Source organism: Afifella sp. YEN Y35, from assembly GCF_047553465.1.
GTDB classification, from domain to species: domain Bacteria; phylum Pseudomonadota; class Alphaproteobacteria; order Rhizobiales; family Afifellaceae; genus Afifella; species Afifella aestuarii.
In genome coordinates this window covers 3555729-3610716 of record NZ_CP180203.1, presented here as the reverse complement: position 1 = coordinate 3610716, position 54988 = coordinate 3555729, and the positions used below count along the sequence as shown (strand labels likewise).

53 protein-coding genes and 1 tRNA gene (2 of these 54 only partly in view) are annotated in these 54988 nt (G+C 64.7%); 29 read left to right on the top strand and 25 right to left on the bottom strand.

The window, feature by feature from the left end:
• Positions 1-394, bottom strand: partial view of a homospermidine synthase gene (locus ACK8CP_RS17165; RefSeq protein WP_414834290.1) — the 5' end (the start) only. Its footprint begins 1052 nt before the window's first position; the window shows 394 of its 1446 coding nt (coding positions 1-394); it begins with the start codon at positions 392-394; the stop codon falls past the left edge of the window.
• Positions 395-574: 180 nt separating this feature from the next.
• Here ACK8CP_RS17165 and ACK8CP_RS17160 point away from each other — a divergent pair, with 180 nt between their 5' ends.
• Positions 575-2809, top strand: a complete 2235-nt coding sequence (locus ACK8CP_RS17160) for a hypothetical protein (RefSeq protein WP_414832613.1) — start codon at positions 575-577, stop codon at positions 2807-2809.
• Here ACK8CP_RS17160 and ACK8CP_RS17155 read toward each other — a convergent pair.
• From ACK8CP_RS17155 to ACK8CP_RS17145, 3 genes are all read right to left on the bottom strand, one after another.
• Positions 2744-3268 (bottom strand): flavin reductase family protein, encoded by a 525-nt coding sequence (locus ACK8CP_RS17155; RefSeq protein ID WP_414832612.1) that lies wholly within the window; start codon positions 3266-3268, stop codon positions 2744-2746. The genes ACK8CP_RS17160 and ACK8CP_RS17155 overlap by 66 nt on opposite strands.
• Before the next feature lie 273 nt (positions 3269-3541).
• On the bottom strand, positions 3542-4561 hold the full coding sequence (locus ACK8CP_RS17150; protein WP_261215391.1) for a sensor histidine kinase: 1020 nt from the start codon (positions 4559-4561) through the stop codon (positions 3542-3544).
• Positions 4562-5025: 464 nt separating this feature from the next.
• A complete protein-coding gene (locus tag ACK8CP_RS17145) occupies positions 5026-5808 on the bottom strand; it encodes a response regulator (RefSeq protein WP_092813723.1) in 783 nt (260 codons plus the stop codon).
• Positions 5809-6199: 391 nt separating this feature from the next.
• Between ACK8CP_RS17145 and ACK8CP_RS17140 the strand changes: the two genes are divergently transcribed.
• The gene (locus ACK8CP_RS17140) at positions 6200-6691 is read left to right on the top strand and encodes a GFA family protein (protein ID WP_414832611.1); all 492 of its coding nucleotides are present in this window, start codon (positions 6200-6202) and stop codon (positions 6689-6691) included.
• An 81-nt stretch (positions 6692-6772) separates the two neighbouring features.
• On the opposite strand, the gene hutU is transcribed toward ACK8CP_RS17140, so the two are convergent.
• The 4 genes from hutU to hutI are packed head-to-tail and all read right to left on the bottom strand — an operon-like array spanning position 6773 to position 12022.
• Positions 6773-8443 carry a urocanate hydratase gene (gene hutU, locus ACK8CP_RS17135; RefSeq protein WP_414832610.1) on the bottom strand — a complete coding sequence of 557 codons (1671 nt, stop codon included), beginning with the start codon at positions 8441-8443 and terminating at the stop codon, positions 6773-6775.
• 4 nt (positions 8444-8447) lie between these two features.
• A complete protein-coding gene (gene hutG, locus ACK8CP_RS17130) occupies positions 8448-9251 on the bottom strand; it encodes an N-formylglutamate deformylase (protein ID WP_414832609.1) in 804 nt (267 codons plus the stop codon).
• A gap of 3 nt (positions 9252-9254) precedes the next feature.
• Positions 9255-10796 (bottom strand): histidine ammonia-lyase, encoded by a 1542-nt coding sequence (gene hutH / locus ACK8CP_RS17125; RefSeq protein WP_414832608.1) that lies wholly within the window; start codon positions 10794-10796, stop codon positions 9255-9257.
• The gene (gene hutI, locus ACK8CP_RS17120) at positions 10793-12022 is read right to left on the bottom strand and encodes an imidazolonepropionase (protein ID WP_414832607.1); all 1230 of its coding nucleotides are present in this window, start codon (positions 12020-12022) and stop codon (positions 10793-10795) included. Before hutI ends, hutH begins: the two co-directional genes overlap by 4 nt.
• A 59-nt stretch (positions 12023-12081) precedes the next feature.
• Here hutI and ACK8CP_RS17115 point away from each other — a divergent pair, with 59 nt between their 5' ends.
• The gene (locus ACK8CP_RS17115; protein ID WP_414832606.1) at positions 12082-13434 is read left to right on the top strand and encodes a formimidoylglutamate deiminase; all 1353 of its coding nucleotides are present in this window, start codon (positions 12082-12084) and stop codon (positions 13432-13434) included.
• Positions 13431-14162 (top strand): histidine utilization repressor, encoded by a 732-nt coding sequence (gene hutC / locus ACK8CP_RS17110; protein ID WP_234629273.1) that lies wholly within the window; start codon positions 13431-13433, stop codon positions 14160-14162. Before ACK8CP_RS17115 ends, hutC begins: the two co-directional genes overlap by 4 nt.
• An 8-nt stretch (positions 14163-14170) precedes the next feature.
• Here hutC and ACK8CP_RS17105 read toward each other — a convergent pair whose 3' ends face one another.
• The 5 genes from ACK8CP_RS17105 to ACK8CP_RS17085 form a co-directional block, all read right to left on the bottom strand.
• Positions 14171-15646 carry a methyl-accepting chemotaxis protein gene (locus ACK8CP_RS17105; protein WP_414832605.1) on the bottom strand — a complete coding sequence of 492 codons (1476 nt, stop codon included), beginning with the start codon at positions 15644-15646 and terminating at the stop codon, positions 14171-14173.
• 363 nt (positions 15647-16009) lie between these two features.
• Positions 16010-16537, bottom strand: coding sequence for an AAA family ATPase (locus ACK8CP_RS17100; RefSeq protein ID WP_414834289.1), 528 nt, complete (start codon positions 16535-16537; stop codon positions 16010-16012).
• A 63-nt stretch (positions 16538-16600) separates the two neighbouring features.
• Complete coding sequence (locus ACK8CP_RS17095) at positions 16601-18187, bottom strand: ABC-F family ATP-binding cassette domain-containing protein (protein WP_414832604.1); 1587 nt, start codon at positions 18185-18187, stop codon at positions 16601-16603.
• 224 nt (positions 18188-18411) lie between these two features.
• Positions 18412-18487: transfer RNA gene (locus ACK8CP_RS17090), tRNA-Ala, on the bottom strand.
• Between the two features lie 168 nt (positions 18488-18655).
• Positions 18656-19096 (bottom strand): TIGR02300 family protein, encoded by a 441-nt coding sequence (locus ACK8CP_RS17085; RefSeq protein WP_234629276.1) that lies wholly within the window; start codon positions 19094-19096, stop codon positions 18656-18658.
• A gap of 220 nt (positions 19097-19316) precedes the next feature.
• Between ACK8CP_RS17085 and aroA the strand changes: the two genes are divergently transcribed.
• From aroA to ACK8CP_RS17045, 8 genes are all read left to right on the top strand, one after another.
• The gene (aroA, locus tag ACK8CP_RS17080) at positions 19317-20666 is read left to right on the top strand and encodes a 3-phosphoshikimate 1-carboxyvinyltransferase (protein WP_414832603.1); all 1350 of its coding nucleotides are present in this window, start codon (positions 19317-19319) and stop codon (positions 20664-20666) included.
• Positions 20663-21322: a (d)CMP kinase gene (gene cmk / locus ACK8CP_RS17075; RefSeq protein ID WP_234629278.1), complete on the top strand. Its 660-nt coding sequence runs from the start codon at positions 20663-20665 to the stop codon at positions 21320-21322. Before aroA ends, cmk begins: the two co-directional genes overlap by 4 nt.
• 187 nt (positions 21323-21509) lie before the next feature.
• On the top strand, positions 21510-23228 hold the full coding sequence (gene rpsA / locus ACK8CP_RS17070) for a 30S ribosomal protein S1 (protein ID WP_409977007.1): 1719 nt from the start codon (positions 21510-21512) through the stop codon (positions 23226-23228).
• 172 nt (positions 23229-23400) lie between these two features.
• A complete protein-coding gene (gene otsB, locus ACK8CP_RS17065; RefSeq protein ID WP_414832602.1) occupies positions 23401-24141 on the top strand; it encodes a trehalose-phosphatase in 741 nt (246 codons plus the stop codon).
• 100 nt (positions 24142-24241) lie between these two features.
• Positions 24242-25786: an alpha,alpha-trehalose-phosphate synthase (UDP-forming) gene (locus ACK8CP_RS17060; RefSeq protein WP_234630326.1), complete on the top strand. Its 1545-nt coding sequence runs from the start codon at positions 24242-24244 to the stop codon at positions 25784-25786.
• A 329-nt stretch (positions 25787-26115) separates the two neighbouring features.
• On the top strand, positions 26116-27120 hold the full coding sequence (locus ACK8CP_RS17055) for a DctP family TRAP transporter solute-binding subunit (RefSeq protein WP_414832601.1): 1005 nt from the start codon (positions 26116-26118) through the stop codon (positions 27118-27120).
• Between the two features lie 113 nt (positions 27121-27233).
• Positions 27234-27944 carry a TRAP transporter small permease gene (locus tag ACK8CP_RS17050; protein ID WP_414832600.1) on the top strand — a complete coding sequence of 237 codons (711 nt, stop codon included), beginning with the start codon at positions 27234-27236 and terminating at the stop codon, positions 27942-27944.
• A gap of 12 nt (positions 27945-27956) precedes the next feature.
• Positions 27957-29555: a TRAP transporter large permease gene (locus ACK8CP_RS17045; RefSeq protein WP_234630323.1), complete on the top strand. Its 1599-nt coding sequence runs from the start codon at positions 27957-27959 to the stop codon at positions 29553-29555.
• Here ACK8CP_RS17045 and ACK8CP_RS17040 read toward each other — a convergent pair.
• Entirely contained in the window at positions 29545-30741 is a 1197-nt protein-coding gene (locus ACK8CP_RS17040) for a pyridoxal phosphate-dependent aminotransferase (RefSeq protein ID WP_414832599.1), read from the bottom strand. The genes ACK8CP_RS17045 and ACK8CP_RS17040 overlap by 11 nt on opposite strands.
• Before the next feature lie 109 nt (positions 30742-30850).
• On the opposite strand from ACK8CP_RS17040, the gene ACK8CP_RS17035 reads away from it, so the two are divergent.
• Genes ACK8CP_RS17035 through denD form a run of 5 tightly spaced genes read left to right on the top strand, consistent with a single transcriptional unit; the run spans position 30851 to position 34040 of the window.
• Entirely contained in the window at positions 30851-31093 is a 243-nt protein-coding gene (locus tag ACK8CP_RS17035; protein WP_414832598.1) for a type II toxin-antitoxin system Phd/YefM family antitoxin, read from the top strand.
• Positions 31090-31503 carry a type II toxin-antitoxin system VapC family toxin gene (locus ACK8CP_RS17030; RefSeq protein WP_414832597.1) on the top strand — a complete coding sequence of 138 codons (414 nt, stop codon included), beginning with the start codon at positions 31090-31092 and terminating at the stop codon, positions 31501-31503. The genes ACK8CP_RS17035 and ACK8CP_RS17030 overlap by 4 nt, the downstream gene beginning before the upstream one ends.
• A 14-nt stretch (positions 31504-31517) precedes the next feature.
• Positions 31518-32342, top strand: a complete 825-nt coding sequence (locus tag ACK8CP_RS17025; protein ID WP_414832596.1) for an isocitrate lyase/PEP mutase family protein — start codon at positions 31518-31520, stop codon at positions 32340-32342.
• A complete protein-coding gene (locus ACK8CP_RS17020) occupies positions 32335-33012 on the top strand; it encodes a GNAT family N-acetyltransferase (protein WP_414832595.1) in 678 nt (225 codons plus the stop codon). The genes ACK8CP_RS17025 and ACK8CP_RS17020 overlap by 8 nt, the downstream gene beginning before the upstream one ends.
• Positions 33013-33056: 44 nt before the next feature.
• Entirely contained in the window at positions 33057-34040 is a 984-nt protein-coding gene (gene denD / locus ACK8CP_RS17015) for a D-erythronate dehydrogenase (RefSeq protein WP_414832594.1), read from the top strand.
• Between the two features lie 91 nt (positions 34041-34131).
• Here denD and ACK8CP_RS17010 read toward each other — a convergent pair whose 3' ends face one another.
• Together ACK8CP_RS17010 and ACK8CP_RS17005 are read right to left on the bottom strand one after the other, a co-directional pair.
• The gene (locus tag ACK8CP_RS17010) at positions 34132-35082 is read right to left on the bottom strand and encodes an aldo/keto reductase (RefSeq protein ID WP_414832593.1); all 951 of its coding nucleotides are present in this window, start codon (positions 35080-35082) and stop codon (positions 34132-34134) included.
• A 225-nt stretch (positions 35083-35307) separates the two neighbouring features.
• Positions 35308-36231 carry a polyprenyl synthetase family protein gene (locus ACK8CP_RS17005; RefSeq protein WP_414832592.1) on the bottom strand — a complete coding sequence of 308 codons (924 nt, stop codon included), beginning with the start codon at positions 36229-36231 and terminating at the stop codon, positions 35308-35310.
• A gap of 52 nt (positions 36232-36283) precedes the next feature.
• Between ACK8CP_RS17005 and mtgA the strand changes: the two genes are divergently transcribed.
• The 3 genes from mtgA (at position 36284) to ACK8CP_RS16990 (ending at position 39295) form a co-directional block, all read left to right on the top strand.
• On the top strand, positions 36284-37024 hold the full coding sequence (gene mtgA / locus ACK8CP_RS17000; protein WP_414832591.1) for a monofunctional biosynthetic peptidoglycan transglycosylase: 741 nt from the start codon (positions 36284-36286) through the stop codon (positions 37022-37024).
• A gap of 133 nt (positions 37025-37157) precedes the next feature.
• Positions 37158-37343 carry a 50S ribosomal protein L32 gene (rpmF, locus tag ACK8CP_RS16995; protein ID WP_128290732.1) on the top strand — a complete coding sequence of 62 codons (186 nt, stop codon included), beginning with the start codon at positions 37158-37160 and terminating at the stop codon, positions 37341-37343.
• 233 nt (positions 37344-37576) lie between these two features.
• A complete protein-coding gene (locus ACK8CP_RS16990) occupies positions 37577-39295 on the top strand; it encodes a GGDEF domain-containing protein (RefSeq protein WP_414832590.1) in 1719 nt (572 codons plus the stop codon).
• A gap of 132 nt (positions 39296-39427) precedes the next feature.
• On the opposite strand, the gene phaR is transcribed toward ACK8CP_RS16990, so the two are convergent.
• Entirely contained in the window at positions 39428-40009 is a 582-nt protein-coding gene (gene phaR, locus ACK8CP_RS16985) for a polyhydroxyalkanoate synthesis repressor PhaR (RefSeq protein WP_128290730.1), read from the bottom strand.
• Between the two features lie 278 nt (positions 40010-40287).
• On the opposite strand from phaR, the gene ACK8CP_RS16980 reads away from it, so the two are divergent.
• The 4 genes from ACK8CP_RS16980 to ACK8CP_RS16965 all read left to right on the top strand — a co-directional run bounded on the left by ACK8CP_RS16980 (position 40288) and on the right by ACK8CP_RS16965 (position 44365).
• Positions 40288-41463 carry an acetyl-CoA C-acetyltransferase gene (locus tag ACK8CP_RS16980; RefSeq protein WP_414832589.1) on the top strand — a complete coding sequence of 392 codons (1176 nt, stop codon included), beginning with the start codon at positions 40288-40290 and terminating at the stop codon, positions 41461-41463.
• A 236-nt stretch (positions 41464-41699) separates the two neighbouring features.
• The gene (phbB, locus tag ACK8CP_RS16975) at positions 41700-42425 is read left to right on the top strand and encodes an acetoacetyl-CoA reductase (RefSeq protein WP_234630310.1); all 726 of its coding nucleotides are present in this window, start codon (positions 41700-41702) and stop codon (positions 42423-42425) included.
• Positions 42426-42497: 72 nt separating this feature from the next.
• Complete coding sequence (locus ACK8CP_RS16970; RefSeq protein ID WP_128290727.1) at positions 42498-43439, top strand: YihY/virulence factor BrkB family protein; 942 nt, start codon at positions 42498-42500, stop codon at positions 43437-43439.
• 11 nt (positions 43440-43450) lie between these two features.
• Complete coding sequence (locus tag ACK8CP_RS16965) at positions 43451-44365, top strand: DMT family transporter (protein WP_414832588.1); 915 nt, start codon at positions 43451-43453, stop codon at positions 44363-44365.
• Here ACK8CP_RS16965 and ACK8CP_RS16960 read toward each other — a convergent pair.
• Both ACK8CP_RS16960 and gloB read right to left on the bottom strand, forming a co-directional pair.
• The gene (locus ACK8CP_RS16960; protein WP_414834288.1) at positions 44314-44745 is read right to left on the bottom strand and encodes a cupin domain-containing protein; all 432 of its coding nucleotides are present in this window, start codon (positions 44743-44745) and stop codon (positions 44314-44316) included. The genes ACK8CP_RS16965 and ACK8CP_RS16960 overlap by 52 nt on opposite strands.
• Before the next feature lie 47 nt (positions 44746-44792).
• The gene (gene gloB / locus ACK8CP_RS16955; protein WP_414832587.1) at positions 44793-45563 is read right to left on the bottom strand and encodes a hydroxyacylglutathione hydrolase; all 771 of its coding nucleotides are present in this window, start codon (positions 45561-45563) and stop codon (positions 44793-44795) included.
• Between the two features lie 182 nt (positions 45564-45745).
• Here gloB and ACK8CP_RS16950 point away from each other — a divergent pair, with 182 nt between their 5' ends.
• Positions 45746-46486 (top strand): class I SAM-dependent methyltransferase, encoded by a 741-nt coding sequence (locus tag ACK8CP_RS16950; protein ID WP_234630395.1) that lies wholly within the window; start codon positions 45746-45748, stop codon positions 46484-46486.
• A 20-nt stretch (positions 46487-46506) separates the two neighbouring features.
• Here ACK8CP_RS16950 and metW read toward each other — a convergent pair whose 3' ends face one another.
• Positions 46507-47145: a methionine biosynthesis protein MetW gene (metW, locus tag ACK8CP_RS16945; RefSeq protein ID WP_414832586.1), complete on the bottom strand. Its 639-nt coding sequence runs from the start codon at positions 47143-47145 to the stop codon at positions 46507-46509.
• The gene (metX, locus tag ACK8CP_RS16940; protein ID WP_128290724.1) at positions 47142-48314 is read right to left on the bottom strand and encodes a homoserine O-acetyltransferase MetX; all 1173 of its coding nucleotides are present in this window, start codon (positions 48312-48314) and stop codon (positions 47142-47144) included. The genes metW and metX overlap by 4 nt, the downstream gene beginning before the upstream one ends.
• A gap of 135 nt (positions 48315-48449) precedes the next feature.
• Between metX and ACK8CP_RS16935 the strand changes: the two genes are divergently transcribed.
• The 3 genes from ACK8CP_RS16935 to ACK8CP_RS16925 are packed head-to-tail and all read left to right on the top strand — an operon-like array spanning position 48450 to position 51293.
• A complete protein-coding gene (locus tag ACK8CP_RS16935; RefSeq protein ID WP_414832585.1) occupies positions 48450-49283 on the top strand; it encodes a chorismate mutase in 834 nt (277 codons plus the stop codon).
• A complete protein-coding gene (gene hisC, locus ACK8CP_RS16930) occupies positions 49280-50371 on the top strand; it encodes a histidinol-phosphate transaminase (RefSeq protein WP_414832584.1) in 1092 nt (363 codons plus the stop codon). The genes ACK8CP_RS16935 and hisC overlap by 4 nt, the downstream gene beginning before the upstream one ends.
• A gap of 13 nt (positions 50372-50384) precedes the next feature.
• The gene (locus ACK8CP_RS16925; protein ID WP_414832583.1) at positions 50385-51293 is read left to right on the top strand and encodes a prephenate/arogenate dehydrogenase family protein; all 909 of its coding nucleotides are present in this window, start codon (positions 50385-50387) and stop codon (positions 51291-51293) included.
• 2 nt (positions 51294-51295) lie between these two features.
• On the opposite strand, the gene ACK8CP_RS16920 is transcribed toward ACK8CP_RS16925, so the two are convergent.
• Positions 51296-52270: a DUF2125 domain-containing protein gene (locus ACK8CP_RS16920; RefSeq protein WP_414832582.1), complete on the bottom strand. Its 975-nt coding sequence runs from the start codon at positions 52268-52270 to the stop codon at positions 51296-51298.
• A 60-nt stretch (positions 52271-52330) separates the two neighbouring features.
• Between ACK8CP_RS16920 and ACK8CP_RS16915 the strand changes: the two genes are divergently transcribed.
• Entirely contained in the window at positions 52331-52915 is a 585-nt protein-coding gene (locus ACK8CP_RS16915) for a gamma-glutamylcyclotransferase (protein ID WP_414832581.1), read from the top strand.
• On the opposite strand, the gene ACK8CP_RS16910 is transcribed toward ACK8CP_RS16915, so the two are convergent.
• From ACK8CP_RS16910 to ACK8CP_RS16900, 3 genes are all read right to left on the bottom strand, one after another.
• Entirely contained in the window at positions 52897-53256 is a 360-nt protein-coding gene (locus tag ACK8CP_RS16910) for a hypothetical protein (RefSeq protein ID WP_414832580.1), read from the bottom strand. The two genes, ACK8CP_RS16915 and ACK8CP_RS16910, sit on opposite strands and share 19 nt — an antisense overlap.
• Positions 53257-53286: 30 nt before the next feature.
• On the bottom strand, positions 53287-54054 hold the full coding sequence (locus ACK8CP_RS16905) for a lysophospholipid acyltransferase family protein (RefSeq protein ID WP_234630300.1): 768 nt from the start codon (positions 54052-54054) through the stop codon (positions 53287-53289).
• Positions 54055-54454: 400 nt separating this feature from the next.
• Positions 54455-54988, bottom strand: partial view of an SLAC1 anion channel family protein gene (locus ACK8CP_RS16900; RefSeq protein ID WP_414832579.1) — the 3' portion only. 438 nt of this gene lie beyond the right edge of the window; only the last 534 of its 972 coding nucleotides appear in the window; its start codon lies beyond the right edge, outside the window — the gene reads right to left on this strand; its stop codon occupies positions 54455-54457.

Here is a 54988-nt window from a genome sequence, read left to right as displayed (position 1 = left end):
GGTCCATGCCGCGGTCGAAATAGAAACCCAGCCAGGGCTCCACCACGGTGTCGATATAAAGCACGCCGATCTCGCGGCAGAGCTTCATGATGTCGAGCGAAGACGTATCGACCGAAAGGTTGACGCAAAAGCCCTGCCCCTCGCCCTTGGTCAGAAGCGGCGTCAGAAGCTCGCGATAATTGTCCGCCGTCACTGCCTTCTGGATGAAGGCGATGCCGCGCTCGTCGAGGAGCTTGCGGTCCGTGTCGACCGGGTCGATGACGACGAAGCGGTCCTTGTCGAACTCGAAATGCCGCTCGATCAGAGGCAGCGTCCCGCGTCCGATCGAGCCGAAGCCGATCATCACGATGGGGCCGGTAATCTTGCCGTGGACGGGCCAGTCGCTCATCAACATCTCCTTCGGGCTCATGCCGGCTTCCGATTGGAGGAAAGCGGCAGAAAGGGCAAGGCGGCAGAAGAGAAAAGGCGCCGCAGCCTGAATACGCGATAAACACAACCCTGCCGCGCATTTCTGCTTGATTGCGCCATTTTGTTCTTCTATTGTTCTCGCTATCACGACGACGGGGGGTTGGCCGTGAACACCGATACGATGGATATTGCAGGCGCCGTCACCCATCTCGGGGCCTGGCTCTTCTGCGGTTTTCTGATTCTGAGTTTCGCCTGGTCGCTCGTCGAGCGTCTGCTCATGTGGATCGATGCTGCGCTCATCAAGCCTGGCCTGGCGCGCCTGCTCGACGGATCGAAAGCCGCGATCGGGAAAATGAGGCGCCGCCGCCGCGGTTTCCGGATCGTCCTCGGCGATCTCTCCGGCGACGACGATGGCAGCGGGGCCACGCGCATCGCCGCGGCTCTCTCGTCGATACCGGCGCTGAAAGTGGCGAGGATCCCTGCCCCGCCGGGATGGAAATTCGCCGGCCGCATCGAAATGGAGCGCCAGGCGGAAGACGTCCTGCGTGCCCGCAAGGCGGATGTCCTCGTCTTCGGTCGCATCGACCGGGCCGAACAGGTGCTTGCGGTCAGCTTTCTCGGCCGCGACGTTGGCGGCGACATCTGCGGGCTTGCGACGCTCGAACTGCCGCTCGATTTCGACGCGTCTCTCGCGCCGGCTTTCGTCGCCACCGCTCTCACCCAAATAGCGCTGACCGGAGAGGACGATGTTCCTCTGCTTCTCGATTGGCTCGTGCCCCAGACGCTTGAGCTGAAGGCCCTGTGCGAGAGGATGCCGAAATCCCTCTCCGATCCGCAGCGTGCCGGCCTGCTCCATGCCGTGGGGCGATCGGCGGCTCTGCTCGGGCGTTTGAACCATGACCCGAACGCTCACCAGCTGGCGCTCGCTGCCTATCGCCACGCGCTCAAAGGCCTTCCGCCCGACACCGCGCCGCTCGCACGGGCAGGCACGCTCAACGCTTTGGCGATCACCCTTCGGCACATCGGGTACGAGGAAAGGGATCCCGCCCTCCTGGAAGAGGCCGTCGCGACCTTCGCGCAGGCGTTGCCGTACCGCCGGCGCGATCTCGTCCCCTTCGACTGGGCCGAGACGAAGCGCGAATGCGGCACGGCCCTCGCCTGCCTGGCGGAGATGGACGGCCCCTCTCGCCTTGAAGAGGCCGAAGCCTGTCTCCGCGAAGCGCTTGAGGAATATCGCCCGGAGCGCACCCTGGTGAGGTGGGCCGACGCTCAAATCATGCTGGCACACATTCTTCGGCTCCGGGGCAGGAACGCGCCGAATGCCGCGGCGCTGGAGGAAGCGATCGCGATCGGCCGGCGCGTCGTTGCCGACCTGCCGCAGAAGCGCGCGCCATTCGTCTGGGCGCAGGCGCATACGAGCCTCGGGCATGCGCTTGAAGCCCTCGCCGAGCGAAAGGGCGATCCGAGCCTCCTTCTGGAAGCGGGCCGCGTTTACGCTCAGGCCTTGAAGGAATGGCCGCGGTCGCGGCTGCGTCTGCGATGGGCCGCGACAAACGCAAATCTCGGAAATGTGCTCGCCACGCTCGCCGACAGGACCGGCAAACCGGACACGCTCGAAGATGCGGTCGCCTGCTATCATGCAGCCTTGAAGGTCCAGAACCGTCGCAAGCACGCAAAGGCCTGGGCCAGCACCCAAAACAGCCTTGCCTATGCGTTGCGGCTTCTCGGGGAAGAGACCGGAAGCCGGACGCATCTCGAAAAGGCGGTCGCCGCCACACGCGCCGCGCTGGAGGAATGGCCGCGCGAGCGTTTCCCGCAAGACTGGGCGATGGGCCAGATGAATCTCGGAACGAACCTCTGTGTCCTCGGTCAGCGCCGCCGCAACAAGCGGCTCATCAGGGAGGGGATCGCGGCCTTCTACCGTTCGCTGGAGGAACGGCGGCGCGAGGAAATGCCCGTGGAATGGGCCGAAAGCCAGGGGAGCCTCGCCAATGGGCTGCGCGCACTCGGCGAGCTTGAGAAGAGCCCGCAGCGCCTCGAAGAATCCCTCTCGGCCTACCGCGCGGTTCTGGCACTCCACGATTTGGACACGGCACCTTTCGATTGGGCGGACGCGCAATCGCGGCTCGCCAAGGCCCTCCTCGCGCGGGCCAGGATGACGCGCGACGTCGCCGAATTCAGGCGCGCCGAGGAAGCCTTCGAGGCGGCCGCACATGCCTATCGGCTGGCGGGGGCCTACCCGCATGAGGCCGGGAGCGTGCGCATGCTCGAAGACGTTCGCGCCAGACGGCAGAGGCTCGAGGCGAGAGCGAATTCCGGGATCGCCGGCTGGCTCCTACCAGAAATTCGCCACCTTATGCGTCGCGCTCTCCGGCTCGGTCGCAAGGTGGTGATAGGCTGAAGCGTAATAGAGAAGCGGCGTGCCGGTCTTCGCCTGCATGCCGCGGACCTCGCCGAGGAAAAGCGAATGGTCGCCGCATTCATGCACCGCATGCGGCGTGAGCGCGATATGGGCGAGCGCGCCCTCGAGCGCGGGGGCGCCGTGAAAATCGAAAAACTCCGCCTTCGCGCCCTCCACCTTGCGTCCCGCAAAAAGGTTGCTCAGATCCTCCTGCTCGCGGGCGAGAAAGCTGATCGAATAGATCTCGGCCTCTGACAGCACCGGATGCATATGGGCGCGTTTGGCGACGGAAACGACGGTGAGCGGCGGGTTGAGAGAACCCGACAGAAACGCGTTCGCCGTCATGGCCCGCACACCGCTCTCCGTCTGGACGGCAACCACGGTCACGCCGCTTGCAAAGCGTGACATGACATTGCGGAAAAGCTTTGGGTCGATGGCGGGCGCCGCCGTCTGGTCCATGAAATCGTCCTGAACGCCTGGGGTTTTCTTTTCGACCCTGCATATAGGGTCGCTCGCGATCCCACAAATGCCGGCCGTGGAAGCGACCATGCCGCGATGTCACGCCTTACGCTCGGGCGCCTGCCATGCGCGCGTTCCCACCGGGCGGCAGGGGACGCGACGAGGTCATCGGCGAACCGGAAGACGAGACGGCCGATGCTCAAGGCGGAACGGAGCTGTCAGCCCGACCCGTCAGGCCGACGGGTCCAGGCCGACTGCCCCAGGACCGACCGATCAGGGAATAAGCTGCGATTTGGCGAGCGTCAGCTCGTAGCACAGCCCGTCGCCGTCGAAGACGAGCTCGGCCTCGCCGCCGACGGTCGTCGGCACGACATTGCACAACATGACGACGCCGAAGCTTCTCGACTTCGGCTCCTTCACCGGCGGACCTTTGCGCTCGCACCAGGTGAAGCGATAGCGGCCGGCATCGTCCGGCACCTGTTCGAAGGCGACTTCCACACGCCCTTCATCGGTGCCGAGCGCGCCGTATTTGATGGCATTGGTGGTGAGCTCATGCAAAGCGAGCCCGAGATATTGCGCTGCGTTCGGCCGCAGAAAGCCGTTGATGCCGGTGATCTCGACCTGGCTCAGCCGCGGCTCGGCATAAAGCGAAATCTGCGAGCGAACGAGATCGAAGATGCGCGCCCCGCGCCAGTCGGCCTCCGTCAGCACGTCATGCGCGCGCGACAGGGAAAAGATGCGCCCGTTGAAGCGGCTGACGAACTGCTCGGTGGAGGAGGCGTTTTCCGCCGTCTGCCGCGCGATGCCCTGAATGACGGCCAGCAGATTTTTGGAACGGTGCGCGAGCTCGCGCATGACGATGCGAAGATGCTCTTCCTGGATCTTGCGTTCGGTGATGTCGATCGCCGCGCCGATGATGGCCGTCTGCGAACCGTCCTCGTCTTCTTCGGGCACCAGCATCACGTCGTACCAGCGCGGATCGTCACCGTAAGGCAGACACAGCTCCACCTGCTGCATCTCGCCCTCCTGGATCGCCGCCTCCTTGGCCGCTCCGAGCTGCTCGGCCGCGGCGAGCGGCAGCACCTCCTCGTCGGTACGTCCGAGCACGGTGGACGGGCTCAAGCCCGCAGGCGAATTGAAGACCCAGTTGAAATGGCCTTCGGCGTCTTGAGAAAACAATGAGATCTGCGAGCCGCGCAGGAGCTTGGCACAGCGCTCCCATAGCGCCGCTTTGGCGACGTGCGTCGCCCCGAGAGGGCGTCCTTCCTTGTCGCGAGGCGGTGAAGCTGTCACGGCCGAAAACACCGAAAATACATGAGACAGGTCATACCGGAGGTCGGTCCTCGGCACAACGATAGGCGGCGCATCAAGTTCCCGTCCATGGCGGCGATAATTCGCCACAAGAAAAAAGCCGTCGGCCTTGCCTCGCAGGCACCCATCTCGCCGTGTCCGAGGGGACCCTCGAAAAATCCGGGTGGTCCGAAGGAGAGAAAGCCGAACCATAAAAAAACGGCCTCCCGGAGGAGGCCTGTTCTTGCTGCTTGGAAAGTTGACGGAAACAGCGGACGCTGGGGCAAAGGGGGGAAGAGGAGGCGCGCCCGCCGTTTCCGTAACTCTTACTTATGGACCCACAACGGTGGGTTCGAAGGAAGGTTCCGAAAAAAACGACGGGCTGCGATTTTTTTTTGCGAAGGCCGCCTGCAGCGCGCGCCCTCGCGCCGGACGGGGTTCTGAGCCCCCCTCCGGCCGCCTCGCACCTAGCTCGCGCGGCGCTCGAAAAACAAAGCCTGGCTGATCACCGCCTTCACCGTGTCCGGCTGGAACGGCTTGGTGATGAGGAAGGCCGGCTCCGGCCGCTCGCCGGTCAAAAGCCGCTCCGGATACGCGGTGATGAAGACGACGGGCACGGAAAACGACTGCAGCATTTCATTGACGGCATCGAGGCCGGAGCTGCCATCGGCGAGCTGAATATCGGCGAGAACCAGCCCCGGGCGATGCTCTTCCACCGCCTTGATCGCTTCCGAATGCGTGCGGGCGACGCCGGTCACGCTGTGGCCGAGCGTCTTCACCAGGGTTTCGATGTCCATGGCGATCAGCGGCTCGTCCTCGATGATGAGGACGTCGGTCGCCACCTGCTCGGCGATTTCGCGGCCGGCCTGGTCGACGAGGCGGGAGACCTCTTCTTCCGACTTGCCGAGAATTTCGGCCGTCTCGCCGGCGGAGAAATCTTCCACCGACATCAACAGAAAGGCCTGGCGCGGCAGCGGCGTGATCGCCTCGAGCCGCCGCACGGACGGGTCGCCAACCGGATCGACCGTGTCTTCCTTCAGATTGATATCGACCGAATTCCAGTAGCGGCAGAAGGCTTTGAAGAGCTCGACGCGCGGGTCGTTATCGGAATTGAAGGAATCGGGATCCTCGACGAGCGCCTCCAGCACGGAAACCACATAGGCATCTCCGCTCTTCTGCCCGCCCGTCAATGCGCGGGCGAAGCGACGCAGATAAGGAAGGTGGGGCGCGGTGTTGGCGACTAGCGACATGTCATCATCCTGAATGGAACAACGAGGTTGCGGACAATCAAAGCGTCACCGGCAAAGGCTGCATGAGGTCCGTCCTCTGGGGTGCTGCAACGCGTCGTTATGAAATGATTGTGGCAAGAGTTGCAAGGAGGCAAGGCGCCAAACGCCGCGAAATCATTGACTTTGCCGGCTTCCGAACCGGAGCCCGCAACGCGACGCATCAAGACGCAGCGGCCGGGCCTGCACGCAGGAGGCGTGACGGGGGCGCAGAGCGCTCAAGGGCGGGGGCGCAGAGCGCGCAAGGGCGGGGGCGCAGAGCGCGCAAGGGCGGCGGCGCCATGCCCTCCCCTCGCGACGGCGCCGCGCCGTCCTAGATGCCGGAGTGAAACAAGGCCCTGACGAGGAGACCGCCATGCCAATGACCCTGAAAGGTTCGTGCCGCTGCGGCGCGGTGCACTTTTCCGTCGAAAGCCACACGCCCCAGCCCTATCAGCTCTGCTATTGCTCCATCTGCCGCAAGACGGCGGGCGGCGGCGGTTACGCCATCAATCTCGGCGGCATTGCCGCGACGCTGAAAGTGAAAGGCCGCGAGGCGATCGAGATCTTCCGCGCGGAAATCGATCGCGGCGGCCATTGCGAGATCTCGACCGGGGAACGCAATTTCTGCCGCCATTGCGCCACCGCCCTCTGGCTGTTCGATCCGACCTGGCCGGAACTCATCCATCCCTTCGCCTCGGCAATCGACAGCGAACTGCCGATCCCGCCGGAACGCGTGCATCTGATGCTCGGCTCGAAGGCAAACTGGGTCGTGCCCGATATCGGCCCGAACGATCAGACCTTCGACGTGTACCCGGAGGAATCGCTCGAAGGCTGGCACAAGAGCCGCGGCCTCTGGGTGGAGTGACGATCCGCCGGGTCCACGAAACAGCAGGCAAAGAAAAGGCGGGCCGCAGCCCGCCTTTTCGAACTCTCGTGAGTTGAGACTTCAGTCGCCCAAAATCCCCGGCAGCTTCAGGCCCTTCTCGCGGGCGCATGCGAGCGCCTCTTCATAGCCCGCATCCGCGTGGCGCATGACGCCGGTCGCCGGATCGTTCCACAGAACCCGTGAAATCCGCCGCGCCGCGGCCTCGCTGCCGTCGCAGACGATCACCTGGCCGGAATGCTGCGACCAGCCCATGCCGACGCCGCCGCCATGATGGATCGACACCCAGGTCGCGCCGGACGCGCAATTGAGAAGCGCGTTGAGGAGCGGCCAGTCGGAGACGGCATCCGAGCCGTCCCGCATCGATTCCGTCTCGCGGTTCGGCGAAGCGACGGAGCCGGAATCGAGATGATCGCGGCCGATGACGACCGGCGCTTCCAGTTCACCCTTCGCCACCATCTCGTTGAAGGCGAGACCGAGCCGGTCACGGTCGCCGAGCCCGACCCAGCAGATGCGCGACGGCAGACCCTGGAAGTGGATGCGCTCCCTCGCCATGTCGAGCCAGTTGTGTAGGTGCTTGTCGTCCGGCAGGAGCTCCTTCACCTTCGCGTCGGTCTTGAAGATGTCTTCCGGATTGCCGGACAGCGCCGCCCAACGGAACGGCCCGATGCCGCGGCAGAAGAGCGGGCGGATATAGGCCGGCACGAAACCCGGAAAGTCGAAGGCGCGTTCGAGCCCCACTTCCTTGGCACGCTGGCGGATGTTGTTGCCGTAATCGACGACCGGCACGCCCTGATCCCACCAGCCGAGCATGGCTTCCACCTGGGCCCGCATGGAGTCCTTCGCCGCTTTTTCGACGGCGTCAGGGTCGCTCTCGCGCCGCTCTTCCCATTCGCCGAGCGTCCACCCGGCCGGCAGATAGCCATTGAGCGGATCATGTGCCGAGGTCTGGTCGGTGACCGCATCCGGGCGGACGCCGCGGCGCAGAAGCTCAGGGAACACCTCAGAGGCATTGCCGAGAAGCCCGACGGAGATCGCCTTCTTCTCCTTGGAGGCGCGCTCGATCATCGCGAGCGCCTCGTCGAGATCCTGCGTCATCTCATCGACATAGCCGGTGCGCTTGCGGAACTCGATGCGGCTCTGCTGGCATTCGACGGCGAGCATCGAGGCCCCCGCCATGGTGGCGGCAAGCGGCTGCGCGCCGCCCATGCCGCCGAGCCCGCCGGTCAGGATCCAGCGGCCAGCGAGATCGCCGCCGTAATGCTGGCGGCCCATCTCCGCAAACGTCTCGTAGGTGCCCTGAACGATGCCCTGCGTGCCGATATAGATCCACGAGCCGGCCGTCATCTGGCCGTACATCATCAGCCCGGCCCGATCGAGCTTGTTGAAATGCTCCCAATTGGCGAAGGCCGGCACGAGATTGGAATTGGCGATCAGCACCCGCGGCGCGTCTTCATGCGTGCGGAAGACGCCGACCGGCTTGCCCGATTGGACGAGCAGCGTCTCGTCGGCTTCGAGCTCCTTCAGCGTCGACACGATGCGGTCGAAGGAGTCCCAGTCGCGCGCCGCGCGCCCGATGCCGCCATAGACGACGAGGCTTTCCGGCTTTTCGGCGACCTCCTGGTCGAGATTGTTCATCAGCATGCGCATCGGCGCTTCGGTCAGCCAGGATTTGGCCGTGAGCTCGGTTCCCCGCGGGCTCGAAATCTTGCGGGCGTTGTCGAGACGGTTCATGTGCTCAGCTCTGTTCCTTGGTTTTGGCCGCCACGAGGAGGGCGGTCAGGGCTTTGGTCAGGACCGACCGCATGGCCTCGGCCTTCTCCTCGTTCCAGGCGACGGGGTCTTCGTCCATGTAGCCGCGGCAGGCGAGCTCCATCTGCAGCGCGTGCACGCGCTCGTCCGGCCGGCCGTAATGGCGGGTGATCCAGCCGCCCTTGAAGCGGCCGTTGACGATGCTCGGAAAATCCGAAGCGGCGCAGACATCGGCGACGGCCGCCTGCATTTCGGGCGCGCAGCTCGCCCCTTCATTGGTGCCGAGATTGAAGACCGGCAATTCGCCCTCGAAAAGCCGCGGGATGACGGAGCGGATCGAATGGCAGTCGTAGAGGACGGCAAAGCCGTGCCGGCTCTTCACGCGGGCGATCTCAGCTTCGAGCGCCGCGTGATAGGGCGCGAACCAGGTCTCGCGCCGCACGTCGATCTCCGCCGCATCCGGCTCTTCGCCGGGGCGATAAAGCGGCTCGCCATCAAAGGTTTCGGTCGGCACCAGCCCCGTCGTCGCCTGCCCGGGATAGAGCGAGACGCCCGACGGGTCGCGGTTGACGTCGATGACGCTGCGCGACATCACGGTGTGCACGATGCTCGCATCGAGCTGCTTGGCGATCGGGCCATAGAGCCGGTCGATCCACCAATCGGTGTCGAGGATGGCCCGCTCGCGGCTGACGAGCCGCGTCTCGAGCTCCGGCGGGATCGCCGTTCCCGTATGCGGGAAAGACAGGATGAGCGGTGAGCCGCCGCGTCCGACGGTGATGAAATCGCGCAAGGATCAAGCCTCCAGATCGGGAAATGCCACGTCCCGGCATGCCGCAAGCGCCGCGCCCGCTTCCACGAGGCCCGCCGCCGCACCGAGATCGGGCGCAAGATAGCGATCATCGTCAAGCGCCGGCACCGCATCACGCAGCCGCGCCAGCGCCTTTTGCAAAGCGGGCGAGGTCTGAAGCGGCGCACGCAGTTCCACGCCCTGCGCCGCCACCAGCCATTCGATGCCGATGATGCGCGAAAGATTGTGGTTCATGGGTCCGAGCCGCCGCGCGCCATGGGCGGCCATGGAGACATGGTCTTCCTGGTCGGCACTCGTCGGCGTGGAATCGGTGGAACAGGGATTGGCGCGCTGCTTGTTCTCGCTCATCAGCGCCGCCGCCGTCACCTCGGCGATCATGAAGCCCGAATTCAAACCGGGCTTCGGCGTCAGGAAGGCGGGAAGGCCGAAGGAGAGCGTCGGATTGACCAGCATGGCAATGCGCCGCTGCGCGATCGAACCGAGTTCGGCGATCGCAAGGGCGATCTGATCGGCCGCGAACGCCACCGGCTCGGCGTGGAAATTGCCGCCCGAGACGATGTCCCCGCTCTCGGTCAACACGAGCGGATTGTCCGTCGCGGCATTCGCTTCGATCCTCAGCGTATTGCCGGCCTGGCGCAGAAGGTCGAGACAGGCGCCGGCGACCTGCGGCTGACATCTGAGGCAGTACGGGTCCTGCACGCGTTCGTCGCCTTCGCGGTGCGATTCGCGAATTTCGGAATCGGCCATCAGCGCCCGCAGCGTCGCCGCCGCCGCGATCTGCCCCGGCTGGCCGCGCAGCGTGTGCATTTCTTCGCGGAAGGGCGCGGCAGACCCCATCGCCGCATCGGTGGAAAGCGCGCCCGTCACCAGCGAGGTGAGACCCGCGCGCCAGGCGCCGAAGAGACCCGCAAGCGCCATCGCAGTCGAACATTGCGTGCCGTTGATGAGCGCGAGGCCTTCCTTCGGACCGAGCACGACAGGCTGAAGCCCCGCGGCCCGCATCGCCGCGCCGCCTTCCATGCGCGCGCCGTCATAGACCGCCTCGCCCTCGCCGATCATCACCGCCGTCATATGGGCGAGCGGCGCAAGGTCGCCGGAGGCGCCGACCGAACCCTGCCGCGGTACCACGGGAACGACGTTCTTCGCCATCATGTCTTCGAGACAGGCGATGATCTCCCAGCGCACGCCGGACGCGCCGCGTCCGAGCGACAAGAGCTTCAGCGCCATCATCAGCCGCACGATCGGCGCCGGCAGCGCCTCGCCCACGCCGCAGCAATGCGACAGGATGAGATTGCGCTGCAGCTGCGCCGTGTCGGCCGGGGCAATCCGCGTCGAGGCGAGCTTTCCGAAGCCCGTATTGATGCCATAGACGGCAGCCTCGCCGGCGGCCGCCTTTTGCACCTGCTCCTGCGAGGCTTCCACCGCCGGGCGGCAGGCCCGGTCGAGCTCGGCATCGAGACCGTCGCGGTAAAGGCGTTCGAGCTCGGCGAGGGTGACGGCACCCGGCGTCAAAGTCAGCTTTGTCATCGTCCCTGCCTCACACGCTGCCACAGCGGATTGAAGCCGATGCGGTAGGCGAGCTCGGCCGGATGCTCGATGTCGAAAATCGCAAGATCGCAGTCCTTTCCTTCGGCCAGCGTGCCGATCCGCGCCGCGCGCCCGAGGGCCTTTGCGGCTTCGCGGGTGACGCCGGCGATCGCCTCTTCCGGGGTGAGACGGAAGAGCGTGCAGGCCATGTTCATGGTGAGCGTGAGGGAGGTCATCGGCGAGGTGCCGGGATTGCAATCGGTCGCGATCGCGATCGGCACGCCCGCCGCGCGCAAGGCGGCAACCGGCGGAGACTGCTTTTCGCGCAGGAAGTAATAGGCGCCGGGCAGGAGCACAGCGACCGTGCCTGCCTTGGCCATCGCGGCAATGCCGTCATCGCCCAGATATTCCAGATGGTCGGCCGACAGCGCGCCATAGCGTGCGGCCAGTGCCGCCCCGCCGAGATCGGACAGCTGTTCGGCATGGAGGCGCAGAGGCAGACCGAAACCTTTGGCGGCGTCGAAGACTTTGGCGATCTGCTCCGGCGAAAAGGCGATCCCCTCGCAGAAGCCGTCGACCGCATCGGCGAGCTTTTCCGCTGCCACGAGCGGCAGCTGCTTCTCGGAGACCTCTGCGATATAGGCGTCCTTGTCGCCCTCCGCCTCCGGCGGCAACGCATGCGCACCGAGGAAGGTGCGGACCACATCGACGTCCCGGAGCTCCGCGAGCCGGCCTGCGGCCCGCAGCATCTTCACTTCGTCGTCCGGATTGAGCCCGTAGCCGGATTTCACCTCGATCGTCGTCACGCCCTCGGCAAGGAGCGTGTCGAGCCGCGGCAGCGCCGATTGGACGAGATCGTCTTCCGAAGCGGCGCGCGTCGCGGACACGGTGGAGACGATGCCGCCGCCGGCCTTGGCGATCGCCTCGTAGCTCTCGCCCTTCAGCCGCATTTCCCATTCCGCGGCGCGGTTGCCGCCATGAACGAGATGCGTGTGGCAGTCGATGAGGCCCGGAAGAATGAACCGGCCTTCGCAGTCGATCGTTTCTTGGGCGGCGACGGCCGGCATGTCGCTCTCGCGGCCGACGAAGACGATCTTGCCGTCTTTCGCGGCGAGCGCGCCACCTTCGATGATGCCGAGCGCGCCATCACCAGATCCAGCGCCCGACCCGGGTTCCAGCGTGGCGATGCGCGCATGGCGCCAGAGACGATCGACAGGTTCAGCCAAGCTCTTCCCTCGCTCTCATCATTTGTCTATACAAATAAGGATTAGCGAGGATAAAGCCGATGATCAAGCTCCGTTTCGACAAGGCTCTGTTGCCGACCGGTTGGGCCGACCATGTTGCGATCGATGTTGCCGAGGATGGCGCGATCGCAAAAATCGAGACGGATCAAAGAGATGGCGGCCCGGCCTCCGGCGTCGCCCTCCCCGGCCTGCCGAACCTGCACAGCCATTGCTTCCAGCGCGGCATGGCGGGGCTTGCCGAACGGCGCGGCGAGAAAGCCGATTCCTTCTGGACCTGGCGCGAGGTGATGTATTCCTTCCTGGAGCGCCTGACGCCGGACGACGTGGAGGCGATCGCCGCGGAGGCCTGCGTGGAAATGCTCGAAGGCGGCTTCACGGCGCTCGGCGAATTTCACTATCTCCACCATGCGCCGGGCGGGACCGCCTATGACGACATCGCCGAAATGGCCGGCCGCATCGTCGAGGCGACGCGTACGACCGGCATCGGCCTGACGCTCCTCCCCGTCTTTTATGGCGAGAACGGCTTTGCCGGCGAGCCGCTGAGCCCGGCGCAGCTTCGCTTCGGCAACGACCCGGAACGCTTCGCCCGGCTTCTCGAAGCCTCCCGCACCCATCTTGCGACGCTCCCGGATGCCCAACTCGGCATCGCGCCACACTCCCTGCGTGCCATCCGGCCGGAAATGTTCGACGACGTTCTGGCGCTTTGTCCCTCCGGCCCGTTCCACATCCACGCGGCAGAACAGACGAAAGAGGTCGAGGAATGCGAGGCGGCCCTTGGCGCCCGCCCCGTCGAATGGCTCCTCGACAATGTGGCGCTCGACCGACGCTGGTGCCTCGTCCATGCCACGCATATGCTGCCGGAAGAAACCGAGGGCCTGGCACGATCGGGCGCGGTGGCGGGCCTCTGCCCGATCACCGAAGCGAGCCTCGGCGACGGGATTTTCGACGGCACCCGTTTTCTGGCCGCCTCGGGCGCCTTCGGCGTCGGCAGCGACAGCAACGTCCTGATCAGCGCGGCCGAGGAACTGCGCATGCTGGAATACTCGCAGCGCCTCAAGGAGCGCGCGAGAAACGTCCTCGGCGAACCCGCCCTCTCCACCGGCCGCCGCCTCTATGAGGGTGCCGCCGCAGGCGGGGCGCAGGTACTCTCCCGTCCGATCGGTCGTCTGGAAGTCGGATGCCGTGCCGATATCGTGGTCCTCGACCAAGACCATCCGACCCTCGTCGGACGCGAGGACGATCGCCTTCTCGACAGCTACATCTTTGCAGGCGGTCCCGCCGCGATCGCCGATGTCTATGTCGGTGGCGAGAAGAAGGTGGAATCCGGCCGCCACGTCGCCCGCACCGAAATCCGGGCGCGTTTTGCCGAGACGATGCGCCGGCTCGTCTCATGACGGCGGAGTTGAAGCTCGACGGCGAAGGCCCGCTGCACGACCAGATCCGCCGGGCGATCGCCGATCCGATCCTTTCAGGCAGCTGGCAGCCGGGAAAGCGCATTCCCCCGGAAGTCAGTCTGATGGAAACGTTTGGCGCCTCACGCATGACGGTGAACCGCGCACTCAGGGCCCTTGCCGATCAGGGCCTGATCGCCCGGCGCCGCCGCGTCGGCAGCTTCGTCGCCCCGCGCGCCGGCGAACACGCCGTCACCTCGATCGGCGACATCCGTCACGAAATCGAGGCCCGCGGCGAAAACTACGGTTACGAATTGATGCAGCGCCAGGAAGCGCGCGTGTCCGCGGCGATGAGCCTTGCAACGGGTGTGGCGGCGGAGACGCCGATCCTGCATCTCCATTGCCGGCATTTCGCGAGCTCGAAGCCCGCCGCGCTCGAAGACCGCTGGATCAATCTCGCCATCGTGCCAGAAGCCCGCGGCATCCCGTTCGAGGATATTCCGCCAGGCCCCTGGCTTCTGGAAAACGTCTCCTACACCGAAGGCGAGCACCGCATCGCCGCCATCCGTGCCGGCAGCACGGCCGGCGGTCTGCTTCAGATCGCCGATGACGAGCCCTGCCTCAGCGTCGAACGCCGCACCTGGCGCGGCAAGACCATGATCACCTTTGCGAATTTCGTCTATCCGGGCTCCAGCCACATCCTCTCCGGCCGCTTCCGCCAGGGAGCCTAGAGACATCGTCAGGCGATCATCCGGGAGGCTTCGCGGACCTGATAGGTGGAGTTTCGCACCCCCTGCGTCGCCGCCGCGATCGCGGTCATGTTGTCCGTGATCGTGGTAACGCCGAAGGACGCCGTCTCCATATTCGAGGCCATGTCGCGGGTCACGGCGGACTGCTCCTCCATCGACGAAGAAATGCTGATGGAGATGGTGTTGATCTCGCTGACCAGCGCCGTGATCTCCTTCAACGCATCCGCAGCCTCGCCCGTCACCGCCTGAACGGCCGCGATCTGCGTGGTGATGTCGTCCGTCGCCTTGGCGGTCTGACCCGCGAGATGCTTCACCTCGGAGGCGACGACGGCGAAACCCTTTCCGGCCTCGCCGGCACGCGCGGCCTCGATCGTCGCATTGAGGGCAAGAAGGTTCGTCTGGGCGGCGATGCTGTTGATGAGGCCGACGAAGTCGCCGATCCTCTGGGTCACTTCCGACAGCCCGCCGACGATGGAATTGGCGCGATCGCCCTTGCCGACGGCGGCTGCCGTGATCTCCAGCGCATGGCCGACCTGCCGGCTGATGTCCGCGATCGAAGCAGCGAACTCTTCGGCGCCCGAAGCGACGGCCTGGACGTTGGTGGAGGTCTGCGTGGACGCACTGGCGGCCGATGTCGCCTGGTGGCTGGCGTCGGTGATCTCCTTGAGGATCGCCTCCAGATCGACGTCGATTGACTTCTGGATGGCCTCCCGCTCCAGCCGCTCCTTGACCCGGTTGGTCTCGGTGGCGAATTTCACCACGCCGCACACGTCGCCATTCTCGTCGAAAATCGGATTGTAGGTCGCCTGGATCCAGATCTCTCGGCCGCCCTTGCCGAAGCGGCGGTATTCGGCCGCCTGAAATTCACCCTTGCGCAGCGCTTTCCAGAACTGGCGATAATCCGCGCTCTCGCGCTCCTGGGCATCCAGGAACATCGAGTGATGCTTGCCGACGATCTCCTCCAGAGAATAACCGGTCGCCTCCAGGAAATTCGCATTGGCGTGGACGATCGTCCCGAAGAGATCGAATTGAATGACCGCTTGTGAGCGGTTGAGGGCGGAGAGCCACGCCGCATCGGTCTCCGTCTGCAGCTTCTTTTCGGTGATGTCGGTCGCGAGTTTGACGATCTTGACGACCTTTCCCTTCGACACGACGGGATTGTAGGTCGCCTGCAGCCAGATACGCGCGCCCGACTTGCCGACACGCTTGAACTCCGACTGAATGAACTTGCCGGCCGCCAGATCGCGCCAGAAATGCTCGTACGCCTCGCTCTGCCGATAGATCGAATCGACAAACATCGAATGATGTCTCCCGACGATCTCGCTGAGTTCATAGCCGACACAATCGAGGAAGTTTCGATTGGCCGTGAGGATCTCTCCACTCGGCGTAAATTCGATGATGGCGAGCGAACGATCGAGAGCCTCCACGATCAGTTCGGCATTCCTGGCTTTGGTAGAACGCAGCATAGTCTTCCCAAGACCCCCCTCAGCGCTTCCGACCAAGGCGCGCATAAAGATGTAGAAGATCGACGGCGAATATATCGAATACCTTGCGCACAGCTTGCATCGCGTGCACGCGCAAAACTTCTAATAGGCTTGAGAACCCTTCTTACAGAACTCCCCAGCCTTTCCGCGTGATTTCAAAACTGGTCATTCTTCTTGTGCCCGGGAGACGCCAGAAAAGTCTGTCGGCACGGCACGGAGAGCGGACCCGAGCGAGAAAACCCGGCCAAGACGATCGCACGAAAGCGGGAACGACCCTTCGGCTCGAACGCTGCGCCTCAAAGGCCGGCGCGCTTGCGAAAATCCGCCACCGTCACGCCGCCGCCGTCACGCCGCCACGCGCTCGAGCACGAAGGCCGCGCGGTCCTTGATGCTGGCGTAAGGCAGGTGCACGACCTCGTAGCCGAGCTCCAAATAGGTTCTCTCCATCACCGCGCCGGTTTCCTGCGCTTCTGCGGCGTCCTGCTTGCGCTCCGCATCCTGCGCGAAGATCTCAGGCCACCAGGGCGCGAGAAAAACCCGCGGGTTGTATCGGTAGAGCTCGGCCGCCTTGCGCACATGGACGGGAACGGCAAGGCCGCAAAGCCGCAGATAGCCCATCACGTCCGGCACGCCGCGATCCATCACCAGCGGGCCGGCGATGGGACGCGCCTCGCGGTGGGAGCGCAATTCCCAGGAGAGCATGAGCTCGGCAAAGGCGGCCCGATCCGCCCAGGGCAGAGCGGATCCGCCGATTTGAACCTGATCCTGGATGATCGCGCGTCCCGCCTCCGGCATGGTGCGCAGCCCCGCCGCCGCGAGAGCTTCGATGAGCGCGGTTTTTCCCGAGCCGGGGCCACCGGTCACCACGTACATATGGTCGGCCAAAACTCTCTCCTTCTCTTCGAATTTTGTCGGCGCCGCACCCCGCGCGATCGCTCAGCCTCCGCCGAGCGCCACCACCCGGTCGAGGCCGAGGCGTGCAAGGAATGCGGTGTCGTGGCTGACGACGAGGAGCGCGCCGTCATAGGCCTCGAGCGCGCTCTCGAGAGCTTGAAGCGCATCGAAATCGAGGTGGTTCGTCGGCTCGTCCAGAACGAGAAGGCCGGGCGGCTCGGCCTGGCCGATGGTGCAGGCGAGACCGGCGCGCAGGCGCTCGCCCCCGCTCAGGCTCCCCGCCTCCTGCAGGGCATCTTCCGCCCGAAAGCGAAACCGCGCCAGGGCCGCGCGACATTGGTTCTCGTCCGCCTCCGGGTTCAGGCGGCGGAAATTCTCCCGCAACGAGAGGTCTGGACGCAGCAGGCTCACATGCTGGTCGAGAAACGCAAACGGCACGCAAAGATCGACATGACCGCTTAGCGGTTCGAGCCGCCCGGTGATCAATTTGATCAGCGTGGTTTTGCCACAGCCGTTCGGCCCGGCGATGGCGACACGCTCAGGCCCGGTGATCGTCAGGGAGAAATCGCGAATGACCGGCGTCGCCCGCTCATACCCGCCCGTCACCGCATCGACCCGCAAGGCGGTCTTGCCGCGGGGCAGACCGGTCGGGGCGAGCTCCATCGACAAGGGCCGCAGGATCTCGACAGACGCCCGCGCCTCGGCAAGCGCGTCTTTCGCAGCGTGAAGCCGTGCATCGCGCAGACGCGCATGTGCCCCGCCTGTCGCCTCGGCCCGCTCCTTTGCCGCATCCATCAGAATTTTGGGCTGGTCTCTCCTGGCGCGGGCCTTTCGTCCCCGGCTGTCCGTGCGCGCCTTGCGCTCCGCCGCCTGCTGCGCCCGTCGCCGCGCTTCGGCGAGAGTTTTCTCCGCATCCGCCAGCTCGCGCTCGGCGGCCTCAGATTCCGCGGCCTTCTGCTCCCTGAAGGCGCTGTAATTGCCGCCGTAGCGCACCGCTCCGAGCTGCGACAGCTCCACGATCGCATCCGTCTCTTCGAGAAGCTCGCGGTCGTGGCTGACGATGATGGCGCCGCTCCCCCATCCGCGGATGAGCTCGATCACCGCCTGCCGCCCCGCACGGTCGAGATTGTTCGTCGGCTCGTCGAGAAGCAGGAAATCGGGCGCCTCGAAGATCAGAGCGGCAAGGGCGACACGCGTCCGCTCGCCTCCTGAGAGCGCCGCAAGCGGCGTGCGCGGATCGGCGTCGAGACCGCAGCGGGAGAGTGCCGCCCGGATGCGCTCCGAAATCGTCCAATCGGCGTGACCAAGCTCGTCGACGCCGGCAAGGCCGGCCTCGGCGCGATCGATCAGATCCAAGGCCGCGCCCGCACCGAAAAAGTCCGCGATCGTCCCGCCGCCCGCGACCGCCATCTCCTGGCCCATCAAACCGATCGTGCCATGGACGTCGATATGACCCGTTGTGGGACGCAGTTCGCCGGCAATGAGCCGTAGAAGGGTCGTCTTGCCGATGCCGTTGCGCCCGACGAGGCCGACGCGCTCGCGGCCAAATCTCAGATGAACATCGCTGAAAAGCGGCGCGCCGTCAGGCGTGGACCAGGAAAGATCGGAAAGGGTGAGAAACACGGACATGGAAAGACACTTCTCGCAGCGAGATCGGAAGGGCGAAAACGGCGAGATTTTTGTCCATGTCGAAGCGGCTCCTGTCCTGTCGACATCAAGCGGGCGAAAAACGACGAGGCCCGCCATCGATATGCCCGAGAACGCTCGGGGGGATTCTCACAGATACTGTCCGCGCGGCCGATGCGGCAGGAGCGGAGGCGATGAAGCGCTTAAAAGAGAATCACATCGAAAAATGGTGGAGCCGAGGGGAATCGAACCCCTGACCTCGTGAATGCCATTCACGCGCTCTCCCAACTGAGCTACGGCCCCATTCTTTGGGAACGACCGATCAATCGAGGAGATCGGCCTTCAGGCTGCCGCCTTGGAGGCGGGAACCTTGTTCGGCCGGGGAGCGAATGCCCTCCGACCGAAGCGGGCGGAAACTATGCGCGACTTTGCCGTTTTGCAAGTCCCGAAAAACGCGAATTTTGCAGCGCCTCAGCGCTCCTCGTCTTCGTCGACGTCACCGAGGATGTCGGAGACGTCCTCATCCTCGTCTTCGTCGTCGTCGAGGAAGGCGTCATCGTCGTCGTCGTTGTCGATCTCCAACCCGTCGTCGTCGATCTCCGGAACGTCGTCGTCATCGCTGTCGTCGTCGTCGGAAGACTTCGAATCGCTCGTCTCGCCTTCTTCCTCGTCCTCGGCCTCTTCGAGGGAGACGACATCCACGTCCTCATCCTCCTCATCGTCTTCCGCTTCGACGACGTCCTCGACCTCTTCCTCCTGCTCGGCCGCGGCCGCTTCTGCCGCCTTTTCGCGGGCGGACAGCTCATAGACGGTACCGCAATGCGGGCACACAATAGGATCACGATTGAGGTCGTAATACTTGGTGCCGCATTCCTGGCAAACGCGTTTGGTTCCAAGTTCTGGCTTGGCCACGTCGGCTAATCCTCGAATGTCAGAAAATCGCGGTCCCACTACCGGCCGGTGCTGCCCCTGTCAAACGCCTTCTCTGTGCATCTGTCTCGCGCGGGGCGCCCGCGGGGATGACCCCCGCCGGGGAGGATGCTAACGGGAGGGCGCCGGGGCATGCCCCGAACGCGCTCCGGAAAGCATCCGCGAGACCACCTTGTCGCAGCATCATATGAGGACATCGCCCATGTCGGAAGCCGTTCCACGCCCGTCGACGGCACGCGCCTCCTCCAACCTTTCGGGCCGCGTCACGGTGCCGGGCGACAAGTCGATCTCGCACCGCTCGTTGATGTTCGGCGCGCTCGCTCTCGGCGAGACCAGGATCACGGGCCTGCTGGAAGCGGCCGATGTTCTCGCCACGGCCGCGGCGATGCGCAGCTTCGGCGCCAAGGTCGAGCGGCATTCGAGCGGCGAATGGAGCGTCCACGGCCTCGGCACCGGCGGCTTTCTGGAGCCCGAGATGGCGCTCGACTTCGGCAATGCCGGCACCGGTGCGCGCCTCACCATGGCGCTTGCCGGCGCCCATCCCTTCGCGACCACCTTCATCGGCGACGCCTCTTTGTCGCGCCGGCCGATGGGCCGCATCCTCGATCCGTTGCGCGAAATGGGCGTCGAGGTGATCGCCCGCTCCGGCGACCGTCTGCCTTTGACGCTCAAAGGCGCCTCCCCGATGGCGCCGATCGAGTACCGCGTTCCCGTCCCGTCGGCGCAGGTGAAATCGGCCGTCCTTCTCGCCGGCCTCAACATCGCCGGCACCACGACGGTGATCGAACCGGTGCCGACGCGCGACCACACCGAAAAGATGCTCAAAGGCTTTGGCGCCGATATCGAGGTGAAGACGACGGCCTCGGGCGAAGCGGTGATCCGCCTTCAAGGACTGCCCGAGCTCAAGCCGCAGCCGATCGAAGTCCCGTCGGATCCGAGCTCCGCCGCCTTTTTGATCGTCGCCGGCCTCATCTGCCCCGATTCCGATATCGTCGTGGAAGGCGTTCTCCTCAACGAGCGCCGCACCGGCCTCTTGCAGGTGCTTCGGGACATGGGTGCCGATCTGTCGATCGAGAACGAGCGCGAGACCGGGGGCGAGCGCCTGGGCGACGTGCGCGCCCGCACCTCGCGCCTCAAAGGCGTCACGGTCCCGGCCGAACGCGCGCCCTCGATGATCGACGAATATCCGATCCTCGCCATCGCCGCCGCCTGCGCCGAAGGAACGACCGTCATGCACGGGCTTGAGGAATTGCGCGTCAAGGAATCCGATCGCCTCGCCGCCGTCGCCGCCGGCCTCGCGGCAAACGGCGTCACCTGCGAAGAGGGCGAGGCGAGCCTCGCCGTCACCGGGGGAGCGGTTCCGGGCGGCGCCACCGTCACCACCCATCTCGATCACCGCATCGCCATGAGCTTCCTCGTTCTGGGCCTCGTGGCCGACAAGCCGGTGACCGTCGACGACGCCAACATGATCGCGACGAGCTTCCCGAATTTCGAGGAGACTTTGCGAAAGCTCGGCGCCGACCTCAAGGATCAGGAGCCGGCCCTCTCATGAGCACGCCTCTCATCATCGCCATCGACGGCCCCGCCGCCTCCGGCAAGGGAACGCTCGCGCGCCGGCTCGCCGCGCATTACGGCCTGCGCCATCTCGACACGGGCCTCACCTACCGCGCCGTGGCGGCCGAGCTTCTGGCCTCGGGCGAGGACGAGCCGGATGTCGCCGCGGCCGTCGCTGCAGCGTCCCGGCTCGATCTTTCGACGATGGAGCGCGACCGCCTTGCCGCGCACGATATCGGCGAGGCGGCCTCGAAGATCGCCGTCATGGGCGAGCTCCGCCGCGCCCTCGTCGACCGCCAGCGGCACTTCGCGGCCGAGCTGCCCGGCGCCGTCCTCGACGGACGCGACATCGGCACGGTCGTCTGCCCCGATGCCGCAGCCAAGCTTTTCGTGACGGCAAAGCCCGAGGAACGGGCCCGCCGCCGCACGGACGAACTGCGCGGCCGCGGCCAGGATGTCGACTACGAAGCCGTGCTTGAAGATCTGAAGCGGCGCGACGCGCGCGACATGCAGCGAGCCGATTCGCCGCTGCGTCCCGCAGACGACGCCCACTTGATCGATACCAGCGCAATGACTATAGAAGCGGCATTCCGCGCAGCTGTCGCGATTATTGATCGAGCCGTTTCGGCCCGCAGCGAGGCATGCCCTTCTTGAGGGTGTGCCTTTAGGGCTATCTGGAGATCGTGAAGACGGCGCGTGGGGGAACCGCGCCGTTTCGTCCCGATGCGCCAACCGCTTCGATGCGGGGGAAGAGACGGCCAGAGCAACACGAACCGATGGCGCTGTGACCCGCAGGCGAGCCGCGAGCCGCCCGAAGACGCGGGCCCTAACAGGAGCATGAATGGCCAGTATGCAACAGGCTGCCCCGCAGCCGAGCCGTGAAGATTTTGCGGCCCTACTCGAACAATCCTTTGCCGACGCCGATGTCCAGGAAGGCACGGTTGTCGATGGGACTGTGGTCGCCATCGAAAAGGACATGGCCGTTATCGATGTCGGCCTGAAAGTCGAAGGCCGGGTGCCGCTGAAGGAATTCGGTGTGCGTGGCCGCGACGGCGAGTTGAAGCCGGGCGACCGGGTCGAGGTCTATCTGGAGCGCGTGGAAAACGCGCTCGGCGAGGCCATGCTGTCGCGCGAAAAGGCGCGTCGCGAGGAGAGCTGGGTCCGTCTTGAAGAGAGCTTCGAGAAGAACGACACCGTTCAGGGCACCATTTTCAACCAGGTGAAGGGCGGTTTCACCGTCGATCTCGACGGCGCCGTGGCGTTCCTGCCGCGCTCGCAGGTCGATGTGCGCCCGGTGAAGGATGTCGGCCCGCTGATGCAGACGCCGCAGCCCTTCCGCATCCTGAAGATGGACAAGCGTCGCGGCAACATCGTCGTCTCCCGCCGGTCCGTGCTTGAGGACACGCTCGCCGAGCAGCGCTCCGAGCTCGTTGCCAAGCTGAAGGAAGGCCAGGTCGTCGACGGCGTGGTCAAGAACATCACCGAATACGGTGCCTTCGTCGATCTCGGCGGCATCGACGGCCTCCTGCATGTCACCGACATGGCATGGCGGCGCGTCAATCACCCCTCCGAGATCCTGGCGATCGGCGAGACGGTGAAGGTGCAGATCATCCGCATCAACCCGGAGACCTTCCGTATTTCGCTCGGCATGAAGCAGCTTGAGGCGGATCCCTGGGAAGGCATCGAGGTGAAGTATCCGGTCAACGCCAAGTTCACCGGCCGCGTCACCAACATCACCGATTACGGCGCCTTCGTGGAGCTGGAGCCGGGCATCGAAGGCCTGATCCACGTCTCCGAGATGAGCTGGACCAAGAAGAACGTCCATCCGGGCAAGATCGTCTCCACCTCTCAGGAGGTCGAGGTGATGGTGCTCGAGGTCGATCCTCAGAAGCGTCGCATCTCGCTCGGCCTCAAGCAGGCCATGGGCAATCCTTGGGAAGAGTTCGCCGACAACCATCCGGTTGGCACGCTCGTCGAAGGCGAAGTTAAGAACAAGACCGAGTTCGGCCTGTTCCTCGGCCTCGACAACGACGTCGACGGCATGGTGCACCTCTCCGACCTCTCTTGGGACCGCCAGGGCGAAGAGGCGATGGAGGAGTACAAGAAGGGCGAGATGGTCAAGGCCGTCGTCCTGGAAGTCGACGTCGACAAGGAGCGCATCTCGCTCGGCATCAAGCAGGTCGAGGGCGATCCGTTCGCCGAGGCCGTCGAGGGCATCCGCAAGGGCGCCATCGTCACCGGCGAGATCGTCGAGGTGAAGGATTCCGGTATCGAGGTGAAGATCGCCGATACCGAGATGACCGCCTTCATCCGCCGCGCCGAACTGGCGCGTGACCGGTCCGAGCAGCGCCCCGAGCGCTTTGCCGCCGGCGAGAAGGTCGATGCCCGCGTCACCAACATCGACAAGAAGGCGCGTCGCATCGCGCTGTCGATCAAGGCGCTGGAGATCGCCGAAGAGAAGGAAGCGGTGGCCCAGTACGGCTCGACCGATTCCGGCGCTTCGCTTGGCGACATCCTGGGTGCCGCGCTGAAGAAGCGCAACGCCGAGGAAAAAAACTAAGGGCGCCGAATAAGCCCTTTGGCGACAACTACTTGCCGGTTTTAAGACCGGCTCAAGAAATCGACCCGCGGCCGTCCTGGCCGCGGGTTTTTTCATGGCCGATGCGCAGTCGATCCCTTGCTGCAGCGCAACCAAATTTGACGCAGTTGCGCAAACACGCTACCCATTGGCCATGGGCGATCTTTCGAAACCACCCTTTCTCGACAAGACCCTCCACGCTCTCTTCCTCGATTTCGACGGCACCCTCGTCGGTTTTGCAGACGATCCCGACGGGATTACTCTGGAGCCTGGCACGCTTGAGCGCCTGAGCGCATTGGAAGAACGCCAGGGCGGCGCCGTCGCCCTCATCAGCGGGCGGGCCCTATCCTCAATCGACCGTTTTCTTTCCCCGCTCGCCTTTCCGGCGGCCGGCGTGCACGGCCAGGAAGTGCGTTACACCGCCGGCGGCGAAATCGTCACCGCCCCGCCGCCTGACGATCTCGCCACGGCGCGCAGACGGCTTCAGGCCGCGATCGGGCCGGGCGACAAGCTCCGCATCGAAGACAAGGAGACGGCGCTCGTCGTCCATTACCGCACCGCGCCGGAAGAGGCGGGCCGCGCCGAGAGGCTCGGCGAGGAGGCGGTGGCGGGCTGTTCGGATCTGCGGCTCGTCAAGGGCCATGCGATCGTCGAAATCCGCCCGTCGGGCGTCGACAAGGGCAAGGCCATCGAAAAGTTGATGCAGCGTGATCCCTTCTCCGGCCGGAAAGCGGTTTTCATCGGGGATGACACCACTGACGAGGACGGCTTCGAATGGGTCGCATCGGCCGGAGGCTTCGGCATCAAGGTCGGTTCGGGAGAGACGGCAGCGAAATATCGCCTCGACGACGTCGCCGCGGTTCACCGCTGGCTCGACGCCGTCGCTCACCAATGAAAAGTGGGTGACCAAAGGAACTTAAGAAGCAGTTCGGGGGTTCTGCGGAAAACATGAAGATAGTGACGAAACGCACAATGACGGAGGCGAAAGCAGGCTCATGAGACGTCTCGTAGTCGTGTCGAATCGGGTCGGTCCGTTGCATGACGGCGGCAAAGCTGGCGGTTTGGCCGTGGGTCTGGGAGATGCGCTGCGCACGCGCGGCGGCATCTGGTTCGGTTGGTCGGGTGAAAAGAGCGACGAGGGCACCTTCGGCCCGCTCAAGATCGAAGACCACGACAAGGTACGCCTTGCCACCATCGACCTCACCGCCGAAGACGCGGAAGAATTTTACGGCGGCTATGCCAACCAGACTTTGTGGCCGCTCCTCCATTACCGCCTTGATCTCGCAAATTTCGATCAGCGCTATGAAAACGCCTACCGGCGTGTGAACGAGCGCATGGCGGCCCGCCTGACGCCGCAGCTTCAGCCGGGCGACATGGTCTGGGTCCACGATTACCACTACATCGTTCTGGGCGAACGCCTGCGGGAATCGGGCTTCACCGGCCCTCTCGCTTTCTTCCTGCACGTGCCCTTCCCGAGCCCGGAGATCATGACCGCTCTGCCGAACTCGCAGAGCATCGTGCGCTCCCTCACCGCCTATGACGTGATCGGCTTCCAGACGGATTCCGATCGCCGGAATTTCGCCCGCTATGTCGTCGAAGAACTCGGCGGGCGCGAACTCCCCAATGACGAACTGGAAGCCTATGGCCGCACCTTCCGCGCCTCCACCTTCCCGATCGGCATCGACACGCAGAGTTTCGCGGAGTTCGCCGTCAGCGACGAAGCCCAGGAACATGAAGCGCAATTGAAGGTGCTCCTGCGCGACCGCCACCAGATCATCGGCGTCGACCGTCTCGATTATTCCAAGGGCATTCCGGAACGCTTCCGCGGCTTCGAGCGGCTTCTCCAGGATTATCCGGAAAACCGCGGACGCGTCAGCCTCATGCAGGTCGCGCCGCTGTCGCGTTCCGATCTCGAAGCCTATTCCGACCTCAGGAGCGAGCTTGAAGAGCTCGCCGGCCACATCAACGGCGCCTTCTCGGCGCTCGATTGGGTGCCGATCCGCATCATGACGCGCGGCTTCACGCGGCGGGCGCTCGCCGGCATCTATCGGGCGAGCCGCGTCGGCCTCGTCACCCCCTTGCGCGACGGCATGAACCTCGTCGCCAAGGAATATGTCGCGGCCCAGAACCCCGAGGATCCGGGCGTTCTCGTCCTGTCGCGCTTTGCCGGCGCGGTGAAGGAGATGCCCGAGTCGCTGATCGTCAATCCGTACGACACGGCCTCCCTTGCCCGGGCCCTGCAGCAGGCGCTCAACATGTCGCGCGAAGAGCGCAAGGAGCGCTGGCAGGCGATGTTCGACCGCATCAGCAAGGGCACGGCCCAGGCGTGGTGCGACGCCATCCTGCAGGCTCTTGAAGAACGCGCCGACAAGAAGGTGCAGGTGCGCTCCGCGCCGACCGCCTCCGGCAAGAGGCCGAATGCGGTGGAGCCGAAACGGGCCCGTGCCGGGGAGAGCTTCCCGACGCTGCCCAAGGGCGCACGGCCCCATGCCGATGAGCCGAAGCGCCCCTTCCCCTATCTCGGAAGTCGCGTGCTTTAACGCGCTACACAGACCAACTGTCGCAGGCACAAAAGTGGGTCTTGAGGTCAATCCTCAAGGCCCACAAGTGCTTTTGGCGCCCCGCAAACGTATATCGGGCGCGCCTCAGACCACCGGCAACGCCCTCTCCTGTTTCTGCCTTAATGCCTGAAAGCGTTTCATTTCTGAGCGCGTCTTCGACTTTGTGGCTAGGACAATTGGTCTAGCCAATCCACAAGAGCCAATCGTATAAGGGCTGGGGCAACGTAACGGCCCGGCAGCAGGAGACTTGCGCCGGGCCTTGCTCTTGCGCTTGTCTTCAAAAGTCAGAAGTTCAGGGAGGAACTCCAATGAATAAGCTCCTCGGCGGTCTCGCCGCAGTAGCAATGCTGGCGGCTGCCAGCCCGGCATTCGCGCAGGATGGCTGCGACGATGGCGAAATGGTCATCAAGTTCAGCCATGTCGTCGCCGCCCAAGGTCACCCGAAAGGCGAAATGGCGGCCGCGCTCGCCGAGCGCGTCAACAAGGAGATGGACGGCACGGCCTGCATGCAGGTCTTCCCGAACTCCCAGCTTTTCGACGACGACAAGGTGATGGAAGCGCTGCTTCTCGGCGACGTGCAGCTCGCCGCGCCGTCGCTGGCGAAGTTCGAGGCCTACACCACGAAATACCGCATCTGGGACTTCCCGTTCCTGTTCCCCAACATGGATGCGGTGAACAAGTTCTCCAACAGCGAGGAAGGCGAGAAGCTTCTCCACGCGATCGAGGACAAGGGCTTCGTCGGCCTCGGCTACATCTACAACGGTCTGAAGCAGTTCTCGGCCAACAAGCCGCTGATGAAGCCGGAAGACGCCAAGGGCCTGAAATTCCGCATCCAGACCTCCGACGTCGCCGAGGCGATGATCGAGGCGCTCGGCGCCAATGCCCAGAAGCTCGCCTTCTCGGAAGTCTATGGCGCGCTGCAGACGGGTGTCGTCGACGGTCAGGAGAATTCCTGGTCCAACATCTACACCCAGAAGTTCTTCGAGGTGCAGGACGGCATCACCGAAACGAACCACCAGCTCCTGACCTATCTGGCGGTCACGTCGACGGAATGGCTCGACGGCCTCGAGCCGGACGTGCGCGACCAGTTCCTGTCGATCTTCAAGGAGGTGAGCGAGGAGTACAATGCGCGCGCCGAGGAGATCAACGAAGAGGCCAAGCAGAAGATCATCGACGCGGGCGGCACCGTGCGCGAGCTGACGCCTGAAGAGCGTCAGGCCTGGGTCGACGCCATGAAGCCGGTCTGGGATCAGTTCCGCGACGATGTCGGTCAGGACGTGATCGACGCCGCCGTCGCAGCCGGCAACAGCTGATCTGAGCCGCTCTGCGCCCCGCATCGCCGGGGCGCAGACTTTCGCCCGGCCCGCGCATGCTGGCCGGCACCGGACGTCGTTTGAGACGACCGCCCGCCCCGGAGGGAAAGCCCATGCGCACGAGGGCCAAGCGCTTTGTCACCCACCTGGAAGAGAACTTCATCGCGCTTCTCCTGGCGGCGATGACGCTCACCCAGTTCACCCAGGTTGTCGCCCGCTACGTTTTCCATTCCGGCTGGACCGGCGCGCTTGAATTCACCCGCATCCTCTTCGCCTGGCTCATCCTCTTCGGCATGGCCTATGGCGTGAAGATCGGCGCGCATCTCGGCGTCGACGTCATGATCCGGGCCCTGCCGCGCCCCTTGTTCAAGGTCGCGGCGATTTTCGGCGCCCTCACGGTGCTGCTCTATGCCGTGATCCTGCTCTATTCCGACTGGCTGCAATATCTGGGCGCCAATTCGAAGGGCGGCGCCATCGCCTATTGGACACGTTTCTACCATCTGCCCCTCGGCCTCGACGATCTTCGCTATCCTGTCTGGGCTCAGGAGACGTTTGGCGCGCCGGAGCGCGTGCAGCGCTGGGTCGCCTATCTCATGCTGCCGATCGGCCTCTTCCTTCTCGCCCTGCGGTCTCTTCAGGCGACGGTCGCCATCGTCGCCGGGCGCCGCGAACTCATCGTCGCCGCCCATGAAGCCGAAGAGCTCGTCGCCGAGCACGAAGGCAGCCTCGGTGATGACGATGACGACGAGGAAGAGCCCTTCGAGGGCTCCATGACCCACACGCATCCGCACGGCTACGGCCGACGCCCCCACGATCCTCGCTAGAGCCGCGCCGATATGGAATCCTCGATCCTTTTTGTGCTCGTCCTCGCCCTTCTGTTTCTGGGCGTGCCGATCGCCATCGCGCTCGGCCTGTCGAGCGTCATCGTCATCGCCTTCTTCTCCACCGATTCCATGTCCTCGGTGGCGCTGCAGCTTTTCACCGCCTCGCAGAACTACACGCTCCTCGCCATCCCGTTCTTCATCCTGGCATCGGCGTTCCTGTCGACCGGGGGCGTCGCGCAGCGCATCATCCGCTTCGCCGTCGCGACCGTCGGCCATATGCGCGGCGGCCTCGCCATGGCCTCCGTCCTCGCCTGCATGCTGTTTGCCGCCCTCTCGGGTTCCTCGCCCGCGACCGTGGTGGCGATCGGCACGATCGCCATCGCCGCCATGCGCCAGACCGGCTATTCCAAGGAATTCGCCGCCGGCATCATCGCCAATGCCGGCACCCTCGGCATTCTGATCCCGCCCTCGATCGTCATGGTGGTCTATGCCGCGGCAACCGACGTCTCGGTCGGGCGCATGTTCCTCGCCGGCGTCATTCCGGGTCTTCTCGCCGGCGTCATGCTGATGGTCGGCATCTACATCAACGCCCGCATCCGCGGACTGCAGCCCCAGCCCTTTCCGGGCTTCGGCGAGATCCTCTCATCCGGCAAGGATGCGGCCGCAGGCCTCTTCCTGATCGTCGTCATCCTGGGCGGCATCTATGGCGGTGCCTTCACCCCGACGGAGGCTGCAGCCGTCGCCGCCGTCTACGCCTTCCTGGTCGCGCTTTTCGTCTACCGCGACATGGGCCCCCTGAAAGGCCGCAAATGGGTGCGCGAGGAAGACGGGCACGCCGCACGCAACGGCTTCCTCGGCGTCGTCTACGCCTTCACGCTCTACATCACGATCCTGATCTTCGGCTTCTTCCTGGTGCCGGATTCCACGCTTCAGACACGCCAGACGCTGGCGATCATCGTCTCCCTGGTGGCGCTCGTCGCCTACCTCGCCTGGCGCGAGGGGACGAGTGCACCGAAGGCGCTGGTGGCGAGCCTGCCGGTCTGGGCCCGTGGCCTCAAAGACATCGTCCTCGGCTTTCCGGCCGCCTGCTTCCATCGCGACACGCGCAAGGTGCTCGTCGACAGCGGCAAGACGACGATCATGCTGATGTTCATCATCGTCAACGCGCTCCTCTTCGCCCATGTGCTGACGTCGGAACGCATTCCGCAGACGATCACCGACTGGATGCTGGGAGCCGGCTTCAACTGGTTCACCTTCCTCATCGCGGTCAACCTGCTGCTTCTTCTCGGCGGTCAGTTCATGGAACCGTCGGGCCTGCTGCTGATCGTGGCGCCCGTGGTCTTCCCGATCGCCATCCAGCTCGGCGTCGATCCGATCCATCTCGGCATCATCATGATCGTCAACATGGAGATCGGCATGATCACCCCGCCGATTGGGCTCAACCTCTTCGTGACCTCCGGCATAACGGGGATGAATCTCGTGCGCGTGGTGAAGGCGGCGCTCCCCTTCACCGGCATCTTGATGATCTTCCTGGTGATCGTGACCTACGTGCCGTGGATCTCGACCTTCCTGCCGACGATCCTGATGGGGCCGGAGCTCGTCACCCGCTGACCTGGCGGGCCTTCGCGCCCGTCAGAAAATCGCCGATCCGATCGACCGCCCGGCGGATGTTCTCCTCCGAATTGGCGTAGGAGACGCGCACATAGCCTTCGCCGTGCACACCGAAATCGGGGCCGCCGATCAGCGCGACGCCCGCCTCTTCGAGAAGTGCTGAGGCGAGCGGCTTCGCCTTGAAGCCCGTCTTGGAAATATTCGGGAAGGCATAGAACGCGCCTTTGGGCGTGATGCAGGAGACGCCCGGCAGCTCGTTCAAAAGCTCGGTGACGACGCCGCGCCGGCGATCGAAGGCGGCGATCATCTCGTCTGCCGCATCCTGCGGCCCGTCAATCGCGGCAATCCCGGCATATTGCGCCGGCGCGTTGACGCAGGACCAGGCGTTGACGGCGAGCTTCCGCACCTTGTCGTAAAGCGCATCCGGCCAGATCGACCAGCCCATCCGCCACCCGGTCATCGCCCAGGTCTTCGACCAGCCATTGAGGAGAATGAGGCGGTCGGCAATCTCCGGATAGGCGAGAAGCGAGACGTGACGCTCGCCGTCATAGACCATCTGGTCGTAGATCTCGTCGGAGAGAATGGCGATGTCGGGCCGCTCGGCAAGCCCCGCCACCAGCTTGTCGATCTCCGCCTTCGGCGTCACGCCGCCGGTCGGATTGGCCGGCGAATTCAAGATGACGAGCCGTGTTTCAGGCGTCAGCAGCGACAAGGTCTCCTCGGCGGAGAAGGCAAAGCCGTTCTCTTCGCGGATCGGCACCGCCACCGGCCGCGCGCCGGTGAACTCGATCATCGAGCGATAGATCGGAAAACCCGGATCGGGATAGAGGATGTCGGCGCCCGGCTCGCCGAACATCAGGATCGCGGCGAACATCGTCACCTTGCCGCCCGGCACGATCATCACATTTCCTGGCGAGACCTCGACGCCGGTGGTGGCGAGCATGCGCCGCGCCACCGCCTCGCGCAGCGGCAGGATGCCGGTCGCATCCGTATAGCCATGCGCCCCGTCCTTGAGCGCCTTCACCGCCGCCTCGACGATATGTTCGGGCGTTTTGAAATCCGGCTGGCCGATGCCGAGATTGACGATGTCGCGGCCTTCAGCGGCGAGCGCTCCGGCCCGCGCCAGGACGGCAAAGGCATTCTCTTCGCCGATGCGATCGAAGCCGGAAATGGTCGTGAGGGTCATGGAAACGCGCTTTCAGCTGGCGTGAAACGGACGAGCACTTATAGACACGCCGTCTTGTTGAACCAATGCGCCACGCTTATTCTAACAGGCATAGCCGATTGGGTGTCTGATGCGACAGACTGGGACTTTTGAGGCGAAGAATACACTTGGCAGCCTCCTGGACCGTGTCGAGAAGGGCGAAGAAATCGTCATCACGCGGCAGGGCCGGCCGGTTGCGCGTCTCATCCGCGAAACAGGCACGTCCAACCGGGATCAAATCCGCGCCGCAGTTGCCGACATCCTGGAACAGGGCAGGCAGGCCTCGCTCGACGGATTGAACATACAAGATCTCGTCAGTGAAGGACGACGTTGAGCCTCGTCCTCGACAGCTCAGTTGCACTCTCCTGGTTCTTCAGGGACGAACAGACCGAGATATCCCGCGTGCTGCTTGAGCGCGTCGCCGCCGAAGCGGCCGTTGTCCCCTCTCTGTGGCGCTACGAGATTGCGAACGCCCTGCAGACGGCCGTACGTCGACAGCGGATCGACACAGCATTCCGCGATCGAGCGCTAACCAATCTTGCGGCCCTTCCGATCGAGATCGATCCAGAATGCGACGACGAGGCCTGGGCGGCGAGCACGACGCTTGCGGAGCGCCATCGGCTCACCGTCTATGACGCGGCCTATCTCGAGCTCGCCCAGCGCCGCAGCCTGCCACTCGCGACATTCGACACGGACCTCATTGCTGCCGCGGGTGAGGAAATGGTACCCCTGGCCGCGATGTGACCCAAGGGGGCCCGATGAGCGACAAAGCCGCCACGTTCCGTGCTCTGCACGCCCGCGACAAGCTCTTCATCATGCCCAATCCCTGGGATGCGGGCACGGCAAAGCTCCTCGCCGATCTCGGCTTTGAGGCGCTCGCCACCTCTTCGGCCGCACTCGCCTGGTCGCTCGGGCGCCCGGATGCCGCCGGCCGTGTGAGCCGGCAGGAGGCGCTCGCCCATGCAAAATCGATCGTTTCGGCGACCTCTCTGCCGGTCAACGGCGATCTCGAATCGGGCTACGGCGACACGCCGGAAGAGGTTGGCGAAACCATCCGTCAGGCGATCGATTGCGGTCTCGCCGGCTGTTCGATCGAAGATCTGGAAGAAGGCGAGCTTTATCCGCTCGACGAGGCGCTCCGCCGGTTCGAAGCCGCCAAAGAGGCCGCCGCGAAGGCCAATCCCGATTTCGTCCTGACCGGCCGCACCGAGACTTTTCTCGTCCGCCATGCCGACCCCGTCAACGAAGCGGTGAAGCGTCTGCGCGCCTTCGAGGCTGCCGGCGCCGACGCCGTCTATGCGCCGGGCATCACCACGCGCGAGGAGGTGGAAGCCATTGCCGGCGCCGTCTCCGTTCCCGTCAACGTGCTGGGCGGCGTCGGCGGCATCTCCGATGACATCGCGGCCCTCGAAAGGCTCGGCGTGCGCCGCGTTTCGATCGGCTCCGGCCTCGATAAGGTGGCGCTCGGGGCCTTTCTCGACGCCGCCAATGCCCTCACCCACCGCCGCTTCGCCTTCTCCGGGGCGGCAAAATCCTCCACCCTTGACGGCGCTTTCTCACACTCTCTCGACGATGATGACTGATCTCACTTCCTGGTCTCCCCGCGCCCTTCCGGGCAACAAGGTGCTGGAGGGTCGACGCGTTCGGCTCGAGCCGCTCACCTGGTCGGCACACCGCCAAGGTCTCTTCTCCGCGCTCGGCGGCGCCGCGCATGCCGCCATCTGGCGCTATATGGCGATCGGCCCCTTCGCATCGGCCGAAATCCTGGAGCGTGTCTTCTCCGAAGCCATCACCGAAGGCGGCTGGCGCACGCTCGTCATCCGCCGCCTCTCCGACGGCAAGATCGTCGGCATGGCGAGTTACATGCGCAACCGCCCCGACCATGGCTCGACCGAGGTCGGCTCCATCGCCTATTCGCCGCTTTTGCAGAACAGTGCAGGCGGGACGGAGGCGATGGCGCTCATGGCAAGCCACGTCTTCGACGATCTGCGCTATCGCCGCTTCGAATGGAAATGCGACGCGGCAAACGCCGCCTCCAGAAGCGCTGCCGAAAGGCTCGGCTTCACCTTCGAGGGCATCTTCCGCCAGGACCTCGTGATGAAGGGCCGCAACCGCGACACGGCCTGGTTCTCCATCATCGACAGCGAATGGCCGGCGCACCGCGCCGCCCTCACCTCCTGGCTCGACCCGAAGAATTTTGACGAAGACGGGAAACAACTTCGCCGCCTTCAGGATTTCCGCAAGACGGCGTGAGGAAGGCCGCCCGCCCGGGCGGCCGAGAAAAACAAGGAGCCGCCATGCACATTCTCATCACCGGCGCCGCCGGCATGATCGGGCGCAAGATTGCCGAGAACCTGGTTGCGACGGGTTCACTCGGCGGCAGGCCGGTGACCAAGATCACACTGCAGGACATCGTCGAGCCGCACACCTACGGCTCCGAAAACACCGCGATCTTTCCGGTCGTCGGGGACATGACGGACCATGCCCTGATCGAGCATGTCATGGCCGAGCGCCCCGACGTCATTTTCCATCTCGCGGCCGTCGTCTCGGGCGAGGCGGAGGCCGACCTCGACAAAGGCTATCGCATCAATCTCGACGGCACGCGGGCGCTTCTGGAGGCGGTCCGCCGCGCCAATTATGCGCCCCGCGTCGTCTTCGCCTCGTCGATCGCCGTCTACGGGCCGCCCTTCGCCGATCCGATCCCGGACGATGTCGAACTGCGCCCGCTGACGAGCTACGGCACGGCAAAGGCGATGGGCGAATTGCTCGTCAGCGATTACAGTCGTCGCGAGATCCTGGACGGCATCTCCCTGCGCCTGCCGACGATCTGCGTGCGCCCCGGCAAACCGAACCGCGCCGCCTCCGGCTTCTTTTCCTCCATCATCCGCGAGCCGCTGAAGGGTGAAGAGACCGTCCTTCCGGTCGGCGAGGACGTTCGGCACTTTTTCGCCAGTCCGCGCTCGGCCGTGAACTTCTTCCTGCATGCCGCAACGATGGACACGGACGCGCTCGAAAGCCACCGCGCGCTCGCCATGCCCGGCGTCAGCGCCAGCGTGGGCGAGGAAATCGCCGCGCTTCGGGAAATCGGCGGCGACAAGGCCGTGGCGCTCATCCGCAAGGAGCCGGACCCGACGATCGCAGGCTTCGTTCACAATTGGCCGGCGAACATTGCGGCCCGCCGCGCCCGCGACCACGGCTTCGAGGCCGAGAGCGATTTCGCGGGCATCGTGCGCGCCCATGTCGAGGACGAGCACGGCGGCAAACCGCCGATCCTCGCCTGAAGCGGCTCTCTGAAACTTTTGAGGATCAGAGAACCGCCATCGGTCCTCTGATACCGATCATCTGGCAAACCCCGGGCAGAGAGCCCAGACCTCAGCGGCTCGCCGCGTCCAGCGTGCGGACATCCTCGGCCGAAAGCTGCAACTCCGCTGCCTTGGCGAGGCTCTGCAGCTGCTCGCGGCTCGTCGCGCTCGCGATCGGCGCCGTCACGCCCTCACGCGCGATCACCCAGGCGAGCGCCACCTCGGCCGGCTTGGCACCATGCGCTGCACCCACTTTGTCGAGCGCCTCGAGAATGCGCATGCCGCGTGCATCGAGATATTTTTCGACGCCGGCGCCGCGCTTGCTTTTGGAGAGATCCTCTTTGGAGCGGTATTTGCCGGAAAGGAAACCGGAGGCGAGGCTGAAATAGGTGACGACACCGATCTCTTCGCGCATGACGAGATCGCGCAAAGCCCCGTCGAATTTCGAGCGGTCGTAGAGATTGTATTCCGGCTGCAGCACGTCGTAGCGCGGCAGGCCCTTGTCTTCGGCCACCTTCAGCGCCTCGCCGAGCTGCGCGGCGTCGAGATTGGAGGCCCCGACGGCGCGGATCTTGCCCGCCTTCAGAAGCTTGTCATAAGCGCCGAGCGTCTCCTCATAGGGCGTGTCGGCATCCGGCCAGTGCGAGAAATAAAGGTCGATATGATCGGTGTTGAGGCGTGCGAGCGAATCCTCCACCGCCTGCGTGATCCAGCGCTCCGACAGGCCCTTCTTGCCCTCGCCCATCTCCGAGCCGACCTTGGTGAAGATGACGACCTTGTCGCGCCGTGACGGGTCGGCCTTCAGCCATTTGCCGATGATCGTTTCAGATTCCCCGCCCGTATTGCCGTCGACCCAGGCCGAATAGACATCCGCCGTATCGATCGTGTTGAGGCCGAGATCGACCATCCGGTCGAGAAGATCGAAGCTCGTCGCCTCGTCGGCCGTCCAGCCGAAAACGTTTCCGCCGAAGACGACGGGAGAAATCTCAAGGCCGGTCCGTCCCAAAAGCCGCTTGTCCATCTGAAACTCCATGGCTGGCGGCCGGCATCGAGCTGATCGATGCGGCCGCAAAATGTCCGATGGCAAGAGAGATAGACCGCCTCCGCGGTTACGGAACCGACCGCCCCATTAAAAGATCAACAAAAACGCTCTTCGCAAAGTCCGGAGGACGCTCCCGGCAAAGCGCGTGCAGAAGCGCACCGGGCGACCGCAAGAGGCCGCCTCCGGCGTCGAACGAGAAGCGGCTCAGTGGCTGCGCTGGGCGATGAAGCGGGCGGCCGCCACGAGAGTTTCGCCGCGTTCGCCGTAGCGGCCCATCATCGTCTCCGCCTCGGCGATGGTGGCGTCGAGAAGCCGGCGGGCTTCCTCCGCGCCCAGAAGATGCACGAGCGTCGCCTTGCCGGCCGCCTCGTCCTTGCCCGTCGCCTTGCCGGCCTCCTCGCTCGTCGATTGCTTGTCGATGAGATCGTCGGCGATCTGGAAGGCAAGGCCCAGCGCCGCCCCGAAATCGCGCGCCACGGCGCGATCCTCCTCGCCCGCCCCGGCGAGGCAGGCCCCCATCTCGCAGGAGACGGCAATGAGCGCCCCGGTCTTCATGGCCTGCAGATTGCGCACCTGATCGGCGGTCAGGGTCGCATGCTCGGCGGCGAGATCGAGCATCTGACCGCCCGCCATGCCGCCCGCCCCGGTCGCCTTCGCGAGCATCAAGACGAGTTCTGACCGCACCATGGCGTCCGGATGCGTCTCGGGCTCGGCGAGAAGCTGGAACGACAACGTCAGAAGCGTGTCGCCCGCGAGAATGGCCGTCGCCTCGTCGAAGGCGCGATGGACCGTCGGCAGACCGCGACGAAGGTCGTCATTGTCCATCGCCGGCAGATCGTCGTGGATGAGCGAATAGGTGTGCAGGCATTCGACCGCCGCGCCGGCCCTGAGACATTCATCATCGCGGCCGAAGAGCCGTGCCGTTTCGGCAAGCAGGAAGGGGCGAAGCCGCTTGCCGCCGGCAAGAAGCGCATGGCGCATGGCGGCGACCAGGCGCTCCGGCGCGGTCCCGACGGCATCGAGGCGCTCGGGCTGAAGCACGGCGTCGAGCGCGCCGTTGAGGCGCTCGACAAACGCCGTGTGGAGCGGAAGAAAGCGGCTTGGATTTGCTGATGTTGTGATTGTCATGATTTTGCAGCAAGCAGGACGGTGAGGACGGCGGAGAGATCAGTTGCAGGCAATGGCGGAAGAAAGCAACGCGACAGCACCTCGCGGCCCCGAGCCGGAGGAGGAGCGCCCCCGCAAGCGGCGCCGATCTTGGTTTCGCCGTCTCGTCCTGGCGTTCCTCCTTGTTCTTATACTGCCGCTGCTTCTCATTCCGATCTATTCCATCGTCAACCCGCCGGTGACGACACTGATGCTGATCAAGCGCCTGGGCGGCGCGCCAATTGAACGCAGCTGGGTCACCCTCGACGACATCTCCCCCAACCTGGTCAATGCGGTGGTGATGGCCGAGGACGCAAAGTTCTGCCGCCATCACGGGATCGATCTCGGCGAATTGCGAGCTGCCTGGCGCGAAGCGCAGAAGGGCGGCGAAATGCGTGGTGCGAGCACCATCACCATGCAGACGGTCAAGAACCTGTTTTTGTGGCCGAGCCGCTCTTACGTCCGCAAGGCGGTGGAATTCCCGCTGGCGCTTTATGCCGACCTCGTCCTGTCGAAGCGGCGGATTCTGGAAATCTACCTGAACGTCGTCGAATGGGATCGCGGCATCTACGGCGCCGAGGCCGCGGCCCAGCATTATTTCAACCGCCCTGCGGCGAACCTCACACGGGCCGAAGGGGCGCGTCTCGCCGCGACCCTCCCCGCCCCGGACGTGCGCAACCCGGCCAATCCCGGCCCGGTGACGCGCGATCTCGCCAGGCTTTTCGCCCGCCGTGCCGCCGCGGCCGGACCGCATATCGACTGCCTGACGAAGTAGGTGCGCGCTATTTTCATCGAACCGCTGGCCAAAACGCCTTCGAGGGGTTATATGGCCGCCAAACGTCGAGCCTGCATGTCGCGGGCCGTCCGGCTATGGGCGTTGCCCGCTAAATCCATTCACGGAGCTTGAAATGGCTGTTCCGAAAAGAAAAACCACGCCGATGAAGCGCGGCTTCCGGCGTTCCGCAGACGGGCTGAAGCAGCCCGCTTATGTCGAAGACAAGGATTCCGGCGAACTTCGCCGTCCGCATCACATCGACCTGAAGTCCGGCAAGTATCGCGGACGTCAGGTCCTCGAGCCGAAGGCATCCGTCTGACGGTTCGATTTCGGGCTCAAAGCTCGGAAGTTTTGTAAAGGCCGGCCTCGCGCCGGCCTTTTCGCGTTCGGGCCAGCCTTTCCCGGCCGTCGGCGCCGCAGAAATCCCACCTCCTGCGACCCTCCGCCTCATGCCGAGGGACGACGGAGACGAATGCGGCGACGCTTCTTAACCGGCGATTTATCCGGCTCTGCCACAATTGCCTCTGGTCGCGGGGAAAAGGGCCGGCGGGATTGGCAAAACGCAGCACGAAGAATGTCGCGGGTTCGCGTGGCGACTACGTGCCGGACACGACGCCGGTGGTGGCCGCCCCGTCCGCGTCTCAGCATCCCGCAGCCGGCGCGACCGCACAGGCGATCCTGACCGAAATCGGTGAAACCGTCTACGAATGGGATCTCGCCACCGATAAGCTGCGCTGGGCGAGCAATGCGGCCGGTGCCCTCGGCATTCCCAATCTCCGCAAGATCGAAAACGGCCGCGATTTCGACACCCTCGTCGATCCCGACAGCCTGATGAACCGCACCCAGGCGGTGCGCCATGCGATCGCCGTCGATTACGGCGACGGCGTGCCTTACGAAGTCACCTACGCCCTGCGCGTCGGCCATGAAGGCAACAAGCGAAAAATCTGGGTCCGCGACCGCGGCCGCTGGTACGGCAATCACGAGGGCGAACCGGTTCTCGCCCGTGGCGCGGTCCGCGTGCAACCGGCCGGCCCCGGCGATCCGCAACAGGCCGAAAGGCCTCGCTTCTTCAAAGAACGCGCGCATTTCCTGCGGCTTTTGGAAGACACGCTCGCCGTCTCCCAGCACTACGCCGTTCCCTTCATCCTCGCCGTCGTCTCGATCGACAATCTGAAGCTGGCGGCCGAGACCTACGGGCCGCAGATCATCGATCCGATCCTGCAGGAATTCTCCACCACGATCGAAAAGACCGTGCGCGACACCGACGTGGTCGGCGAGCTCACCGAGGGCGAGATCGGCATCATCTTGAACCGCATCGACCCGCAGGAGGCGGAGACGGCCGTTCAGCGCATCGCCGAGCGGATGATGACGGTCACCGTCCCGCTGCGCGACCGCGTCGTCGTGCCGGTCGTCTCGGTCGGCGCGCTCGTCGTCTCCGGCACCGAAGCCGACAGCATGCGCGATTGCCTCGACGCCGTGCGCCGTGCGCTGGTCCGTGCCCAGAAGGCGGGCGGCGGCCACCTCGTCATCGATAGGGTCGACGAGCCCGGCGCGGGCGAGCCGCAGAAAGCCCGTGAAGACGATGTCGACGAGCTCTTGCGCACTGTGCGCGAAGGCCGCCTCATCCTCTCCCAGATCCCCGTGCGCGAGGCTGAGACCGGCAAGACGGTCTTTCTGCATCTCGCACCGCATCTTTTGAACGAGGACGGAGACCTCGTCCCCGCCGGCAAGGCCGTCGACCGCGCCGAAGGATTGGGCTTCGCGCAACTCGTCGACATGCGGCTTCTCTATCTGGCGCGCGAACGTCTCGCGGCCGCCCCCAAACAGCGTTTCTGCCTCGGCGTCTCCACCGGCGCGCTCTTAAACGAAGTCTGGCTCGCCAATCTGGAGCGCATCCTGCGCGAGACATCGGGCGCCCCGGACCGTCTCATCATCGCGGTACCGTTCGACACGCTGCTCGCCCGCGGCGACGAGGCCGCAGATCTCGTGGAGAGCGTGCGCACCTTGGGCGCGAAGCTCGCCGTGCGTCGTTTCGACGGCCGGTTCTGGGATGCGCGGCCTTTAGGGCAGATGGGCCTCGAATTTCTCGAGCTTGAGCTGGCCCAACTGCGCATGGACGAGGCGGAGGCCGAAGATCGCGCCTGGACGAGCACGGCCGATCTTGTCGCCGCGATGGGGCTGAAGGCCCTCGTGTCCGGCACCGCCTCCACAGAGGAAGAGGCGCGCCTGGCAAAAGCCGGCTTCCCCCTCATCGAAAAGAAGCCGGCCTGATCTCGCCAGTTTGATCGTCCCGCGCTGATGTGGGCGAGACGATTTCGCCGGTTGATTTTGTCGGGCGTTCTTCGAAGAGCCGGCTGCAGTCGCAATTCCGATCCGCGCAGAATCGTGCGCCGCAACAAACTCCTATTGCTTGCGCTCGCTCGCGATCGTCTCGATGGTGCGCTGCATCTCGCGAAGCTGCTCGCGCAAAGCCTCGATCTCTTCCGCCTGACCTTCCGCCGTTCGCGGCGCCGAACGCGTGCCCGCAGCGGAACCCGCCTGCGGGAAGGGCGTGAACATGCGCATCGCCTCGGTGAACATGTCCATGTTGCGCCGCGCCTGCTCCTCCATCGCACCGAAAGCGTCGCCCTTGAGCGCCCGGCTCATCTGGTCGCGCAGCTTGTCCTGATTGCGGCTGAAGGCCGACAGCGAGGTTTCGAGATAGGTGGGCAGGAAGGTCTGCATGCTGTCGCCGTAATACCGGATCAGCTGACGCAGAAAGGCGATCGGCAGAAGATGCTGTCCCTTGTTTTCCTGCTCGAAGATGATCTGGCCGAGGACGCCGCGTGTAATGTCCTCTCCGGTCTTGGCATCTGTGACAGTAAAATCTTCGCCGGCTTTCACCATCTCGGCGAGATCTTCCAACGTCACATAGGTCGAGGTGCCTGTGTGGTAGAGACGCCGATTGGCGTATTTCTTGATAACGGTTGGGGTCTCTTGGCTCATGCAGTGCTGGTTTCCGCTTTGGAACTCATTCGCCTCATGAGGGCAGGATAACGGGAAATAGGCAGTCGTTGCCAATTCTTTTTGCAGCGCCCAACAGCGCGAAGGCCACGCTTTGCCTGAAATCCCCACCCTTTTGCGCAAAACTCCGGCTCTACCCCTCGTTGACAGCCCCGCCCGGCGCGCTCTTTAACTTTGTCTTGGCGGGCCGACGAATGCTGCTTTTTTTGCCTTAGCGATCGACCATCGCCCCACGAACAGGCCCGAAAGAGGAGGAGCTTTTGCCCAATATCGTTATTGCGAGTGCCGCACGCACCCCGGTTGCATCCTTCAACGGCGCCTTTGCGAACGTGCCGGCGCACGATCTCGGCGCAGTGGCCATCAAAGGCGCGCTGGACCGTGCCGGCGTGTCGCCGGAGGACGTGACGGAAGTCATCCTGGGTCAGATCCTCACCGCGGCCCAGGGCCAGAACCCGGCCCGACAGGCCGCCATGGCCGCCGGCTGCCCGAAAGAGACGACCGCCTGGGGGATCAATCAGCTCTGCGGCTCCGGCCTGCGCGCCGTCGCGCTCGGCATGCAGCAGATCGCCCAGGGCGATGCCGACATCATCGTCGCCGGCGGCCAGGAATCCATGTCGATGGCCCCGCATGCGGCCTATCTTCGGCAGGGCGTGAAGATGGGCGACTACAAGATGGTCGACACCATGCTGAAGGACGGGCTCCTCGATGCCTTCAACGGCTACCATATGGGCGTCACGGCCGAGAACGTCGCCCGTCAGTGGCAGATCACCCGCGAACAGCAGGACAGTTTCGCCGTCGCCTCGCAGAACAAGGCCGAAGCCGCGCAGAAGGCCGGCCGCTTCAAGGACGAGATCGTCCCCGTCACCGTGAAGGGCCGCAAGGGCGATACGGTGGTCGAGGACGACGAATATATCCGCGCCGGCACCACGATCGACAAGGTCTCCGCCCTGCGTCCCGCCTTCGACAAGGAAGGCTCCGTCACCGCCGGCAATGCCTCGGGCATCAACGACGGCGCGGCAGCCGCCGTCATCATGACGGCCGAGATGGCGGAAAAGCGGGGCATCGAGCCGCTTGCCCGCATCGTCTCCTGGGCCACCGCGGGCGTCGATCCGGCCGTGATGGGCACGGGACCGATCCCCGCCTCCCGCAAGGCGCTTGAGAAGGCCGGCTGGACCATCGACGACCTCGAGCTCATCGAAGCCAACGAGGCCTTTGCCGCGCAGGCCTGTGCGGTCAACAAGGATCTCGGCTGGAACACGGAGATCGTCAACGTCAATGGCGGCGCCATCGCCATCGGCCATCCGGTCGGCGCCTCCGGCGCGCGGGTTTTGACGACGCTTCTCTTCGAGATGCAGCGCCGCGGCGTCAAAAAGGGGCTCGCCACGTTGTGCATCGGCGGCGGCATGGGCGTCGCCATGTGCGTAGAGCGCCCCTAAGCCCCGTCACGCCCACCGTGCATTCGCCGGCGGGCGGTCGCGCAATTGCGCTGGTGACGGAGGCGCCGCTTCGGCGCCTCCGCCGGCATCCCCTTGGCCTGAGCTATTCTTCCGGCCGAGAAATTTTCACGCGCGGTATGCATGAATGCCCTTGCTCAACGCAAGGTTTTCGTCATCCTGGTCACATGCAGGGACGGTAACGAGCTCCTTGAGGAGCCACGAACGGGGGGAAATACATGGCACGGACTGCACTGGTCACAGGCGGAACCCGCGGCATCGGCGCCGCCATTGCAAAGGCACTGAAAGAGGCCGGCTATCAAGTTGCGGCGAATTATTGCGGCAACGACGAAAAGGCTGCCGCCTTCAAGGAAGAGACCGGCATTCCCGTCTACAAATGGGACGTGTCCAACGAAGAAGCCTGCGCCCAGGGCGTGCGCCAGGTCGAAGAAGACCTCGGGCCCGTCGACATTCTCGTCAACAATGCCGGCATCACCCGCGATTCCATGTTTCACAAAATGACGGGTGAGCAGTGGCACAAGGTGATCGAGACCAATCTCGGCTCGCTCTTCAACATGTCGCGCCCGGTCTGGGAAGGCATGCGCGAGCGCGGCTTCGGCCGCATCATCAACATCTCGTCGATCAACGGCCAGCGCGGCCAGATCGGCCAGGTGAATTATTCCGCCTCCAAGGCGGGCGAACTCGGCTTCACCAAGGCGCTCGCCCAGGAAGGCGCCCGCAAGGGCATCACCGTCAACGCCATCACCCCGGGCTACATCGCCACCGAGATGATCAAGGCCGTCCCTCAGGAAGTGATGGACAAGCAGATTTTGCCGCAGATCCCCATCGGCCGCCTCGGAGAACCGGAGGAAGTCGGCCGCATCGTCGTCTTTCTCGCCTCCGATGACGCCGGCTTCATCACCGGCTCCACCTTGACGGCCAACGGTGGCCAGTACATGCCCTGATAGATCGGCTGCAGACGGCAAGGGCATGCGGTCGTTTCTGTTTCACGACCGGGCCCTTGCTGATAGGCGATCATGGCATTTGGCGACAGCGAGGAGATCTGGCCCGTTCGTCTGGTCCGGCTGATCTGGCGCGCCCTGCGCTTCCTCTGGCGCGTCAATATCAACGCCATCTCCGGGTTGTTGCGCCATGACGGCATCATGCTCGCGAGCGCCATCGCCTTTTCGCTGATCTTCGCGCTGTTTCCGTTTCTCCTTTTCCTGATCGCGCTTGCCGGCGTCTTCGGCGGCCCGGAACTTGCCGATTATCTCACCCGCGAAGCCTTCCACGTCATGCCCGAGCACATGGTGAGAACCATCGAGCCGGAGGTGAACCGCGTCCTCGACAGCCGCAATGGCGGCCTCATCACCATCGGCCTTCTCGTCACGCTCGTCTCCATCACCGGCGCCGTGGAGGCCGTGCGCGAAGCCCTCAACAAGGCCTATCGCTGTTCCGATCAGCGCAATTTCCTGCATCGCTATGGCGGCAGCGTCATCTTCGTCTTCCTCGGCATGGCGTTTTTGATCATCGTCTCGGCGCTCGGCGTCGCCCTGCCGATCTGGCTCGCCGTGGTGCGCGCCTATTTCCCCGACCAGGCGCTCTATCAGGAGATGATCTCCGCCGGCGGTCGCGTGATCCTCTTCCTGGTCATGGTCGCGATGCTGACCTCGGTGCACATCTTCCTGCCGGCGAACCACCGCCGCGTGCGCGTCCTGGCCTCGGGCGTCATCCTGACCGTCGCGCTCTGGTGGGTGGCGGGACGCATCTTCTCCTTCTACATCTCCGTCTTCGCCAATTATTCCGCCACCTATGCCGGTCTCGGCGGCATCGTGGCGCTGATGTTCTTCCTCTATATCCAGGCGCTCATCTTCCAGTACGGTGCGGAGCTCAACCGTGCCATCGACGACGAAATCACCAATCGCAAGGAAACCTGGATGATGCGCCACCAACTCAAATTGCCCTTCGGTCGGCGCTGAGGAGCTGCCGCATGAGCCGATCCCTCGCCACCGCGCTCGGCACGACCGCGATCTTGATGTGGGCGCTGCTCGCTCTCTTCACCGCCGCAAGCGGCGAGGTTCCGCCCTTCCAGCTCGCCGCCCTCACCTTCACGGTCGGCACCGCGATCGGCTTCATCTGGCTTTGGGCCAAGGGCCGGTTTCATGAATTGCGGCAGCCGCTCTCCGTCTGGGTCTTCGGCACGGTCGGCCTCTTCGGCTATCACGCGCTCTATTTCACCGCGCTCAGAAACGCCCCGCCGGTGGAGGCGGGCCTCATCGCCTATCTCTGGCCGCTTCTGATCGTCGTCTTTTCGGCGCTTCTGCCGGGCGAGAAACTGCGCTGGTATCATCTCGTGGGCGCGCTTCTCGGCCTCTCCGGCACGGTTCTCATCGTCACACGGGGCGAGAGCCTGAGCTTTGATCCGCGCTACACGCTCGGCTATGTCGCGGCGCTCGGCTGCGCCCTCACCTGGTCGAGCTATTCCGTCCTCTCGCGCCGCCTCGCCTCGGTGCCGACCGGCATCGTCGCCGGCTATTGCGGCACGACGGCGATCGGGGCGGCGATCGCGCATCTTCTTTTCGAGACGACGGTGTGGCCGGCCGACGGCGGCGAATGGCTTGCCGTCCTCGGCCTCGGGCTGATGCCCGTCGGCGCGGCGTTCTATGTCTGGGACATCGGCGTCAAACGCGGCGACATCCAGCTCCTCGGCGTGACGAGCTATGCCGCACCGCTTCTGTCCACGATCATCCTGATTGCAGCCGGCTATGGCGTACTGACGCCGCAGATCGCCGTCGCCGCGCTCCTCATCACCGGGGGCGCACTTCTTGCCGCAAGAGGCGGGCGCTTCTCGCGTCAGAGACCGGGCTCGAAGCCTGCTTCCGCCAGCTCGAACACCTCGAACTGAAAGCCCGGCGCCACGCTGCAGCCGACGAGCGTCCAGGCGCCGAGGCTTTCCGCCGCCTGCCAGGCAAAGGCGGGCACCACGCATTGCGGCCGCTCACCGGCGGCAAGATCGGGACCGAGGAGATGCCGGCGCCGTGCCATCCCCTCTTCGGCGATCTCGAGAGCGAGCGGCGCTCCGGCGTAATAATGCCAGGCCTCGCTCGCATCGATCCGGTGCCAGTGGGAACGCTCGCCTTCGGCCAGAAGAAAATAGATGAGCGTGCCGGCGGCCCGTCCGCCGGCCTCCCGCTCGTCGCGAAACGTCTCCAGAAAATGCCCGCCTTCCGGATGCGGCGTGAGCTTCAGGAGGGCAATCACCTCCTCCGCGCTCAGGCTCTCCATCCGGCCACCGGCCCGGTCTTCTCTCGGCATCGTTCGCAGCCCGTCGCTCAGAAATTGTCCTTGCGCTTGCGCGTCTCGGCAAAGACCGCGACAGGCTCCTCGCCTTCCATGCCGAGCGCCTGCTGAAATGCCGGATCATCGGCACGCAGGAACGGATTGGTCGCCTTTTCGAGTGCGATCGTCGTCGGCAGCGTCGCATGGCCGTCCTGGCGCAGCCCTTCGACTTCCTTCTTGCGCTCGGCGAGCTTTTCGTTGTCGGGATCGACGCTGACGGCGAATTCCGCATTGGCGAGCGTGTATTCGTGACCGCAATAGACGACGGTCTCGTCCGGCAGCGCGCGCAGCTTCTGCAACGAAGTCCACATCTGCTCGGCCGTGCCTTCGAAGACCCGCCCGCAGCCGAGCGCGAACAGCGTGTCGCCGACGAAAACGACGCCGTCCTCGGTGAAATAATAGGCGAGATGGTCGAGCGTATGTCCGGGCGTCTCCAACACCTGGATGGTGCGGCCGGCCCATTTGAACGTCTCGCCGTCCTCCACCGTCTTGTCGTAGAGGCCAGTCGCGGCCGCACTCTTGCGCGGACCGATGGTGCGCGCGGAAAACGTCTCGCGCAGCGCCGGCACGCCCTCGATATGGTCGAAGTGCTTGTGGGTCACGAAAATATCTGTGAGCACCCAGCCGCGCGCCTGCAGCGCCTCGATGATGGGATCGGCTTCGGGCGCATCGATGGCCGCCGTCGCCCCCGAATCAGGGTCATGCACCAGAACGGCGTAATTGTCCGAACGGGCCGGAAACTGAACGATTTCGAGTGCCGCCAAGGCCTTCTCCTTCTCGATTGGGTTGCGCTGGACGCTCGGTGTTGGCGTTAGGTGTTGGCGTGCGGCCAGTATAGGGCGATATTTCCCGCCATGAAGCCGTGAGCAAGGCATGCTAGACGATGGGGCGCAGTTGGGTCCCAGTGCCACGGCGCTGACGGAGGAAGGTCTGGCAGGTTCACGTGATGCATCTTGACGTCGTCGATCTGCGCGAATTCTACGCAAGCCTTCTCGGCAGAATGGTGACGCGGCATGTGCGCGACAGCATGCACCGGCTGATCAATGTCGGGCCGAGCGATCGCGTCCTCGGCCTTGGCTTCGCCACCCCCTATCTCGGCCCGCAGCTCGGCCGGGCCGAACGTGTCTTCGCCTTCATGCCGGCGCCGCAGGGTGTCATGGAATGGCCCTGCGCCAGCCGCTCTGCGACGGCCCTCGTGGAGGAGACCTGTCTGCCGCTGCCCGATGCCGCCATCGATCTTGCCATTCTCGTCCATGCGCTCGAAACCTCGTCGCAACCGCCGGAACTGATGGCGGAGCTGCGCCGCGTTCTCACCAACAACGGCCGCGTCTTCATCGTCGTTCCCAATCGCCAGGGGGCCTGGGCGCGCGTCGAGACCTCGCCCTTCGGCTATGGCCGCCCCTATTCGCGCAGCCAGCTGAAGTCGCTCCTGCAGGAGACGGGCTTCAACGTCACCGCCTGGACGACCGCGCTCCATATGTGGCCGACGCAAAGCCGCTCGCTCCTCAGCCTGTCGCCCGCCATCGAAAAGCTCGGCCGCAATCTCTGGCCGGCGTTTTCCGGCGTCACCTGCGTCTATGCGCAAAAGGTGGTGATGCCGGCGACGACCGTGAAGGCGAAACGGGCGTTCCGCCCGGCGCTGAAGCCGGCGCTTCAGCCGGGCGTCGGCATGATCGACGCGACCTGAGGCCGGGCCTCGCGAAGGATCTAACCGCGGCTCAGAACGAACACGGCCTGCTCGCCGAACAGGTTCCAGATCGTCCAGGGAGCCGTCTGCGTCATCCGCTTGCCCTCCCCATAGAGACAGACCGCATCCTCGATCGTGGCATCGATCTCGCCCGTCAGGGTCAAAAAGTCCTTGATCGTGCAGAAATGGATGTTCGGCGTGTCGTACCAGCTATAGGGCAGGTTGGAGGTGATCGGCATGCGCCCCCAGACCATGAACTGGCTGCGGATGCGCCAATTGCCGAAGTTCGGGAACGACACGATCGCCCGCCGGCCGATGCGCAGAAGATTCTCCACGACCGTGCGCGGATTGCGCGTCGCCTGCAGCGTCTGGCTCAGAATGGCAAAATCGAAGGCGCCGTCGGGATAGGTTTCGAGATCCCGGTCCGCATCGCCCTGGATGACGGAAAGCCCCTCGGCCACCGCCTGGTTCACGCCCCTTTGCGACAATTCGATGCCGCGGCCGTCGACGCCCTTCTCCTGGGCGAGGAGCTTCAGAAGCGCCCCGTCGCCGCAGCCGACATCGAGCACGCGCGACCCCGGACTGACGAAGCTCGCGATCACCCGGAGGTCGACACGTTCCGGATCCGCCGCCATCGTCGCCAATTGCATCTCGCTCATTCCGCCAGCCCCCTGACACGTGCCGCACCGCGCAGAAAGCCCGAGACGGTGCGAAACAGCTCCGGCTCGTCGAGCAGGAAGGCGTCGTGGCCGCGATCCGTCTCCACCTCCACGAAGGAGACATTCGCACCCGACGCATTGAGCGAATGCACGATCGAACGGTTCTCGGCCGTCGGAAACAGCCAGTCGCTGCTGAAGGAGATCACGCAGAACCGCGACGTAGCCCCCCGAAAGGCATCCGCCAGCCGCCCGCGGAAATCCTTGGCCAGGTCGAAATAATCCATCGCCCGCGTCAGATAGAGATAGGAGTTCGCGTCGAAGCGCTCCACGAACGTCATGCCCTGATGGCGCAGATAGGATTCGATCTGGAAATCGGCATCGAAGCCGAAGGTCAGCGCCTCGCGGTCCTGCAGATGCCGGCCGAATTTGTGGTGCAGCGCGCTCTCCGACAGATAGGTGATGTGCGCCGCCATGCGCGCCACGGCGAGGCCTTTCGCCGGCCGCTTGCCGAGCATCAGATATTTGCCGCCGCACCAATCGGGATCGGCCATCACCGCCTGCCGGCCGACTTCGTTGAAGCCGATATTCTGCGAGGTGTGGCGCGGCGCGGTCGCGATCGGGATCGCGGCGAAGACGCGCTCGGGATAGCTGACGGCCCATTGCAGAACCTGCATGCCGCCCATCGAACCGCCGACGACGGCAAAAAGTTTCTCGATGCCGAGCTCGTCGACGAGCCGCGCCTGCGCCCGCACCATGTCGCGCACGGTGATGACCGGCAGATCGAGCGCATAGGGCTCGCCGCTCGCAGGGTTCGATGATGCCGGTCCCGTCGATCCCATGCAGCCGCCGAGCACATTGGCGCAGATGACGAAATAGCGGTCCGTGTCGATCGGCCGGCCCGGCCCCACCATCAGCGACCACCAGCCGGCCTTGCCGGTCACCGGATGCTCGTTGGCGACATGTTGATCGCCGGTCAGCGCATGGCAGACCAGGATGGCGTTCGATTTGTCTTCGTTGAGCGTTCCGTAGACCTGATAGGCGATCTGAAAGCTCGGCAGCGCATCGCCACCGTCGAGCGCAAGCGTCTCCGCAAAACCCATGCAGAGGCTTGAAGGGCAATCCACCTGCCGGGCAGCGGCGGTGGCATGATTTGGCACACCGGCATCCATTGCGACGTTCCTTCGGTGGTTGAGCGGCTTAGGAAGCGAGCTTCGCGCCTGTCAATCTTTTCTTTGCGTCCAGCCGGCCGTCTCGCTATGCAGCAAAGCGAAGAAACCCGCCGCCTAGAAGACCGGATACCACCCATGAGCGCCATGGCACCCGACGCGCTTGCCAAGATCCGCCAGCGTATCGACCACATCGACGAGGAGGTTCATCGCCTTCTGATCGAACGCAGCGCCGTGATCGACGAACTCATCCACATCAAGGGGACGAGCGCGCCGGGAGCGGCCTTCCGGCCGGACCGGGAAGCGCACATGATGCGGGCGCTCGTCATGCGTCACGAAGGCATTCTGCCGCTTGCGACCGTCGAGCACATCTGGCGCGAGGTGATCTCCACCTTCACCGCGATGCAGGCACCGTTCCGCATCCTGATCGGCCAGTCGACGGACCCCGCCGCGCTGCAGGATCTCGTCCGTTTTCAGTTCGGCTTTTCCGTGCCGGCGGAAGCGGCGGCAAGCGATGCCGACGCCCTGGCGGCCCTGCGCCGCGACGGCGATCTCATCGCCATTTTGTCCCCCCACTCGCCCGGGCGCTGGTGGCGGAATTTCGACGGCGAGGATCTGCAGATTTTCGCGCGCCTGCCCTTCATCATCGCGCCGAACCACCCGGTCCAGGCCGAGGCCTATGTCGCCGGCCCCAAGCTGTCCGTGCCGCCGGAGGCCGATATCCGGCTCTGGCGCATGCACGCGACGGGCGCCTTCGAAAAAACGCTGTCCGCCTTCAACGCGCGCATCGTCACGCGGGAGGGCGATGAGATCCTCGTCGAGATTTCGGGCGCGATCTCCTACGCCGCTTTGAGCGAGGAAGCTGAAAAGCGCGGCGCGACCTTTTCCGAGCCCTTGGAGCTCGGCTCCTTCGCCGCACCGATCCATTTCGTCGGCCAGGAGGAAGAACAGACGGAAGAAGACCAGGTATGAGCACCAAGGCTCTCACGCCCCGCAAAGGGGTCCTCGATATCGCCGCCTATGTGCCGGGCGATAGCGGGGACGGCGGCCGGGAGACGTTCAAACTCTCCTCCAACGAGACCCCGCTCGGCCCGAGCCCGGCGGCGGTGGAAGCGTTTCGTTCGCTCGCCGGCGACCTGCATCTTTATCCCGACGGCTCGGCCCGCAAGCTGCGTGAGGCGATCGCCGCCACCCATGGTCTCAATCCCGACCGCATCATCTGCGGCAACGGCTCCGACGAGATCCTGACGCTTGCCGCCCAGACGTTCCTGTCGCCGGGCGACGAGGCGATCTATCCGCAGTACGGATTTCTCGTCTACCGCATCGCCATCCTGTCGGCCGGCGCGACGCCGGTCGTGGCGCCGGAAAAAGACCTCACCGTCGACGTCGATGCGATCCTCGCCTGCGTCACGGAGAAGACGCGGCTCGTCTATCTCGCCAATCCGAGCAACCCGACGGGCACCTATCTCCCCTTCTCGGAGATCCGCCGCCTGCAGCGCGGCCTGCCGGCGAACGTCCTTCTCGTCCTCGACGCGGCCTATGCCGAATACGTCCGGCGCAACGATTACGAGAGCGGCATCGAGCTCGCGGGCGAAGCGCCGAACGTCCTGATGACGCGCACCTTCTCCAAGATCTACGGGCTCGCCGCGCTCAGGATCGGCTGGGCCTATGGCCCGGCTTCCGTCATCGAGCTCCTCAACCGCACGCGCGGCCCCTTCAACGTCTCGGCGCCCTCGCTCGCCGCCGGGGCGGCGGCGATGGCCGACCGCGCCCATGTCGAGACGGCGATCGCCCACAACGAAAAATGGCTGCCCTGGGTGAGCGAAGAGCTTGAAAAGCTCGGCCTGACGGTGACGCCGAGCGCCGGCAATTTCATCCTCATCCATTTCCCGGACACCCCGGCCAGGAATGCCGAAGCCGCCGACAAGGCTCTGCGGGCCGAAGGCTGCATTCTGCGCCGGGTGGCGGGCTATGGCTTTCCCAACGCACTGCGCATGAGCATCGGCACGGAAGCGGCCAACCGCAAGGTGGTGGACGTGCTCACCCGCTTCTTTGCCTGATCCATTTCCCATCATGTTCAAACGTCTTTGTCTCATCGGTATCGGTCTCATCGGCTCGTCGATCGCCCTGCGGGCGCGCAAGGAGGGCCTCGTCGAGGAGATCGCCATCCAGAGCCGGCGCCAGGAAACCGTCGACGCGGCGGCGCGCCGCGGTCTTGGCGACACCTACACGACCGATCCCGCGGAAGCGGTCAAAGGCGCCGATCTCGTCATTTTGTGCGTGCCGGTCGGCGCGGTGGGCGACATCACGCAGGCGATTGCCCCGCATCTTGAGCCGGGTGCGATCGTCTCCGACGTCGGCTCCGTCAAAGGCGCGGTCGTCGCCGCGATGCAGCCGCATCTGCCCGACCACATCGATTTCGTGCCCGCCCATCCGATTGCCGGCACCGAGCATTCCGGGCCGGATGCGGGCTTTCCGGAACTCTTCGACGGGCGCTGGTGCGTTCTGACCCCGCCCTCAGGGACCAATCCCGAGGCCGTTGAGAAGCTCAAAGCCTTCTGGGAACGGCTCGGCTCGCATGTCGAGACGATGGAGCCCAGCCATCACGACATGGTCCTCGCCATCACCAGCCATGTGCCGCATCTCATCGCCTACAACATCGTCGGCACCGCCGCCGATCTGGAGACGGTGACGGAATCGGAAGTCATGAAATTCGCCGCCGGCGGCTTTCGCGATTTCACGCGCATCGCCGCCTCCGATCCGACCATGTGGCGCGACATCTTCCTCACCAACCGCGAAGCGGTTCTGGAGATGCTCGCCCGCTTCAACGAGGATCTGACGGCCCTGCAGCGGGCGATCCGCTGGGGCGACGGCGACACGCTCTTCGATCTCTTCACGCGCACGCGTGCGATCCGCCGCGGCATCATCGAGGCCGGCCAGGAAACGGCCGATCCCGATTTCGGCCGCCAGAAAAAGGCGTAACCTCAAAAGAGCGGCGGCACCCGCCCGAGATTGATGAAGGCGATACGCGCCGCGCCCCGGTCGAGGCTGATCGTGAGGCGCCGCGCCGGAAGCCCGTCCACCTCCGCTGGCACGCCGATACCGGAAATCGCCGCCAGCACCAGCTGACCCGGCTCGCGGATGCCGTCCGGCATCTCCTTGATGGAGCGCGACAGGGCTTCGATGCCGGTGATCGTAACATCGAGCTGGCCGGAGACGAGCCCGTCGGGGCCGATCCGCAAGGGCCCGGATGCCAGCACCCGCGCACCCCCGGTCTTCAATTCCGCACGCATCTGCCGCAATTCGAGGCCGGTCTGGCGCAGACCCGGAAGTCCGCTCAGAACGGCCTCCGGCGCGGCCGCGACATCGGCGGCAAGCGCCAGATCGCTCGCCGGCAAAGCGAGATCGTCCTTGATGACGGTGAGACCACGCAGCGCCACCTGCACCGAGGTGCCGTCTTCCGCCTCCGTGGGCTTCACCAGAGCCTGCCCGCGATCGAGGCCGGCCGTCACCGCACCCTGCACCGTGCGTCCGCCCATGACGTCGACGGTGGCGCGCTTGAGGCCGTCCCCGCCGAAACCGGTCGTCATCTTGGCATCGGCGAATTCGAGTTTCAGAGGTTCGGCGAGATAGGGCGCCTTGATGGTCAACGGGCTCGCCAGCTCCGTTTCGACCTGCTGCGGGCGTTCGGCCCGCACGGTCGCGGCAAGCGCCGGCGTCGCCGCCTCGGTCCCGGCGGAGGTGAATTCGACAGGCTGCGAGCAGCTGAGCCGCAAGCGGAAGGGAAAGCCGCCGATGTGCCGGCCCGGGCACGACATGACGACGCCGCGCCGCGCCTGCTCGGTAAGGAAAGCATCGAGCTGCCGCTCGGCATAGGTCGCAAGCGCGTACCACCCCGCCGACCAGAGACCCGCCAGGATGACGGCGATGATCGCCAGGACCGTCAAGATGCGTCGCATTCAGGCTTCTCCCTCACGGCCGTTGCGATCGGCCGGCGCAACTGATAGCTCCAGCCCGCGATGGCGCAAGTTCCTTCAGACGAAGATTTCTGGGTTTTCGGCTACGGGTCCCTCATGTGGAACCCGGGCTTTCCGCATGTCGAGACGAAACCGGCGCGTCTCATCGGCGCCCACCGCTCGCTCTGCGTCTATTCCTTCGTGCATCGCGGCACCGAAGAACGGCCGGGCCTCGTCCTCGGTCTCGATCGCGGCGGCAGCTGCCGGGGCCTCGCCTTCAAGGTGAAGGCGGACGACCGCGAAGCCGTCGTCGAATATCTTCGCGCCCGCGAACAGGTGACGCGCGTCTACAAGGAAGCCGTCCGGCAGGTCGTCTTCGCGGATGGCCGCGGCCATGCCCTCGTCTATCTCGTCGATCGCGCGCACCAGCAATATGCCGGCGTTCTCGATGCGCCCCATCAGCTCGAAATCGTCCGTCACGCGCACGGACAATCCGGGCCGAACACCGACTATGTCGTCAGCACGGCCCAGCATCTGCGCGACATGAGCGTCGTCGACCGCCATCTCTTCTGGCTCGCCGAAGAATTGGAACATCATCGCCCTGCGGTGGCGGGCGAAAGCGGCGGCAATCAGGCGGCGACGCAGTAACCGCCGCCGCGGCGTTTTTCCGGAGGGGTTTCCGAAGAGCTCAGATCTTCGCTCACCAATTGTCTGGAACGTCCCGACCCGGCAAGAAAATGCGCGTAGAAGATCACGCCATCGGCGGCGAATCGCAAAACATCCGCAGAATCGAGCGCATCGTCGCTTCCGACCCAGCGGAGATCCCCGCCCTTCACGCAGAGAACCACGGCGTCTTTCACGCTGAGGACGTGTTCCAAATCGAGTCTGCTGAAGAGATAGCGCCGACCCGAAGCCCCCGACCAATAGAGATAACGGTCGGAAACACCCTGCTCCCGCACCACGTGCGGCAGTGATGACTTAACGGTCACGAAAACCTTCCACCTCGTTGCCGCGTCGGTTCAAGTCACCTCTGCGACATGCTCTTCGACAACGATGCGCCGCGTCGCCGGATCGCGTTCGCGTGCTTCTTGCATCAACTCATTTGTTTTATCTTCAATACATTGCTGAAGTTTTGCGGCGAAGGTGGCGGAATCAAGGCCAGGCTCGATCGGCGGCAGAACTTCGACCCGAACTGTGCCGGGAATATGCGCAAACGACCGCCGCGGCCAGTAAAGGCCGGCATTGAGCGCCACCGGCACGACTGGAACCTGAAGTTCCTTGTAAAGATGCACGACGCCGTAGCGGTAATTCGGCGGCGCAAGCGGCGCCCGCCGCGTCCCTTCCGGAAAGATGATGACCTGGAAACCTTTGGCGACGCGGTCTTTGGCGTGTTCGGTGATCGAAAAAAGCGCCTTGGAGCGGCTCCCCCGGTCGACGGGAATATGGCCGTACTTCTTCATGTACCAGCCGAGAAGCGGGATCCACATGAGCTCGCGCTTCAGAATATAGGCGGGCTTGTCCAGCATGTAGACGAGCCGCATCGTCTCCCATGTCGATTGATGCTTGGCCGCGATGATGCAGCCGCCCTTCGGAATGTTCTCCAGCCCGCGCACGTCTTCCTTCACGCCGCAGATGAGCCGGTGCCAGAAGAGCGAGGAGGCGGTCCAGAACTTCGTCACCCAGATACCGTAGCGCTGCGGCAGCAGCAGCATCGGCGAGAACACGATCGCCTGGACGGCGAAATTCACATAGAAAACAACGTTGAACAGGATGGAGCGCGCGTACATGGCCAGCCTCTGAAGCCTCGCCCAAGCGGGGCGCAACCGGAGTGGCGCGCCGCGACCGCAACGTCAAGCCATGTGAGCGGCTCGCGACGAATTCGTTTGAATGTCTGCAGGTTCGCACCCAAATCAGTTCAGTAGTTGTCTGATTGCGGTCATCTGCTCTCGGAAATAAATATCCATGATGAAAGGAGGTTTGCTTTGAAGCTGTTAACTTGGCTTCTTACGAGCCGCGCCGGGAAAACCTTAGGTCGATAACCACAAGCCCCCGGGTTTCGGACAGGCGAAACAAAAGGCGTTAGTGCTGTGGGATAAAGCCCGCCGCAGCAGTTTGCGGTACGGTTATAATCCGTAGGGTAAATGCGAGCTAGTTCCTGATCGACACTCGCACCCTTATATAGGGAGCTTATTCCGGCCGGCAGATTTCCTTTCCCTGGATCGCCAAGGCCGTGCGCAGCGCCAGCACGGCGACGATCGCACAAAGAAGGCCGGCGAGCAGAAATCCGACCCACAGATGGAAGGCCGAGCCCGCCGTCTCCGCGAAGAGGAGCGAGGCGACCGCCAGAGCCGCGACCGGAAACGACAGCGCCCACCAGGACAGCGCGAAGGGAAGTCGCGCGAGCTTCGGCACCTGCGTCACCACGACGAGCGCGAAGACATAGCCGACATTGATCAGGATGCGCGCGAAGGCGTCGACCTCACCCTCGAGCCGAAGATAGGCGATGAAGGCGACCGCCGGCGGCGCGATCAGGATGACGAGCGTCGGCACCAGCCGCCCCGGCAGCGGATCGTGGAAGATCAGCCGGTTGACGACCAGGGTCAGCAGCACGAGCCAGAAGATCAGCCCGGCGGAAAAGAAGAGCCAGCTCACCTCCACGAAGCCGAACTCGACCCCGGCCAACGGCACGATGATGTTGCCGACGGCCGGAATGAACCAGGC

What these genes read in the sequence shown, in the direction of transcription:
- ACK8CP_RS16915 (WP_414832581.1), top strand. Translation starts at nt 52,331, where the DNA reads ATGGCGCAAGTTCCTTCAGACGAAGATTTCTGGGTTTTCGGCTACGGG.
- otsB (WP_414832602.1), top strand. Translation starts at nt 23,401, where the DNA reads ATGGGCGATCTTTCGAAACCACCCTTTCTCGACAAGACCCTCCACGCT.
- ACK8CP_RS17025 (WP_414832596.1), top strand. Translation starts at nt 31,518, where the DNA reads ATGAGCGACAAAGCCGCCACGTTCCGTGCTCTGCACGCCCGCGACAAG.
- metX (WP_128290724.1), bottom strand. Translation starts at nt 48,314, where the DNA reads ATGGATGCCGGTGTGCCAAATCATGCCACCGCCGCTGCCCGGCAGGTG.
- rpmF (WP_128290732.1), top strand. Translation starts at nt 37,158, where the DNA reads ATGGCTGTTCCGAAAAGAAAAACCACGCCGATGAAGCGCGGCTTCCGG.
- ACK8CP_RS17105 (WP_414832605.1), bottom strand. Translation starts at nt 15,646, where the DNA reads ATGCTGCGTTCTACCAAAGCCAGGAATGCCGAACTGATCGTGGAGGCT.
- ACK8CP_RS16920 (WP_414832582.1), bottom strand. Translation starts at nt 52,270, where the DNA reads ATGCGACGCATCTTGACGGTCCTGGCGATCATCGCCGTCATCCTGGCG.
- ACK8CP_RS16960 (WP_414834288.1), bottom strand. Translation starts at nt 44,745, where the DNA reads ATGGAGAGCCTGAGCGCGGAGGAGGTGATTGCCCTCCTGAAGCTCACG.
- ACK8CP_RS17020 (WP_414832595.1), top strand. Translation starts at nt 32,335, where the DNA reads ATGACTGATCTCACTTCCTGGTCTCCCCGCGCCCTTCCGGGCAACAAG.
- ACK8CP_RS16965 (WP_414832588.1), top strand. Translation starts at nt 43,451, where the DNA reads ATGAGCCGATCCCTCGCCACCGCGCTCGGCACGACCGCGATCTTGATG.
- metW (WP_414832586.1), bottom strand. Translation starts at nt 47,145, where the DNA reads ATGAGCGAGATGCAATTGGCGACGATGGCGGCGGATCCGGAACGTGTC.
- ACK8CP_RS16970 (WP_128290727.1), top strand. Translation starts at nt 42,498, where the DNA reads ATGGCATTTGGCGACAGCGAGGAGATCTGGCCCGTTCGTCTGGTCCGG.
- hutC (WP_234629273.1), top strand. Translation starts at nt 13,431, where the DNA reads ATGACGGCGGAGTTGAAGCTCGACGGCGAAGGCCCGCTGCACGACCAG.
- denD (WP_414832594.1), top strand. Translation starts at nt 33,057, where the DNA reads ATGCACATTCTCATCACCGGCGCCGCCGGCATGATCGGGCGCAAGATT.
- ACK8CP_RS17050 (WP_414832600.1), top strand. Translation starts at nt 27,234, where the DNA reads ATGCGCACGAGGGCCAAGCGCTTTGTCACCCACCTGGAAGAGAACTTC.
- ACK8CP_RS17145 (WP_092813723.1), bottom strand. Translation starts at nt 5,808, where the DNA reads ATGTCGCTAGTCGCCAACACCGCGCCCCACCTTCCTTATCTGCGTCGC.
- hisC (WP_414832584.1), top strand. Translation starts at nt 49,280, where the DNA reads ATGAGCACCAAGGCTCTCACGCCCCGCAAAGGGGTCCTCGATATCGCC.
- aroA (WP_414832603.1), top strand. Translation starts at nt 19,317, where the DNA reads ATGTCGGAAGCCGTTCCACGCCCGTCGACGGCACGCGCCTCCTCCAAC.
- ACK8CP_RS17035 (WP_414832598.1), top strand. Translation starts at nt 30,851, where the DNA reads ATGCGACAGACTGGGACTTTTGAGGCGAAGAATACACTTGGCAGCCTC.
- ACK8CP_RS17140 (WP_414832611.1), top strand. Translation starts at nt 6,200, where the DNA reads ATGCCAATGACCCTGAAAGGTTCGTGCCGCTGCGGCGCGGTGCACTTT.
- cmk (WP_234629278.1), top strand. Translation starts at nt 20,663, where the DNA reads ATGAGCACGCCTCTCATCATCGCCATCGACGGCCCCGCCGCCTCCGGC.
- ACK8CP_RS17045 (WP_234630323.1), top strand. Translation starts at nt 27,957, where the DNA reads ATGGAATCCTCGATCCTTTTTGTGCTCGTCCTCGCCCTTCTGTTTCTG.
- hutU (WP_414832610.1), bottom strand. Translation starts at nt 8,443, where the DNA reads ATGAACCGTCTCGACAACGCCCGCAAGATTTCGAGCCCGCGGGGAACC.
- ACK8CP_RS17060 (WP_234630326.1), top strand. Translation starts at nt 24,242, where the DNA reads ATGAGACGTCTCGTAGTCGTGTCGAATCGGGTCGGTCCGTTGCATGAC.
- ACK8CP_RS16950 (WP_234630395.1), top strand. Translation starts at nt 45,746, where the DNA reads ATGCATCTTGACGTCGTCGATCTGCGCGAATTCTACGCAAGCCTTCTC.
- ACK8CP_RS17155 (WP_414832612.1), bottom strand. Translation starts at nt 3,268, where the DNA reads ATGGACCAGACGGCGGCGCCCGCCATCGACCCAAAGCTTTTCCGCAAT.
- ACK8CP_RS17055 (WP_414832601.1), top strand. Translation starts at nt 26,116, where the DNA reads ATGAATAAGCTCCTCGGCGGTCTCGCCGCAGTAGCAATGCTGGCGGCT.
- ACK8CP_RS17115 (WP_414832606.1), top strand. Translation starts at nt 12,082, where the DNA reads ATGATCAAGCTCCGTTTCGACAAGGCTCTGTTGCCGACCGGTTGGGCC.
- ACK8CP_RS16925 (WP_414832583.1), top strand. Translation starts at nt 50,385, where the DNA reads ATGTTCAAACGTCTTTGTCTCATCGGTATCGGTCTCATCGGCTCGTCG.
- ACK8CP_RS17095 (WP_414832604.1), bottom strand. Translation starts at nt 18,187, where the DNA reads ATGTCCGTGTTTCTCACCCTTTCCGATCTTTCCTGGTCCACGCCTGAC.
- rpsA (WP_409977007.1), top strand. Translation starts at nt 21,510, where the DNA reads ATGGCCAGTATGCAACAGGCTGCCCCGCAGCCGAGCCGTGAAGATTTT.
- phaR (WP_128290730.1), bottom strand. Translation starts at nt 40,009, where the DNA reads ATGAGCCAAGAGACCCCAACCGTTATCAAGAAATACGCCAATCGGCGT.
- ACK8CP_RS17005 (WP_414832592.1), bottom strand. Translation starts at nt 36,231, where the DNA reads ATGACAATCACAACATCAGCAAATCCAAGCCGCTTTCTTCCGCTCCAC.
- mtgA (WP_414832591.1), top strand. Translation starts at nt 36,284, where the DNA reads ATGGCGGAAGAAAGCAACGCGACAGCACCTCGCGGCCCCGAGCCGGAG.
- ACK8CP_RS17100 (WP_414834289.1), bottom strand. Translation starts at nt 16,537, where the DNA reads ATGTACGTGGTGACCGGTGGCCCCGGCTCGGGAAAAACCGCGCTCATC.
- ACK8CP_RS17010 (WP_414832593.1), bottom strand. Translation starts at nt 35,082, where the DNA reads ATGGACAAGCGGCTTTTGGGACGGACCGGCCTTGAGATTTCTCCCGTC.
- ACK8CP_RS17040 (WP_414832599.1), bottom strand. Translation starts at nt 30,741, where the DNA reads ATGACCCTCACGACCATTTCCGGCTTCGATCGCATCGGCGAAGAGAAT.
- ACK8CP_RS16935 (WP_414832585.1), top strand. Translation starts at nt 48,450, where the DNA reads ATGAGCGCCATGGCACCCGACGCGCTTGCCAAGATCCGCCAGCGTATC.
- hutH (WP_414832608.1), bottom strand. Translation starts at nt 10,796, where the DNA reads ATGACAAAGCTGACTTTGACGCCGGGTGCCGTCACCCTCGCCGAGCTC.
- ACK8CP_RS16905 (WP_234630300.1), bottom strand. Translation starts at nt 54,054, where the DNA reads ATGTACGCGCGCTCCATCCTGTTCAACGTTGTTTTCTATGTGAATTTC.
- phbB (WP_234630310.1), top strand. Translation starts at nt 41,700, where the DNA reads ATGGCACGGACTGCACTGGTCACAGGCGGAACCCGCGGCATCGGCGCC.